This is a genomic window from Streptomyces sp. NPDC005925 (genome assembly GCF_040638805.1).
GTDB lineage: Bacteria > Actinomycetota > Actinomycetes > Streptomycetales > Streptomycetaceae > Streptomyces.
Map to the genome: position 1 here is coordinate 1 of NZ_JBEXVL010000034.1, position 57,671 is coordinate 57,671.

Consider the following 57,671-nt stretch of genomic DNA (forward strand, 5'->3'; position numbering starts at 1 on the left):
CGTTCCTCGGCGTGCGCCCGCACCCGCGCCGTCAGGTCGTCCACCTCGCCGGCGCCCTCTTCGGCCACGACGTACCCGACGAGCCGCCGGTGGTGCCGGGCCCCGGGGGCGGCGGCCACCGCCGCCCGCACCCCTTCGCAACCCGCCAGTACGGCCTCGATCTCACCGAGTTCGATACGGAACCCGCCGACCTTGACCTGGAAGTCCTCCCGGCCCATGAACTCGATGTCACCCGACGGCAGCCACCGGCCCACGTCACCCGTCCGGTACAGCCGCTCCCCCGTCACCGGATGCGTCACGAACGAGGCAGCCGTCCGCTCCGGGTCACGCCAGTAGCACTCGGCCAGACCCGTACCGGCGATGAACAACTCCCCCGGCACCCACACCGGGCACTCCCGCCACTGCGGGTCCAGGACATGGAACCGCTGATTGCGCAGGGGACGCCCGTACGGGATCGACTCCCAGTCGGCCCGCACTTCACCGACGGGGTAGGCGATCGACCAGATACCCGCCTCGGTGGCGCCGCCGAGGCTCACCACCTGGGCGCCCGGCGCCACGGCGCGTATCCGGTCCGGCAGCTCGACCGGGATCCAGTCGCCGGACAGCAGCACCAGCTTCAGCGGGAGCCCGGTCGCGTCGACCGCGTGCTCCACGAACATGCCCATCAGCGCGGGCACCGAGTTCCACACGGTCACGCCGTGTTCGGTGACCAGGTCCTGCCAGTGCCCGGGATCACGGCTCGAACCCGGCCGGGGCAGCACCAGCGTGCCGCCCGCGCCCAGCACACCGAACACGTCGAACACCGACAGGTCGAAGCTCAGCGACGACAACCCCAGCACCACGTCCGAGGACGTCACCCCGAACCGCTCACAGACGTCCACACACGTGTTCAGCGCCGCCCGGTGCGACACCGCCACACCCTTCGGCAACCCCGTCGAACCCGACGTGTAGATCACGTACGCCAGGTCTCCGGCGTCGGCCGTGACATCCGGCACGGGGCCCTCGTCGAGCGGTGCGGTGAGGTCGACGTGCTGCTCGGTGGTGCCGTCCGGCCAGTCGAGGGCGGTGTCGTGTGCCGAGGTGACGACGACGCGGCTGCCCGCCCGTTCCATCAGGGAGTGCCGTCGCTCGACGGGCAGTTCCGGGTCGACGGGCAGATACGCGCCGCCCGCCATCAGCACGCCCAGCGCCGCCACGATCTGCTCACGGCCCTTGCCGATCGACACCGCCACCAGCTCGCCGGGAGCCACGCCCCGCGCGAGCAGCCCCCGCGCCACGGCGGCGGACCGCGACCGCAGCTCGCCGTACGTCAACGACCCGTCGGCCGCCACCACCGCGACCTTCCCCGGAGACTCCACCGCACGCTGAAGCAGCCCCGCGTGCAGCAGGCCCTCCGGAACCGGACCGGCGGTCTCGTTCACCTCCGCGACCAGGGCGCAGTGGCCGGGCGGTGCCAGCTCGCCCGGGCCGGACGTCCACACCGTCTCGTCGGCCGCCAGCTCGGCGAGCAGCCCGCAGTACGAGGCGAACATCTCGTCCACCAGGCCGGCCGGGAAGAGTTCCTCGACGGCGGGCCAGCTGAGGTAGAGGCCCTTGCTGGTCTCCAGGACGGCGGCGTCGATCCACACCTGGGGGGTCTGGACGGACTCGTGCACCAGGTCGCCGAGCCAGTCGAACAGCGTCTCGCCCTGGTCGCCGGTCTCCTGCACCAGCGTGGAGGTGAACACGATCGGCATCACGGAGCCGCTGGTGCCGCCGCGCTGGCGGGCCAGTTCACGCAGCACGTCGACGCCGTTGACGTAGCGGTGTTCCAGGTCCTCCCAGGCGTGCTCCTGGAGGGCGCGGGCGATGTCGGCGATGCCCGTGTCGCGTTCGAGGTCGACGGGCAGCAGGTCGAAGGAGGCGAACTCGCCCACCAGCCGGTCGGCGTCGGGGTGGACCGGGATGCGGTTGATGACCGTGACGTTCAGCGTGAACTGCGGGCTCCGGGACCAGCGGCCCAGGACGGTCGCGTACGCGGCGAGCAGCACCGCGGACGGTGTCACGCCGTGGGCGGCGGCCTGCTCCTTCACGCGCTGCCAGGCCGTCCGTTCGAGGACGTGGCTGCGCGGGGTGAAGCGGGGCTCGGTCACTTCCGACGGGGCGACGGCCAGGGGCAGTTCCGGTGCGGGCGGGAGCTCGGCGACGCGGCGCCGCCAGTGGTCGAGGGACTTCTCGTAGAGCGTCGTGCCGCGTACCTGTGCGGCGGCGAGGACGTAGTCCCGGTAGGACAGGCCGATGTCGGGCAGCTCGGCCGTCGGGTCGGCGTACAGGGTGCGCCATTCCTCCAGCAGGATGCGGATGCTGCCGATGTCGGCGATGAGGAGGTCGAAGCTGAGGTACAGCCGCGTCAGGTCGCCGGGCAGGTGCACGGCGGTGATGCCGAACAGGGGCCAGGTGTCGGTGGGGCGCATCTCGTGGGAGATGCGGGTGCGCAGCTCGTCGAGGTGGCGGGCGCGTTCGGTCTCTTCCACGTCGCGCAGGTCGACACGGTCGAAGGCGTAGCGGCCGGGGTCGGGCAGGATGCGCTGGCGGCCGTCGTCGGTGAGGACGGCGTTGAGCATGGGGTGGCGGCGCATCAGCCGGTCCCAGGCGTTCTCCAGGGCGTCCAGGTCGATGCCGGTGTTCTCGACCTCCCAGTAGATGTGGGCGGCGACGTTGCCGAGGGTGAAGTTGCCCAGCCGGCCGATCCACTGGGCCTGCTGGATCTCCGTGAGGGGGAAGGGTTCGTACAGCTTGTCCGGGTCCGCGACGGCTACCGGGAGGGCCTCGACGGGCTGTTCCTCGCCGCTTCCGCCGTGCTGGGCGACGAGTTCGGCGACGGCGGCGACGGTGGAGGCGCGGACCAGGTCGCGCATGGGGACGGTGACGCCGAGGTCGCCGCGGATGCGGGCCACGACCTGGGTGGCGAGCAGGGAGTGGCCGCCGAGTTCGATGAAGCTGTCGTGCACGCCGACCGGGGCGATGCCGAGGAGGTCCTCCCAGATGCCGGCGACGGCCGCCTCACGCGGGTCGCGCGGCTCCAGGTAGACGGTGGACAGGGCGGGCCGGGAGTCGTGGACGACGGGCTCCGCGTCGGCCTCGTCCTCGACGAGGGCGTCGAGGGAGGCGGCTTGGACGCCCGGGGAGGCGGGGGCCTCGATCCAGTAGCGGCGCCGCTGGAAGGCGTATCCCGGCAGGGCGACCCGGCGGCGGCCGGTGCCGTCGAGGGCCTCCCAGTCCAGGTCGGCGCCTGCCGTCCACAGCCGGCCCACGGCGGTGAGCAGGAACTCCTGCGCGTCCGCGTCGCTGCCGGGCTCGGGCAGCATCGGCACGATGGTGCGGTGCAGCGCGCCGTCCGCGCCGCGCGCCAGGGTGGACAGGGTCCGGCCGGGGCCGACCTCGACGAGCAGCAGGTCCTCGCGCTCCAGCAGGCGCTTCACGCCGTCGCCGAAGCGGACGGTGCCGCGGGCGTGGGCGGCCCAGTAGCCGGGGTCGGCGAGATCGGCGGCGCTGATCCAGTCGCCGGTCCGGTTGGACAGGTACGGCACCTCGGGCTCGCGCGGGGTGAGCCTCGCGCACTCCTCGGTGAGGGCGGGCAGCACCGGGTCGACCATGGGCGAGTGGAAGGCGTGCGAGGTGTGCAGGCGCCGGTGCCCGATCTCCTGCCGTTCCAGTTCGCGGGCGAAGGCCTCCACGGCGTCGTCGGGGCCCGCGACGACGCACAGCCGGGGCGCGTTCACGGCGGCGACGGCCAGCGGTTCGGGCAGCATCGCGCGCAGGGCGTCCTCGTCCAGGGCGACGGACAGCATGCTGCCCGGCTCCAGCTCCTGCATGAGCGCGCCGCGCCGGGCGACGAGACGTGCCGCGTCGGCGGGCGGCAGCGCGCCGGACAGGCAGGCCGCGGTGATCTCACCGACGCTGTGCCCGAGCATGGCCTGCGGGCGCAGCCCCCAGTCGGCGAGCAGCCCGGCCAGGGCGTACTCCACGGTGAACAGGGCGGGCTGGGCGAACTCCGTGCGCTGCAGCGCCTCGGCCGCGCGCCGCAGTCCGTCCGGGGTGGTGTCGCGCGGGTGGAGCAGGTCGCGCAGGTCGCGGTCGAGGTAGGGGCGCAGCAGGTCGGCGCAGGCGTCGACGCGCTCCCGGAACCCCGGCTCGGCGTCGTACAGTTCGCGCCCCATGCCGGGGTACTGGCTGCCCTGGCCCGGGAGCAGCAGGGCGATGTGGGCGCCGTTGACGGCGCGTCCGCCGGCCGTGTACGCGGCGTCCTGCGTGGCGAGGCGTTCGGCGGCATCGGCGTGGTCGCGGCCGACGACGACGCGGCGGTGCTCGAAGGCCTTGCGGCCGCGGTGCAGGGTGTGGGCGACGTCGGCGAGTTCGGCGGCGTCCGGGTCGCGCAGGGCCCCGGTGAGGGCGTCGCCCGCCGCGTCGAGGGCGTCGGGGGTGCGCGCGGAGAGGGTCAGGAGCTGCACGGCGCGGGGGGCGGGTGCCGGCCGGGTGGGCTCGGGCGCCTCTTCCAGCACGACGTGGGCGTTGGTGCCGCCGAAGCCGAAGGAACTGACGCCGATCCGCAGCGGAATGCCGCCCTCGGCCTTCCAGTCCCGCAGCCGGTCGTTGACGAAGAACGGCGAGCCGTCGAAGTCGATGCGCGGGTTCGGCTCACGGAAGTTGACGACGGGGGCGAGCTTGCGGTGCTTGAGCTGGAGCACGGCCTTGATCAGCCCGGACACGCCGGCGGCGCTGTCCAGGTGCCCGATGTTGGCCTTGACGGAGCCGAGGGCGCAGTAGCCGCTGCGGTCGGTGCTCGCACGGAAGGCCTCGGTGAGTGCGGCGATCTCCACGGGGTCGCCCAGCGGGGTGCCCGTGCCGTGGGCCTCGATGGCGGTGACGGTGTCGGCGTCGATGTCCGCGACGGCCAGTGCGGCGGCGACGGCGGCGGCCTGGCCGTGCACGCTGGGCGCGGTGTAGCCGACCTTGTCGGAGCCGTCGTTGGTGAGGGCCGAGCCCTTGATGACGGCGTCGATGCGGTCGCCGTCGGCGAGGGCGTCGGCGAGCCGCTTGAGGACGACCATGCCGGCGCCGCTGCCGCCGATGGTGCCGTTGGCCTCGGCGTCGAAGGGGCGGCAGTGGCCGTCCGGGGAGAGGATCATGCCCTCTTCGAAGCGGTAGCCGACGCGGTGCGGGACGCGGACGGTGGCGCCGCCGGCGAGGGCCAGGTCGCACTCGTAGGAGAGCAGGGCCTGCATGGCAAGGTGCACGGCGACCAGGGAGGAGGAGCAGGCGGTCTGCACGGAGACGGCCGGGCCCTGCAGGCCGAGCTTGTAGCCGATGCGGCTGGCCAGGTAGTCCTTGTCGTTGGCGATGAGCAGTTCGAACCCGGCGGCGGAGGCGTCGACGCGGCGGCCGGGCAGCAGGTTGTTCAGCAGGTAGCCGGAGAGGCTGCACCCGGCGTACACGCCGACGCCCTGCCCTCCTTCGGGGTGCCCGGCGTCCTCCAGCGCGTGCCAGGCGCACTCGAGCAGGAGCCGGTGCTGCGGGTCGAGGAGCGCGGCCTCGCGGGCGCTGTATCCGAAGAAGCGCGCGTCGAAGCGGTCGATGTCGTCGAGTACGGCGCCCGCGCGGACGTAGTCCGGGTCCTTGAGGAGGTCGGGGCCCACCCGGTCGGCGAGTTCGTCGTCGGAGAAGACGGTGACCGACTCGACCCCGTCGCGGAGGTTGTGCCAGAACTCGGTCAGGTCGTGGGCACCGGGCAGCCGCCCTGCCATGCCGATCACAGCTATGTCAGGGGTTGCCTGGGCTTCAGCCATGGCCGTGGTTCCTTTCTCACGTGGGGACGGTCCGGCGGCGGTCACCTGGCGCGGCGGGCGAGGGCCGCACGGCGCAGCGAGGCCCGGTCGCGGGCCGCGCGCGTCGTGCCGGATGCCGTCGTCGTTCCGGTCAGGTGGCCCGCGAGGCGACGGACGTTGGGCTCGCCGAACAGCGCGGTGATCGGGAAGGTGAGGCCCAGTTCCTCCCGCAGCCGGCGGTGGATGCGGGTGAGGACGAGGGAGTCGAGGCCGAGGTCGAAGAAGTTGTCGAGCACTCCGACGCGGCCGGCGGGTGTGTGCGCCGCCACGACGCGGAGGATCTTCTCCTCCAGGTCGGTGGCCGCGGGGGTGGCGTCCTGCGGGGCGGTCGTGGGGTCGGGGAGGGCGGCGCGGTCGACCTTGCCGTTGGAGGACAGCGGGATCTCGTCGATGACCATCACCACCGGCGGCACCATGTATCCGGGCAGCCGTTCCTCGGCGTGCGCCCGCACCCGCGCCGTCAGGTCGTCCACCTCGCCGGCGCCCTCTTCGGCCACGACGTACCCGACGAGCCGCCGGTGGTGGCGGGCCCCGGGGGCGGCGGCCACCGCCGCCCGCACCCCTTCGCAACCCGCCAGTACGGCCTCGATCTCACCGAGTTCGATACGGAACCCGCCGACCTTGACCTGGAAGTCCTCCCGGCCCATGAACTCGATGTCACCCGACGGCAGCCACCGGCCCACGTCACCCGTCCGGTACAACCGCTCCCCCGTCACCGGATGCGTGACAAAGGAGGCAGCCGTCCGCTCCGGGTCACGCCAGTAGCACTCGGCCAGACCCGTACCGGCGATGAACAACTCCCCCGGCACCCACACCGGGCACTCCCGCCACTGCGGGTCCAGGACGTGGAACCGCTGGTTGCGCAGGGGACGCCCGTACGGGATCGACTCCCAGTCGGCCCGCACTTCACCGACGGGGTAGGCGATCGACCAGATACCCGCCTCGGTCGCCCCGCCCAGGCCGACGACCTGGGCGCCCGGCGCCACGGCGCGCAGCCGGTCGGGCAGCTCCACCGGGATCCAGTCGCCGGACAGCAGCACCAGCTTCAGCGGGAGTGCGGCGGCGTGCTCGACGAGCATGCCGAGCAGGGCCGGGACCGAGTTCCACACGGTCACGCCGTGTTCGGTGACCAGGTCCTGCCAGTGCCCGGGATCACGGCTCGAACCCGGCCGGGGCAGCACCAGCGTGCCGCCCGCGCCCAGCACACCGAACACGTCGAACACCGACAGGTCGAAGCTCAGCGACGACAATCCCAGCACCACGTCCGAGGACGTCACCCCGAACCGCTCACAGACGTCCACGCACGTGTTCAGCGCCGCCCGGTGCGACACCGCCACACCCTTCGGCAACCCCGTCGAACCCGACGTGTAGATCACGTACGCCAGGCCGCCCGCGTCGCCCTTGACGTCCGGTACGGGGCCGTCGGCGGCCGGTCCGCCGATGTCCACCAGTTCCTCGGTGGTGTCCGTCGGCCACACGAGGGGGGCTTCACGGCCGGAGGTGAGGACGATGCGGGCGCCGGAGCGTTCCAGGAGGGAGTGCCGTCGCCCGGCGGGCAGTTCCGGGTCGACGGGCAGATACGCGCCGCCCGCCATCAGCACGCCCAGCGCCGCCACGATCTGCTCACGGCTCTTCCCGATCGACACCGCCACCAGCTCGCCGGGAGCCACGCCCCGCGCGAGCAGGCCCCGCGCCACGGCGGCGGCCCGCGACCGCAGCTCGCCGTACGTCAACGACCCGTCGGCCGCCACCACCGCGACCTTCCCCGGAGACTCCACCGCACGCTGAAGCAGCCCCGCGTGCAGCAGGCCCTCCGGAACCGGACCGGCGGTCTCGTTCACCTCCGCGACCAGCCTCTGCTGCCGTACCGGCCGCAGGTCGGCGGGGCTCGACTCCCACGCCCTCTCGTCGCGGGCGAGCCCTTCGAGGAGCCGGCAGTACGCCGCGAACATGTCGTCCATCAGGCCGGCCGGGAACAGGTCCTCGACGTGGTCCCAGTTGAACGACAGGCCGTCGGCGTCCTCCCAGACCTGGTGGTCGAGCAGTACCTGAGGGGTCTGGGTGATGCCGTGGGCGCGCTCGCCGAGCCAGTGCACGGGCAGGTCGGGGTCGCCGTCCGAGGCGTGGCCGCGGGCGCCCGCGAAGACGACCGGTGAGAACAGGCCACCCGCGGTGGGCCGGCGCCGGGCGAGGTCGCGCAGGACGCTCACCCCGCTGTAGGCGCGGTGTTCGAGGTCGGACCACAGGCGCTGCTGGATGCCGGCGGCCAGCCGTGCGACGCCCTGGTCCTGGTCCCGGTCGCCGAGGTCGATCTCCAGGAGGGTGACGGAGGTGAAGTCCCCGACGATGGTGTCGACCTCCGGCCGGATCCGGTGGCGGTTGAAGGTGGGGAGGTTGAGGGTGAAGTGCCGGTTGCGGGACCAGCGGCCCAGCACGGTCGCGTAGCCGGCGAGGAGCACGGCGGCGGGGGTCAGGCCGTGGGTCGCGGCGCGGCGCCGCAGCTCGGTCCAGGTGTCCTGGTCGAGCCGGTGCTCCAGGCGGCGGAAGCGGTGGCCCGCGCGCGGTTCGAGAGCCGCGGTCAGGGGGAGTTCCGGGCCCGGGGGCAGGGAGTCGAGACGGTCGTGCCAGTAGGCGCGCGCGGCCTCCAGGGCCGCGCCGTCGTCCTGCCGGGTGGCGAGGACGTAGTCGCGGAAGGTCAGGCCCAGGGGCGGCAGGTCCGCGTCCCGGCCCTCGTACAGGCACTGCCATTCGCCGAAGAACAGCCGGAGGCTCCACACGTCGAAGACGAGCAGGTCCAGTCCCACGTGCACGCGGCAGCGGCCGGCGTCCAGGACGCTGACCCGGACGTCGATCAGCGGGGCCCGGTCGGTGGGCAGGACGTCGTGGGACATCTCCTGCCGCACGGCGTCCAGACGGCGGTGGACCTCGTCGTCGGCCTCGTGCCGCAGGTCGTATGCGGTGAGGTGCCCGCCGGCCACCATCTCGGGCGGTAGGACGCGCTGGGTGCCGTCGGCGGCGAACACGGCCCGCAGCATGTCGTGCCGGGCCACCAGCCGGTCCAGGGCGTCGCCCAGGCGGGAGACGTCGAGTCCGTCGGCGTCGAACTCGGCGTAGAAGTGGGTGGCGACGCCGCCGAGCGGGAACTCCGGGTTGCGGCCCGCCAGATAGGCCTGCTGGAGGTCGGTCAGCGGGAAGGGCTGGTAGCGGTCGCCGGGGGCGGAGGCGACCTGCGGGGCGGGCGGGGCGGGGGTGGGGCTGGCGGCGCGGTCCGGGAGGCGCTCCAGGAGGGCGTCCGCGAGGGCTTTCGGGGTGCTGCCGCCCAGCAGGGACAGGGGCAGGAGCACGCCCAGTTCGCGGTGCAGCAGGGCGCGCAGCTCCATGGTGCGCAGGGAGTCCATGCCGAGGTAGAGCAGGGTGCGGCCGGCGTCCGTGTCGTCCAGGGGGCGGCCGAGGGTGTCGGCGAGGAGCAGGACCAACTGCTCGGCGAGGACGTCGTGGCGGGCCCCGGCGGGGGCCGCGTCCAGGGCGTCGGCGAGGGGCGGGCGGGCGGTCCCGCCGAGGGCCGGGCCGCTACCGGTGCCGGGAGCGGGGGTGGCGCCGGCCCGGGCCAGGACGGAGAGTTCCCCGCTCCGGTGTGCCGTGCGGCAGGCGGCGCGGCGGACCTTGCCGCTGGCCGTCTTCGGTATGCGGTGGGCGGGCACCAGGACGACGTCGTGGACCTCCACGTCGTGCGCGGCGGTGACGGCGCGGGCCAGCTCACGCGCCAGAACCGCGAGATCGCCGACGGCCTCGGCCGTGGCGTCGTCGATGCCCTGCACCACCACGAGGCGTTCCTGCTCCTGCTCCTCCACGGAGAACGCCGCCGAGGGCAGTCCGGCCAGCCGGGGTTCGGCCTGCCGGCAGGACTGTTCGATGTCCTGCGGGTGGAGGTTGCGGCCCCGCACGATGACGAGTTCCTTCAGCCGCCCGCACACGACGAGCTCGCCCTCGTGGAGGAAGCCCAGGTCGCCGGTGCGCAGATAGCGGCGTCCGCCGCCGGTGAGCATGCCGTGGAAGGTGGCGGCGGTCTCCTCCGTACGGCGCCAGTAGCCGTCCATGACGACCGGCCCCGTGATCCACAGCTCGCCCACCGTCGCCGGGGGGCAGGGGCGGCGGGTCTCCGGGTCCACGATGAGCAATTCGGCGCCGGGGCCGGGGGAACCGCAGCCCACCAGCGTCTGCGTGCGGGCGGTGTCCTCGCGGGCCGGTGCGACGCTGCCGCGCTCCAGGGCGGCGGCGTCGGCCTCCAGGACGACGGGGGGCGCGCTGCTCTTGTGACCGGTGACGATCAGCATCGTCTCGGTCAGGCCGTAGGCGGGGAACCAGGCCTCGGGGCGGAATCCGTACGGCGCGAACGTGTCGGCGAAGTCGGTGAGGGTGCGCGGCCGGATGCGTTCGGCGCCGACCAGCGCGGTCTGCCAGTGGGACAGGTCGAGGCCCGCGCAGCCGGCCTCGTCGGCCGCGGCGACACACCGGTCGTAGCCGAAGGGGGCGCCGCCGCTGAGGACGGGGGCGTCGGCGGCGGAGATCGCGCGCAGCCAGCGCATCGGGTCGTCCACGAAGTCGCCGGGCTGGATCAGCGTGGCGCATCCGCCGACGCAGGCCGCGAGGAGGGCGCTGCCGAAGCCGAGCGCGTGGTGGGCGGGCAGCCAGTTCACCACGTGCCCGCCGTCGGGCAGTCCGGTGCGTTCGCGCTGCAGTTCCAGGGTGGCCCGCAGCCGCTCGTGCGGGACGACGACGCCCTTGGGACTGGACGTGGAGCCGGACGTGTACAGCAGCAGCGCCGGCTCCGAGGGGCGCAGCAGGGCCGGCGGGGGCGGCGGCGCCGAGTCCGGGAGCTCGTCGACGCACCGCCAGGCGAGCGGGGCCACGGCGCGGCGCTGCCACAGGGACCGGCACCTGTCCATCACCGGCCGGGTGGTGACGACGGCGCAGACTTCGGCGTCGAGGGCGATCTCCGCGATCCTGAGCGCGCGCTCGGGGTCGGTGCCGGCGGGCGGCGGGACGGGGACGGCGGCGGCGCCCAGATGCCAGGCGGCCAGACAGGCGGCGAACAGGTCGGGGCCGCCGTCGAGCAGCACGAGCACCCGGTCCCCGGGTTCGACGCGGTCGGCGAGCGCGGCGGCCACGGCGTAGGACCGGGACATGAGGGCCCCGCGGGTCACGCCGAGCGTCAGGTCGGCGGCGCCCGGTTCCTCGGCGGGCCGCACCACGCGCAGTACCTCGCGGTCGCCGTCCTGTTCGCACAGGGAGCGCAGCACGTCGGCCGGCAGCGGTGCGTTCCTGGCCGAGCGGCCTCGCACGGTCTGGGTCATGGCGGCTCCCCTCGCAGCGGTGCGCACCGAGTCGCGTCGGCGCGCCGTACCGGGGGTTCACCGTTGCACCGGCGACGGGCCCGCCACAGGCTCGTCCGATCGGCCCGACCGGGGCGGTGGGGGCCATGCCCGACGGGGGTGCCGGACGAGGTACCCGATCGGGCGGGACCCTCGCTCCGAGTGGCGTGTACACAGCAACTGGGCTGCAGATATGGCCAGTTGAGGCCCTTGGGGTACGCGAGACGTGAGGTACCGTCAAGTCTGTGAGGGGGTGACCGGGTGCATCTGGGGCAACAGGGGGTAAGAGCGCGGCTGCGCAGGGACATGAGCAGCTTCAGCCGCTGCGAGCGGCGCATCGCGCGACTGCTGCTGGACGACCCGGCGAGTGCCACCCAGACGGTGTCGTCGCTCGCGCGGCGCGCGGGGGTGAGCGCGCCAACGGTGGTCCGCTTCGCCCAGCGGTGCGGTTTTCCGGGCTACGCCGCCTTGCGCGACGCGCTCGGGGCGGAGGTGTCGGCGCCGGCGGGACAGGGCGCGGCGGCGCCGGGGTCCGTCGTCCCGGCGCTCCCGGAGCAGGGCGCGGCCACCCGGCCGGGACCCGTCGCGACGCCCGCCGGGCGGGGCGCGGCCACGCGGCGGGGGTCAGTGCCGTCGCGTGCGGTGCGCGCCCCGTCGGCGTCCCGTGCCGGTCTGGACCGGGCGGCGACGCTGCTCACGGAGAGCACCCGGGAGACTCTGGCATCGTTGCCATCGGCGGAGTTGGACGCGGCGGTACGGCTGCTGGGCCCGCCCGGGCACCGGGTGTTCCTGGACGGCGGGCGGTTCACCGGGATCACCGCGCGCTACCTTGCGCTGCGCCTCATGCGGCTGCGCGAGGGTGTGGTCATGATGCCCGAGCACCCGGTCCCCCGGACCTCGCTCACCCGGGACCTCAGACGCACGGACGTCCTGGTCCTGTTCGACCACCACCCCTACGAGGAGCGCACGGCGCGCACCGCCGAGCGGGCCAAGGCCTCGGGCGCCCGGATCGTCCTGTTCACCGATCCGTCGTACTCGCCGGTCACGGAGGTCGCCGACGTCGTGCTCACGGCGGCGGTGCGGTCGCCGGTGCCGCGCACGAGTCTGGTGCCGACCCTGGCACTCATCGAGACGCTTGTGACAGTTCTGGCCGATTCCGGCGACTTCCACCCCTCGGGTTGAAAGCAACCAAGTAGTACAAGACGCTTCCCCGCGACTCACTTTGTAACGCGCTCAACTTTCCATGTTTACCCGTTCCCCCGGGATTTCCTGGGATGACGCGACCGATGTGGTGTTTCATCTTCCGGGAAATCCTGCTGCGATGTAACGTCCGCTCGTGGTTACGCAGAACGCCGAGACCATCCGCAGTGACGATCCTCCACCGGTCACTGGTGCTGATGGGCCCGGCACGGTCCCCCTGCGCGACCCTCTCCCCACATCATCAAACAACCAAGGAGGATGGTCGGTGAGCGAACAGGCAACCCACCATCGCAACGTCGTCAGCCTGAGGGACCACCACGGCACCGCTCCCCGCATTCTGAACGTGGCGGTGTTCCACGAGGACGCGATCATCCGCTGCGGCCTGCAGACCCTGCTGCACTGCCTACCGGCCGTGGGCTCGGTCCAGGTGCTCGACGACCCCCGTACCGTCCGTGACGTCCTGACACGATGTCGGCCCGACATCGTGGTGCTGCCGGCCACGTTCGAGGCCGGCCCCTTGCAGGAGGTCCTGGACACCGTCCGGCTCGTCGGCGCCAAGGTGCTGCTGATGCTGCCGAACGCCGTACGCGAGATCGTGCAGCGCGCCAGCCGCCTGAACGTCGACGGCTTCCTGCTGGAGAGCGGCCTCACCGAGGAGTCGCTCACGCACGCCGTGCAGGCCGTGGCGTGCGGCGAGATGCCCATCCCGCCCAGCCTCGTGCGCGAACTGATGTCCGAGGTCAAGTCCGGTGGCCGCCGGGACCGCGGACCGCAGCTCACCCCCCGCGAGGAGGCCGTTCTGACCCTGCTGGTGCACGGCATGAGCAACAAGCAGATAGCGCACCGGCTCGGCATCTCGGAGAACGGCACCAAACGCCACGTGTCCAACGTCCTGGCGAAGCTGAACTGCCCCAACCGGACCGTGGCCGCGGTGATCGCCGTCAAGGAGGGACTGATACCCGCCCCCGCGCCGTCGGCCGTCCTGTGAGTCGGGCGGTGTCCCCGGGCCCCGACCGGCCACCCCGGACGGGCCCCCCGGTCGCACGCCCGGCCGGGGATAGTGCCCCCAACCCTCCCTCCCTAGCGTGAACGACGGCCACCGGCCTCCCCCGTCGTCGAGTGAAGGATGGGCCGTTTGATGTCGTGGAGCACCCGACCGGGAGCCGCCGAGGCGGCGGGCCCCGGCTCCCGCCCGCAGGAAGTCGACGCGGCCACGTTCCGGGAACTCATGAGTGGCTTCCCCAGTGGCGTCGCCGTGATCACGACGGTCGACGAGGACGGCGTGCCCCGCGGCATGACCTGTACCTCGCTGTGCAGCGTGGGCCTGCAGCCTCCCAGTCTGCTGGTCTGCCTGGACAACCGGAGCGGCACGCTGCGGGCGGCCGTGTCACGGGGCGCCTTCGCGGTGAACCTGCTGCACACGGCGGGACGCCGGGCCGCGGCGTCGTTCAGCGCCCCGGGGCCGGGCGAGTTCGGGAAGTTCGACTGGGAGCCCGTCGAACCGCGCGGCATGCCCCGGCTGGTGTCGGACGCCCACTCCACGGCCGTGTGCCGGGTCCTGCGGACGGTGCCGGGAGGTGATCACACCGTCGTCCTGGGCGCCGTCGAACACGTCGTCACCGAGGATGGTCCGGGCCCGCTCCTCTACGGCCGCCGCCGCTACGCCACCTGGCCGTCGGCGTAGCGAGCGGTTTCCAGCGGCGCGGAGCGCCCGGCGCCGCCGGGCGCCACGGGAAAACCGTCGGGGCCGGTCCTTGAAGGAGATCTTCGAGGACCGGCCCCGACGGCGTGGGGACGTCAGCGGGTCAGCCGTGCAGATGCGCCAGGTACTCGTACTGGCTGGGCAGCTCCGCGGTCAGCTCTTCGGCCTGCCGGCGCACCTTCGCGAACATCTCCTGGGCCGCCGCCGGATCCAGCAGGTCGAGCGCCGGATGGGAACGGTCAGGACCGCTGCCCAGACCGTTGAGCATCACGTTGTACGAGTACGACTCGAAGCCGTGGTAGTAGGGGTACACACTGCTCCCGGAGGGCATCCGGCCCTTCCACACCTCGAGCCGCTCGGCGAGCCCGTCGGGCAGTTCCCGCTCGTCGGTGGCCTTCCAGTAGGGCGTGTCGCTGCGCGTGGACGCCTTGTAGTGCAGTACGAGGAACTCCCGTACGCCGTCCAGGCAGCGGGCGACGCTCTCGTTGTAGCCCCGCGCGAGCACCGGGTCGTTCCCCTTGTCGGGCCAGTGCCGCACCAGCTGCTCGATGCCGTGCTGGATGAAGAAGATGCCCGTCGACTCCAGCGGCTCGACGAACCCGCTGGACAGCCCGATCGCCACACAGTTGTTCACCCAGGAACGCCGGTTGCGGCCGATGCGCATCCGGATGTGGTTGGCCTCGGCGTCCGCCGCCTCCGGGCCGACGAAGGACCGCAGCTCGGCCTCCGCCTCCTCGGGCGTGCAGAACTGCGACGAGTAGACGTACCCCGTGCCGATGCGGCCGAACAGGGGGATCGTCCAGATCCACCCCGAGTCGCGGGCGCTGGCGGTGGTGTAGGGGGCGAGGCCGTCCCTCTCGATGTCGACGGGCACCCGCAGCGCCACCGCCCGGTCGTTGGGCAGCACGTTCTCGTACGACTCGAAGGGCTCTTCCAGCGTCTTGTTGATCAGCATCCCGCGGAAGCCGGTGCAGTCCACGAACAGGTCGCCGGTGAGCTCGCCGTGTTCCTTGGTGACGATCTCCTTGATGTTGCCCTGCTCGTCGCGGCGCACGTCCACGACGTGGTCCAGGATCCGCCGCACACCCTGGCGGGCACCGTGCCCGGCGAGGAACTCGGCGAGCAGCGACGCGTCGAAGTGGTAGGCGTACGGGAACTGGGTGTCCTGCTGGAACATGGTGGTGCGGCGCTGCCGGTCACCGCCGTCGTGCAGCTCGTCGTGGAACAACGAGCCGTCCAGCCGCTTCGGGGCGCGCTTGGCGTCGCACAGCGTCGGCAGCACGTAGCAGGCCTGGTCGAGGCGCTGGTCGTGCGGGCCGAGCTTGAGCCACCAGTCGGCGAGGGTGAAGCCGTCGACCGTGCGCAGGCGTTCGAAGGGGTGGTAGAAGTGCTCGCCCTGGCCCCGCCAGTTCTCGAAGCGGATGGCCAGCTTGTACGCGGCGTTGCAGGACGGCATCCACTCCTCCTCGGCCAGGCCGAGGTAGTCGAAGAAGTGCCGCACGGTGCTGAAGGTCGCCTCACCGACGCCGATCGTGCCCACGTTCGCCGATTCGACCAGGGTGACGCCCAGCCGGTCCCCGAACGTCTCCTTGAGGTAGGTGGCGGTCATCCAGCCCGCCGTACCGCCGCCGACGATGACCACATTCCTGATCACGTGTTGTGTCCTCCTTCGTAGAACGCCGGGCATCCGCCGGCGGGGGTGCGCGACGGGTGACCCGCCGGGTGGGCGCTCTCCATCGCACCGGGCAGGTGGTCGCGCGCCTCCCACAGGTAGGGGAAGAAGCGGTGGGCGAGCGTGTGCTCGAGGTACGAGATGCTGGTGCCGCCGGTGCCCGGGGTGTCGCCGCCGATCATGCGGCGCACCAGGGCGACGTGTTCGGTGCGCCAGCGCAGCCACAGCTCGTCGTAGTCCAGGAGCAGTTCGCTCAGCAGGTACAGGGCGCTGCCGGTGTGCGGCGGCAGGTACAGCTCCGCCCAGTCGGTCAGGCCCTCTCTGCGGCCCGCATCCCGGTGCGCCTCGGCGACGCTGCGCCGGCGCAGCGCGTCGGTGACCGAGGGCGGCAGGGTGCCGCCGTGCGCGGCGCGGACGGCCCTCAGATAGGGCTCGTCGCGCAGCCCGGAGAGCACCTCCAGCTCGCGGAACTGCACGGACTGCAGTCCGCTCGCCCCGTCCAGCAGGGCGCGGAAGGAGTGGAAGCCGGCGGGCGGGAGGTCCCGCAGGGTGCGCAGCTGGGCGAGCAGGACGACCATCGTGTCGTTGACGCGCCGCAGCCGCGCACAGCACTCGGTGACACGTCCCTCGTCCAGCAGCGGCACCAGCCCCCGCAGGTCGTCGACGAGGAGCCGGAACCACAGTTCCATCGCCTGGTGGACGATGATGAAGTGCAGTTCGTCCGGTGCGGTGCTGAGCGGCTGCTGCAGCCGCAGCAGTTCGGGGACGCGCAGGTAGCTCTCGTAGGTCAGCGGGTGGTCCGCGCGGGCGTGGGCGTCGCCGGCGGGGCGGTCGGCAGCCGTGGACTTCATCCGTGTCCGCCCGTTCGGGCACGCGTCGGTCCCCGCCGCGCGGCGCCCGCCACCTGCGGCCGTCCACCGGACCGCGGGGTGCCGGGACGGTCCGCGCTGCCGGGCCTGGGGTCTGTTGCGGGAGTCCCGCCCGCCGGGCGGACGACGGGACTTCCGCAGCAGACCCCAGCCATGTCCAGATGTGGTCCGAGCGGCGTGGCCGGCTGCGGGTACAGACGGGTGATCAACTCTGAGCCGTCGGGCACGTGGCCCCCTTCGGGTGTCGGTCGGTCCTGGGGACGGGAGTCGGTCCCGAGCCTTCCGGCATCGCGCCCGCAGCGGCAGCTCCGACCGAGGTACCCGATCGGGCGCACCGACGGCGCGCATCGAGCCGTACGGATGGTGCGGGGGACGGGGTCCGACGGGGAGGGCACCGGACGGCCGGGCCGGGCGGGACGGCCGGTCCGGGCCGCAAAGGCAGGCGGGCGACGCGAAAAAGGCCGGTCGACGCACTCCGAGGAGCGCGCCGACCGGCTGCACGGCAGCTCCTCCGCGGTCCCCGGCGGAGCAGCTGCCACCACCGCGTAAACGGTGCACCAATACGATTGCATCGTTGTAATGACCTCGTAAAGGGGGTGGCGCACTTACTGAGGGAGGCTTTACCGGTCCCCCGCGCAAACCCGAGGGGTTCGCGGCGGCCCCGGGCGTGTGGCACTCTTGCTGGCCGCTCGGCCCCACACCCGAGCGTACGGCCTGCCGAACAAGCGGCAGAAATCCGAACGCGAACGTAACGCGCGATACATCTAGGCACATCGCCACGTCAGATGTAACGTCGGGAACTGCCAAGCGGCGGACGCCCCCGCCGTCGCCCGCTCGTCGAGAAGGACTCGCTCGTGCTCCCATCCCCTTCGCTCCGACCCACCGCGGCGGCCCTGACCTGCGCGACCGCACTGCTCACCCTCTCCGGCTGTTCCGGCGACGCCACGGGCTCCGACACCACCGTGCGCGACAGAGCCACCGTCGCCGGCACGGTTGTACGGCGTGACGCGAAGCTCCACGGCCTCCTGCCCGGCGCCGTCAAGAAGTCGGGCACCGTCCGGGTGGCGACCGACATCCCCTACCCGCCGTTCGAGATGTTCGCCGCCCCGGGCAGCGACGAGATGACAGGTCTGGACTACGACCTCGGACAGGCTCTGGGCGCGAAGCTCGGCGTGCGCTTCGCGTTCTCCGCGCAGAAGTTCGACGGCATCGTGCCGGCCCTGCAGGCGGGCAAGTTCGACGTCGCCATGTCGGCCATCACGGACAACAAGGACCGGCAGCGGGTCGTGGACTTCGTCGACTACACGCAGTCCGGGTCCGCCGTCATGGTCGCCCAGGGCAACCCCCGCAAGATCCGCACCCTGGACGACCTGTGCGGCCGGAAGGTGGGCGTGCAGGCCGCGACCAACCAGCTGAAGCTCCTCACCGCCCACCAGGCGGCCTGCGCGAAGGCGGGCCGCCCGAAGACGGACATCCAGACCTTCCCCAAGGACTCCGACGCCCAGCTGGCACTGCGGTCCGGCAAGGTCGTCGCCGACGTGCTGACCAAGCCGGCCGCGGGCTGGACCGCCAGGACCGCCGACCGCGGCCGGGCCTTCGACCTGGTCGAGGACCCGAAGGCACCCGGCGGCTACGGGGCCTCCCCGAACGGCATCGCCGTCAGCAAGAAGCTCCCGGCACTCACCACCGCGATCCAGAAGGCCCTCCAGGCCCTGATGGACGACGGCACGCTCACGAAGATATGCGAGAAGTACGGGATCGGATCGATCGCCCTGACGAAGGCGACCCGGAACGCGGCGGTGGACTGATGCAGACCAAGACCCAGCCCCCGCACGGCACCGTCCCGGCGGGCGCATCCGCGCACGACCTCGAGGTCGTCCCCGTACGGCACTACGGCCGCTGGGCCGCTGCCGCCGCCTCGGCCGCCGCCCTGGTGGGCCTGGCCGGCTCCCTGGCGCGCAACGACAACGTCCACTGGGACGTGGTCCGCGAGTACCTGTTCGCCGACCTCGTCTTCGACGGCATGGCCACCACCCTGTGGCTGACGGTCGCCGCCATGACGCTCGGCCTCGCCCTGGGCACCGTGGTCGCCGTCATGCGGCTGTCCGCCAACCCGGTGCTGTACGGGATGTCGTCGCTGTTCGTGTGGTTCTTCCGCGGCACCCCGCTGCTGGTGCAGATCATCTTCTGGGGATACGCCGCCGCGCTCTACAAATACGTGGAAATCGGCATTCCCTTCACCGACGTCACGTTCTTCCGCGCCGAGACCAACGCGCTGCTCACCCCGTCGGTCGCGGCACTGCTCGCCCTGGGCCTGAACGAGGCGGCCTACTCCAGCGAGATCGTGCGGGCCGGCATCCAGTCCGTCGACACCGGACAGACCGAGGCCGCCCATTCCCTGGGCATGCGTCCGCTGCTCACCATGCGGCGGATCGTCCTGCCGCAGGCCATGCGGGTCATCGTCCCGCCGATGGGCAACGAGACCATCAACATGCTCAAGATGACCGCGCTCGTCTCGGTGATCGCCGCGCACGACCTGATGTCGAACATCCAGGACGTGTACGCCCAGAACTACCAAGTCATCCCCCTGCTCGTGGTGGCCGCCATCTGGTACCTGGTCCTCGTCAGCGTGCTGGGCGTCCCGCAGGCCTGGCTGGAGCGCCGCTACGGCCGGGGCTCCGCCACGGGCAGCCGTACCTCACCGCTGCGGCGCGTGTTCCTCGGCGCGACCGCGGCCCTTCACCGAAAGGAGGCGGTCCGATGAGCGCCGCCATGGTCCACGCCGAGGGCGTACGCAAGCGGTTCGGCAGACTCGAGGTGCTCAAGGGCATCGACCTGACCGTGGAAAAGGGCCAGGTCTGCTGTCTGCTCGGCCCGTCCGGCTCGGGCAAGTCGACCTTCCTGCGCTGCATCAACCACCTGGAGAAGGTGGACGGCGGACGGCTGTCGGTCGACGGGCAGCTGGTCGGTTACCGCCAGGAGGGCGGCCGGCTCCACGAGTTGCGCGAGCGTGAGGTCGCCGCACGCCGCCGGGACATCGGCATGGTGTTCCAGCGCTTCAACCTCTTCCCCCACATGACCGCCCTGGATAACGTTGTCGAAGCGCCGGTCCGGGTGATGGGCATCGGCCGGGCGACGGCACGCGGTGAAGCCCTCGGGCTGCTCGACCGGGTAGGACTCGGCGACCGCGCCGACCACTACCCGGCACAGTTGTCCGGCGGACAGCAGCAGCGTGTGGCGATCGCGCGGGCGCTGGCGATGCGGCCGAAGCTGATGCTGTTCGACGAGCCCACCTCCGCGCTCGACCCGGAACTGGTCGGCGACGTGCTGGCGGTGATGCGGCAACTCGCCGAGGACGGGATGACCATGGTGGTGGTGACGCACGAGATCGGCTTCGCCCGGGAAGTCGCGGACACCGCCGTCTTCATGGACGACGGGACGGTCGTGGAAGCCGGAAAGCCCTCGAAGGTGCTGGTCGACCCCGAGCAGGAGCGCACCCGCGCCTTCCTGTCCAAGGTCCTGTGACGGCGGCGGCATGCCGGCGGCCCCGCGCCTCCACGCTGCTGGCACTGGCCCGTGACCTGGTCCCGCGATTCTGCGGCACCCTCGCCGAACTGGTCGGCATCGACTCCGGCTCGTACAGCCCGGACGGGGTGAACCGGGTCGCCGACCGGGTCCAGGACCGGCTGGACGGACTGGGGTTCACGGTCGAGCGGATCGCGCTGCCGCCGGGCGCCGGCGGACAGCGCTCGGGGGACGCGCTCGTGGCCCGCAGACCGGGCCGCCTGAGCGCCGCGCAGGGCGGGCGCCGCGTCCTGCTGGCCGCGCACATGGACACGGTGTTCGACGACGGCACGGCGCGGCAGCGACCCTTCACCGTCCGCGACGGCCTCGCGCACGGCCCCGGGGTCTGCGACGACAAGGGCGGGCTGGTGGCCGGCCTGACCGCACTCGGGGTCCTCGCCGAGGCGGGCCTGGACGACTACCGGGAACTGGTCTTCCTGGCCACACCGGACGAGGAGATCGGCTCCCCGGCCAGCCGCGCCGTGACGGAACGCGTGGCAGGGCAGTGCGACGTGGCCCTGGCCCTGGAGTGCGCGCGGGAGAACGGCGACCTGGTCGTGGCCCGCAAGGGCGTGACCGACATCCGTGTCACCGTCACGGGCACGGCCGCGCACGCCGGCGTCGAACCCGAGCGCGGCGCCAACGCCGCCCTGGCCGCGGCCCATCTGGTCGTGGCGCTGCAAGCACTCAACGGCCGCTGGGACGGGGTCACCGTCAACGTGGGCGTGATCCGCGCCGGCACCCGGACCAACATCGTGTGCCCGGAGGCGGAACTGCACGTCGAGGTCCGCTCGTCGACGGCCGCGGGGATCGACGCCGCGCTCACCGCGATCGAGGCGGCGGCGGCCTCTCCGGCCGTGCCGGGGACGAGCGCGCGCGTCGAACAGCTGGACTTCTGCGCCCCCATGGAACAGACCCCGGCGGTCCGCGAGCTGCTGGCGACCGCCCGCACGCTCGGCGCCGAACTCGGCATCGACGTACGGGCCACCGCCACGGGCGGTGTCGGCGACGCCAACCTCATCGCCGGCGTCGGCACACCCGTCCTGGACGGGCTCGGACCGGTCGGCGGCGCGGACCACACGCCCGGCGAGTGGCTCGACCTCGGCAGTGTGCCCACGCGGGTCGCGCTGCTCGCGGCGCTGATCGCGACAGTCGGCGACGGCCGTGCCTGACCGGAGCGGTCCGGCCGCCGGTGTGTCGGCGTCACCGCACGTCGCACCGTGCCGCACCGTTAGGCTCGGCAGCGTCGGACGCGCTTCAACTACTTTGCGGGAGCGCACGGGAAGGAAACGGGCAGCATGGCCACAGGCGTACTGGCGGACGAAATCCGACTCAAGCTGGGCGAACTCAGCCCCGCCGAGCGCAAGGTCGGGCGCGTGCTGCTGGCCGCCTACCCGTCCGCCGGGTTCGAGACGGTGGCCGCCATAGCCGACCGGGCCGGGGTCAGCGCCCCGACCGTGCTGAGGTTCGTGTCACGATTCGGTTTCCGCGGCTTTCCCGACTTCCAGTCGGCGCTGCGCGCGGAACTGGAGGAACGCAACGCCTCCCCGCTCTCGCTCTACGAGACCCCGGCGTACGGGCGTCCCCTCGACGAGGGCGCGGAGGGGGCGAGTCTGCTCGACCGGGTGCGCACGGTGTTCCCCGCCGAAGTGGCCATGATGCTGGCCGAACTGCCGCCCCACGACCTGGATCACGCCGTCCGTCTCCTCGCCGACCCCAAGGTGCGTGTCACCCTGGCCGGCGGCCGTTTCACCCATTTGCTCGCGCAGTACCTGGGGCTGCACCTGATGCAGCTCCGCGAAGACGTCCGTTTCCTCCCGGACCGGGACGTGGAGCGCACGGCGACGCTGAACTCCCTGCGCAGGCGAGACGTACTCGTCCTCTTCGACTACCGGCGCTATGAGGAGGACAAGGTGGCGATGGCCGGTCTGGTCCGGAAACGGGGCGGCAAGGTGCTGCTGTTCACCGACACCTGGCTGTCGCCCGTGACCAGCAGGGCCGACGTCGTCCTGCCCTGCCGGGTGACGGCCCCCTCCCCGTACGACAGCCTCGTGCCGACGCTCGCCGTGATCGAAACGGTCGTCGCGGGAGTCATCGAGACCCTGGGGGAAGCCGCCCACGACCACCTCCGCCAGGGAGAGGACGTGGCGCAGCACATCGGGCTGGTGTGAGCCCGGCGCCCCTGCGCCCGGCGTGCCCGAGGGCCGTTCGCGGTCTTCCCCGCGAACGGCCCGCTCCCCTGCCGCGTTGCTGTCAGGCCCGCAGCCAGACGGCGGTGTCCCGGGGCAGCCGCCCCTCACCGTCCAGCGGGCCGCTGGCGAGGAGGCGGGTGGTGTGCGGGGGGAGGTCCGCGGGGGCCGTGCGGAGGTTCACGACGCACATCACGCCGTCCGTCCGGGCCAGGGCGAGGACGCCGTCCGGGGCGGGGAGCCAGGTCAGCGGACCGTCGCCGAAGCCGGGCGTGGAGCGGCGCAGGCGCAGGGCGGTGCGGTAGAGGGTCAGCATCGAGTCCGGGTCGCCGGTCTGCCGGTCGACGGCGTACGACGGCCAGTCCCCGGGCAACGGCAGCCAGGGCTCCGTGCGGGAGCCGAAGCCGCAGTACGGCTCGTCGGCGGCCCACGGCAGGGGGACCCGGCAGCCGTCGCGGCCCGGGTCCGTGCCGCCCGAGCGGAAGTGCATCGGGTCCTGGATGCGGTCCAGGGGGATGTCGGCCTCGGGGAGGCCGAGTTCCTCGCCCTGGTAGAGGTAGACCGAGCCGGGGAGAGCCAGGGCCAGCAGGGCGGCGGCGCGGGCGCGGCGGGTGCCCAGGGCCAGGTCGGTGGGGGTGCCGAAGGCCTTCGTGGCGAAGTCGAAGCGGGTGTCCTCGCGGCCGTACCGGGTGACGGTGCGGGTCACGTCGTGGTTGCAGAGCACCCAGGTGGCGGGGGCGCCGACGGGGGCGTGTTCGGCGAGGGTGGCGTCGACGGCTCGGCGCAGCCGGTCCGCGTCCCACGGGCAGGTGAGAAAATTGAAGTTGAACGCGGTGTGCAGTTCGTCGGGCCGCAGATAGCGGGCGAAGCGCTCGGCGTCGGGCAGCCACACCTCGCCGACGAACACTCCCCCGTACTCGTCGGCGACGGCCCGCCAGGAGCGGTAGATGTCGTGGAGTTCGTCCTGGTCGATGTAGGGGTGGGGGCCGGTGCCCTCGGTGAAGTCGGGCAGCCCGGGGGCCTTGGCGAGGAGGGCGGCGGAGTCGATGCGTACGCCGGCGACGCCGCGTCCGAACCAGAAGCGCAGGACGTCCTCGTGTTCCCGGCGGACGTCGGGGTGGGCCCAGTTGAGGTCGGGCTGCTCGGGGGTGAACAGGTGCAGGTACCACTCGCCGTCGGGGACCCGGGTCCAGGTGGGGCCGGAGAACTGGGACGGCCAGTCGTTGGGCGGGAGTTCGCCGTGCGGGCCGCGGCCGGGACGGAAGTGGAACCGCTGGCGTTCGGGGCTGCCGGGTCCGGCGGCGAGGGCGGCCCGGAACCAGGCGTGCTGGTCGGAGACGTGGTTCGGCACGATGTCCACGATGGTGCGGATGCCGAGCTCGCGGGCTTCGGAGATGAGTCTCTCGGCCTCGGCGAGGGTGCCGAAGGCGGGGTCGATGGCGCGGTAGTCGGCCACGTCGTAGCCGCCGTCGACGAGCGGTGAGAGGTACCAGGGGGTGAACCAGACGGCGTCGACGCCGAGTCCGGCGAGGTAGGGCAGTCTCGCCCGGACGCCCGCGAGGTCCCCGGTGCCGTCGCCGTCACCGTCGGCGAAACTGCGCGGGTACACCTGGTAGATGACGGCGTCGCGCCACCAGTCGTCGGTGCGGGGCGGGTTCTGGGCTGCCACGGGGCGTCCTTTCGGGCAGGGCGGATCCTCGCCGCCGGCCCGCGGCGGGGCGTCGGACGGCCGGCGGCGAAGACGGGAGGGTGGAGCGGGGCGGGGAGGGCTCAGCCCTTGAGGCCGCCGGCGGTCAGGCCGCTCATGATGTTGCGCTGGAAGACGAGGAAGATCAGCAGGGTGGGCAGGGAGGCGATCGTCAGCGCGGCGATCAGCACGTTCACGGGAACCCCGTTGGACAGCGAGTAGATGCCCACGTTGAGGGTCTGCATCGCCGGGTCGGGCAGGGTGAGCATCGGCCAGAGGAAGTCCTTCCAGACGCCGACGATCGCGAAGATGGACACCACGCCGAGGATGGGCCGGGAGACCGGCAGCACGATGGACCACAGGGTGCGCAGGGGGCTCGCGCCGTCCATGGCGGCGGCGTCCAGGAGTTCCTTGGGGATCGAGTCGAAGAACCGCTTCAGCAGGAAGATGCTGAAGGCGTTGGTCACCGACGGCAGCCAGATCACCCAGGGTGTGTTGAGCAGGTTGCGTTCGAAGACGGGCACGTCGAGCACGGTCAGGTACTGGGGTACGACGAGTACGGTCGCCGGAATCATCAGGGTGGCCAGCATCATCCCGAGGATGGCCCTGCCGAGGACCGGGCGGAGCCGGGAGAGCGAGTAGGCCGCGGCCACGTCGAGGACGAGCTGGAAGGCCAGGGCGCCGAACGCGTAGTACAGGGTGTTGAACAGCAGCGTCGAGAGGTCCATGACGTCCCAGGCGCGGCTGTAGTTGTCGGGCTCGAACGATCCGGGCGCCAGCGTCGGCGGCGTACGCACGACTTCCTGGGCGTCCTTGAAACCGCTGGAGATCATCCAGTACAGCGGGCCGAGGAAGACGAGGGTGAAGCCGACGACGACGACCGCGAAGGTCACCCAGTAGAGGATCCGGCCGCGGGGCCGGGCGAGCCGGGCCGGTGAGATCAGGGTGCGTGTGGACATGCTGGGGCCTCCCGGTCCTACTCGCTCTCGGCGCGGCTGAGCCTGACGTACGCCGCCGAGAATCCGGCGAGGAGTACGAGCAGGAGCAGGCCGAGGGCCGCCGCGGCACCGTAGTCGTTGAAGTTGAAGGCGTACTGGTAGATGAGGTACACGACGGTCGTGGTGGAGCCCTCGGGGCCCGCGCCGCCGGTCAGCAGGAAGGGTTCGACGAAGACCTGCATGGTCGCGATGATCTGCATGAGCAGCATCAGCGACAGGACGAGGCGGGTCTGCGGGATCGTCACGTGCCAGATCTTGCGCAGCAGCCCCGCTCCGTCCAGTTCGGCCGCCTCGTACAGCTCGCCGGGGATGCCCTGGAGCGCCGCGAGGTAGATGAGGGCTGCGCCGCCCATGTTCATCCAGGTCGAGGCGATGACGACGGAGAGCATGGAGGTACCGGGGTCCTGGAGCCACTGCTGCGCCGGGAGGCCGAGGAAGCCGAACAGTTCGTTGAGGAGTCCGTAGCCGGGGTCGTAGAGGTATTTGAACAGCAGGACGGAGGCGACGGGCGGCAGCATCACCGGCAGGTAGACGAGCAGGCGCAGGTACCCCTTGCCGTGCCGGAACTCGTTGATGACGACGGCGACCACGAAGGGCACGGCGAAGCCGAGGACGAGAGCGAGCGCGGTGAACAGCAGGGTGTTGCGCCAGGCCTGCCAGAACGCCGGGTCGTTGACGACGGTGGTGAGGTTGTCCAGGCCGACCCAGGTGACCTCGCCGCCCTCGGTCTTCTGGAAGGCCAGGAGGAACTCGCGGATCATCGGGTACCAGGAGAAGAACGCGAAGCACAGGACCGCGCCGATGAGGAAGGCATGGGCGGTGAGGTTGCGCCGCAGGCTCTTGGCGAGGCCGCCGCCGGGCGGCACGTGGCCCGCCGGGGGCGACGGAGTGCGGCTACTGACCGCCTTGCGCGGGGTCGGGGCGGGGGCCGTGGCCGGCATCGATGCTCCTTGGACACAGCGGGGACGGACGTGCCGCCCGCCCCCGTCCGGCAGGGTCACTGTGCGGCGAGGACCTGGTTGACCTGGCTCGCGGCCGTGGAGAGCAGTTGGTCGATGTCGGCGTCCTTGTTGGTGAGCAGGCCGGACATCACGTTGTCGAGGACCTTGTAGATCTGCTGCGCCTTCGGCGGCTCGGTCTTCCCGGCGACCGGGTTGTCCATGAAGGCCTTGAAGTTCTCGACGGGCATGGTGGCGTGCTCGGTCCGCGCGGCGTCGTCCTTTTTCTTGGACTCGTTGAGCCAGAAGTTGGGCTGCGGGATGCCGACCGGCAGGCCGTCGGCCTTGGTGCGTGCCCACGCGAACTGGCCCTTGCCGACGGTGAGGTTCTTGAAGTTGAGCCAGGCGATCGCGGCCTTGATCCGGTCGCCCGGGATGCCCTTCTTGATCATGTAGTTGTTGCCGCCGGCGAGGGTGTTCCTGCCGCCCGGGATGGGCCCCATGCCGAAGTTCTCGTACCGGGCGCCCAGTTGCTGGACCATGTACGCGATGTCGTCGGGCGCGGCCAGGAACATCCCGAGTTTGTCGGTCGCGATCTGCTTCTGCAGGTCGCCCCACTTCAGCAGTTGCGTCTTGCCCATGCTGTCGTCCTGCCAGCGCATGGCGTGCAGGTTCTCGGCGACCTGTCTGCCGAGGTCGTTGTCGAAGGCGGCCTTCTTGCCGCTCGCGTCGACGACGTCACCGCCGAGGCTGTACATCTGCGCGGTGAAGTGCCAGCCGCCGGTGTTGCCCGCGCTGTACTCGCCGAAGCCGGCGACGCCCCCGCCGAGGCCCGCGATCCTCTTGGCCGCGGCCCGGACCTCGTCCCAGGTCTTCGGCGGGCTGTCGGGGTCGAGGCCGGCCTGTTTGAACAGCTTGCGGTTGATCAGCAGGCCCATGGTGTAGTTGCTGGTGGGCAGGCCGTAGAGCTTGCCGTCGTGCTTGAGCGAGCCGAGGACGTTCGGGTCGATGTCCTTCAGCAGCGGCACGCTCTTGTCGTTGACGTAGGCGGTGATGTCCTCGGCGCCGTCGTTGTCGAGCACCTGGGGCAGGTCGGTGAAGTAGGTGTAGAACACGTCGGGCTGGGACTTGGCCTTCAGCATGGCCGTGAAGCGCGGCGGCTCCAGGCACTGTCCGGGGGTGGAGCGGCCCTCGATGGTGACGTGGGGGTACGTCTTGTGGAACTCCTCGACGTCTTCCTTCCACTCCTTCAGCTCGGCCGCCTTCGCCGTCGGCGGCATGCAGTCGATGGTGATCGTGACCTTGGTCTTCGGGTCCAGTGGAGCGGCCGGGTCACCGGACGCGCCGCCGGAGGATCCGTCGCCGTCATCGCTGCTGCTGGTTCCGCAGGCCGTCAGGGCGGTGAGTGCGAGCGCGGAGACGAGGGCCAGGGCGCCGGCACTGCGGACGCGGTTCAGCCGAGCACTTCTCATGGGTGGACCCCTTCGGGCATGAACGTGGAGGGCGCCCCACCGCCGATGCGTTGTGGGGCGCCCTCACTCAACCACCGAGAACAAGTGGACGCAATATCTCGCGCTGATTTCGTAAATGATTGACAGCTCTTCGCGGATCGCGGACATCCGACGTCAGCGCGGTGACACCTGCGCGGTGGAGGCGCGCACGACGAGCTCCGGTTCGAAGAGCAGCTCGCTGTGCGGGACGTCGGCGCCCTGGATCTGCGCCGTGAGCAGCTCCACCGCCGCGCGGCCCATGGCCTCGATCGGCTGACGCACCGTGGTCAGCGGGGGCTCGGTGCAGGTCATGAAGGCGGAGTCGTCGTATCCCACGACGGACACGTCCTGCGGCACGCGCAGGCCCCTGCGCCGGGCGGCCCGGACCGCGCCGAGGGCCAGCGGGTCGCTGGCGCACACGATGCCGGTGATGCCGCGGTCGAGCAGGCGCGAGGCCGCCGCCTGCCCGCCCTCCAGGGAGAAGATCGAGCGCTCCACGAACTCGCCGGACAGCGTGCCGCCCGCGGCCTGCCCGGCGGCGCGCAGCCTGCGCCGCGAGGGGACGTGGTCGGCGGGGCCGAGCACGAGTCCGATCCGCTCGTGCCCCAGCGACACCAGATGCCGCCACGACTGCTCCACGGCCACCGCGTCGTCGCAGGCCACGCAGGGGAAGTCGAGTTCCTCGATCGCCGCGTTCACCAGCACCACGGGAATCCTGCGCTCCGCGAGCAGCCGGTAGTGCTCGTGCGGGGCGTCGGCCTGGGCGAACAGCCCGCCCGCGAACACCACCCCGGACACCTGCTGCTGGAGCAGCAGCTCGACGTAGTCCGCCTCCGAGACGCCGCCCTTGGTCTGGGTGCACAGCACGGGGGTCAGACCCTGCTGCGCCAGCGCGCCGCCGATCACTTCGGCGAACGCCGGGAAGATCGGGTTCTGCAGCTCGGGCAGGACCAGTCCCACCAGCCGCGCCCGCTCGCCCCGCAGCTGCGTCGGCCGCTCGTAGCCGAGGACGTCCAGCGCCGTGAGCACCGACTGCCGGGTCGCCTCCGACACCCCCGGCTTGTTGTTGAGCACCCGGCTGACCGTGGCCTCGCTGACCCCAACCTTCTTCGCCACTTGAGCAAGTCGTCGCGTCATGAACGCAAGCGTAGCGCAAACAACCGCAAGTGTTTGCGCTACGTCTTCGGCCGCCGGCGGACGGCCGTGGCCGACGGGGCAGGGCGCGAGTCCGGCCCCGTCGTCTCCCACCGCAACACCCCCGCAGACGACCCCGCCACCCCCTCAACCGCACCACCGCGGGCAGTCCCGTCATTTTTCTCGGCCCCCACATCTGCGGGCGGCCCCGTCAGATCGGACTCACGGTAGAGAATCTGCCGGTTCCCCCGGCCCCCACACCATCCGCGGGCGGCCCCGTCACCTCAGCCGCACCACCGCTCTGTGCACCTCGCCCGCCGTGCCCGGTGTGACCCGCAAGGCGACCCGGTCCTCCGTGGACAGCACCTGGACGGTGGGGTCGTGGGACGTCACGGACCTCACCGGGCGGTGCCATGTCACGTCGATCGCCACGCCGTCCCGCAGCGGCCCGGACACGCACACGGTGGCCGTGCCGCCCGCCTCGCGGATCAGCACGCTCGCGGGAGTCGTCGCCGTGAGGTCTCCGAGGGTGCCGGCGCGCCAGAAGTTGACGCCCGTGAAGCCGAGAGCGGCGTCCCGGACGCCCTGCCGGCCGTCGGTGTTGGCGAGGACGGTGAGACGCCGGCCGGCGCCGTGCGCGCGTGCCGCGGTCTCGGCGGCGGTGGCGCCGGGCAGCACGAGGTAGGCGTAGGTGTCCCCGGCATGGAAGCCCGTGACGATCACGGAGTCGCGTACATCGTTGTCCAGGCCGCGGAAACCGAGGTCCGCGGGAGCGCCGAGACCGGCGGCGCGTAGGTGGGCCAGGACGTGGTCGTGGCGGGCGGCGGTGTCGTGGGTGCGGCCGGGCCTGGCGGCGGATATCCAGACCAGGCGGACTCTCTCGTCAGTCAGGGCGAGGAAGTGCAGCCCGTGGGTGCGGTGTTTACCGGAGAAATCACGGCGGTCTGCCTTTCCGGTGCGGCGCTGAGTGGGGATCAGGGTGCCATCGGTCAGGACGACCTCTCCGCCCTGCCTGCGGCCTTCTTCAGGGCACGGCCCGGGCGCGGAGCTTGCGCGGCGAGCAGTCCAATCAGTTCGTCCCGCCATCGACGGACGGTGGACTCGGACGCATAGTAGCCGTCGGCCATGTCGGCCAGGCGCTGGTCGTGCCGCAGCACGGCCAGGACGATCACGGCGATCTGCCCGGACGGCAGGATCCGCCACCGGGACCGTATCGCCTTCGAATGGCGTCTCAGCAGATCGGCGAGGTGGTTGACGGTGCGCGTGGACAGCGACAGACGGCACCGGTAGACAAGTGAGCAGGCGCCCCCGGCGCGTTGGCTTCCGTCACACGATCCCGACGACTGCCGAGGGCATTCCGGTTACGGCTCTGGTGCACCACTTCGGGTGGTGACACGTTCGGTCACAGACGGGCGGAGAAGCGACCGTCAGGCAGTTTCCGCAGCCAGCCGCGATCAACAAGCCTGACGAGCCTTCCGCGCAGCGGTGCTGAATATCTCTCCGACCTGCCGAGTCATGACCGGGCCCGCAAGACGTCGTACAGCGGCGAGAATGCTCTGATCAGTCCGGCGAGAGCAACAGCTGTTCCTCCAGTCCGTCCAGTTCTGCACGCCGTGTTGTGATCCGCTCCAGCAGCTCGGGATCCACGCACCGGGATCGTAGAAGGCCACCCGGCGCCAGCGGGCTGAAACCAGCGAACCGTCCGGTTCCGTCAGACGATCTACTCCGCAGACGTCCGCCAACAACCAGCATGAGCAGCCCGAGAACCGGACACACCAGCCTTTTGACCTGCGCCTTCAAGATGGCGGAGGCGCAGCGCAGCGCAGTGCAGTGACGGTCAGGCAGTGACAGGTCAGGCGGTGACGGGGGTGAAGCGCACCGGCAGGGACTTCGGCCCTCGCGTGAACACGCCCTGTTCGACCGGGTCGAAGCCGTCGGCGAGCCGTACGTCGGGCATGGCGTCGAGGAGTTGCGCGACGCCGATTTCGACCTCGGCCTTGGCCAGCAGGGCGCCCACGCAGAAGTGCCGGCCGAGGGCGAACGCGAGGTGGTCGGCGGCGGCGGAGAACGCGGTGGTCGTGGTGAGGTCGTCGCGGAAGATGTCGAAGGTGTCCGGGTCGCGGTAGCGGTTCTCGTCCCGGTTGGCGGAGCCGATCAGGCAGGTGACGGTGACACCCGCGGGGATGGTGCCGCCGCCGAGCTCCACCCGCGTCGCCGACTGGCGCATGATCATGTGGACGGGCGGCGTGTAGCGCAACGTCTCGGCGAAGGCCCGCGGAATCAGGCTGTGGTCCTCGCGGACGGCTGCGAGCTGTTCGGGATGCATCAGCAGGTTGGCGAAGATGCTGGCTATCGCCTTGTCGGTGGTCTCCCCGCCGGCGGCGAGCAGCAGGCTGCAGAACGCCTTGATGTCCTCGTCGCTCATCCTCACGCCGTCGACCTCGGCGGCGCACAGCGTGGACAGCAGGTCGTCGCCGAGGTTGTCCCGTCGCTCGCGGATGATCGGCAGCATGTACTCGGCGAACTCCACCCGGGTCCGCTCCCCCGCCTCGGTCACCTCCGGGTCGCCCGACAGGTTGCCGAGGAACGCGATGACCGACGTGTACCAGCGGTGGAAGCGGTCGTGGTCGGCCTTGTCCAGGCCCAGCATGTCCGCGATCACATTGACCGGGAAGCGTGTCGCGTAGTCGGTGACGAGGTCGGCGGAGCCGGTGTGCCGGAAGGCGTCGACGAGCGTGCGGGAGTTGCGCTCGATCACCGGCAGGAACGTCTCCTGCAGGTCCCTGCCGCGGAAGGCGGGCGCGACGAGCGCGCGGCGCACGGCGTGCTCCCGGCCGCTGAGCTGGAGGATGGTCTTGCCGTGCACGGGCTCGATCTGCCAGTCGTAGTTGTCGGTGGTGAACTCGCCCGCCTTGTCCTTGAAGACGCGCTCCACGTCCTCGTAGCGCGAGATGATGTAGCTCTGTGTGGCCTCGTGCCAGATCAGGGGAGCGCTTTCACGCATGGCGCGGTAGGCGGGGTAGGGGTTCGCAGCGAACTCGGGCGAGAGGATGTCGGGGACCTGCTGCGGGGTGGACATGGTGCTCCCTGAATTGAGTAACGGGCTTGCCAAATACCGTAGATGATCAACTGTCAGGGCGGGACAGGAGCTTCGGCCGGACAGGCGGTGGTCGCACCGTCCTTGGCCGAAAGCACGCGGTCACCGGGTGGATTTCGGGGAGCCGGACGGCATGCGACGGCCCGTTGCCCGCGCGGTCGTCGTGCCGGCCGGCCGTAACGCGGTGGACCGCCGGACGGCACGCGCAAAGGCCGGTTCAGGACCTTGCGTGGCTGCCCCCTCGGGCTGACGGCCTGCGGGCTCGCGTCGGTGCGGATCACATCGGCCCGGAGCGCACCGGTCGACGGGGGCCGAACGCGGCGACCCGGGTCCGTCCGGTGCACGGCAGCGACACGCCAGCGGTACGGACGGGGACGCTCCCACGTCTCTGACCCGGGTCGCGTCCTCGTCGGCGTCGACCGTTACGCGACGCAGGGTGCGCGGGAGAGTGCCGCCCGGTTTCAGGCGTCCGAAAACCGTCCTGCCCCGCTTCTGCGGGCGTACGGACCCTTCTTGGGCGGCGCGGGAGCCACGACCATGGGGGCCACCAGGGCACCACCGACCCACGCCCACGGAGGATCCCATGCTCAGACGCCTGCCACTCTTCGTCGCCGCCTTCGCTGTTCTCGCGGCCCTCTTCAGCTCCCCGGCCAGTGCGGCCGAAGCGGCGGTGACCGTGCGGGGCGGAGACACCTTGTACAGCGGTGCCAGCCGCTGCCGTGTGGGCTTCAACGCCCACCAGGGCACGACGAACTACGGCCTGATGGCGGGCCACTGCCTCTCCGCGGGCACCACGTGGTACCGCGACTCGGCGCACACGCAGCCGGTGGGCACCGCCGCGGGCAGCAGCTTCCCCGGCAACGACTACGGTGTGCTGCGCTACTTCGACACCGTCTCCGCACCGAGCGTGGTCGCTTCCGGCAGTTCCACGTTCCCCATCACCACGGCCCGCAACCCGGTCGTCGGCGAGCAGGTCTGCATGCCGAGTCTCACCGGCGGTCTGCAGTGCGGCCGGGTCACCGCGGTCAACGTCACCGTGAGCTACCCGGAGGGCAGCATCAGCGGCCTCTTCTCGGCCAACCTCTGCGTCGAGCCCGGCGACATGGGCGGACCCGGCTTCAGCGGCACCGCCGCCCTCGGTATCGCGGTCGGCGGGCAGGGCACCTGTTCCTCGGGCGGAACGACGTTCTTCCAGCCGGTGGTGGAGATTCTTTCGGCGTACGGACTGACGGTCGGCTGAGACGCGGCGGCGGTCGCGGCGCCCGGGACGCCGGCCAGAACGTGTCGTAGGACGGAAGAGGGGCGGCACCGCCCGCCGCCGGCCGGGCGACACCGCCGTCCCGGACCCGATCACGGGCCGCCGCCGCGGGGTGCCCGCCGGGTGACCGACGGCAGCGGCCGGGGCGACTGTGGATCAGTCGCCCCGGCTCCCGTCGCACCGGCTTCGGCTTCCCGCCCCGCTGTCTCGGATCACTCCGTGCACAGCGCCACCGCGGCGCAGTGTCCCCCGGGGACGGCGACGTCCGTGAGGAGCCATCCAGGTACGTGGGCGGGGTCGTGGCCGGAGCCGACGTAGTCGGACGCCGGGTCGGCGGAGAGGCCCACCCCGAGTCCCTTCAGGTAGGCCTCCTTGCGGGTCCACACCCGGGTGAAGGCGGCGGGCCGTTCTGCCGCGGGGAGCCCTGCCAGTTCCGCGGCCTCTCTGGGGTGCAGGACGTCGGACGCCTCCAGGACGGTCGTCGGGGTCACCAGTTCCTCCACGTCCACGCCGACCGGCGCGGTCGCGAAGGCCAGCAGGCTCAGGCCGGTGCAGTGCGAGAGCGAGAAGTGCAGCGCGCCGTCCGGCAGGACCGGTCTGCCGTGGGGTTCGTCGCAGTGCAGGCACGGTGCCCGTTCGACGGTGACGTCACCCGGGGCGATGTCCAGGTAGGCGCCGAGCAGCCGTCGCAGAGCGACATGCGCGCACACGTAGGAGTCCCGGTCGGCCGCCTGGACGAACTCCGCCGCTCGCGCCAGTTCCTGGGCGTCCAGGGTGGCCGGCGCCTGCCGGTGGGCGTGCGACCGGAATTCGGTGGTGTCCACCAGCCACACCTCCGGGCCGGGGCCGGGAGTGTGCCGCCGGCCGGGATCGTAGGCCCGGTCGTGGCCGCCGGGGTCCGGTCCGGGGCCCGGTCCCGGGCCGGTCAGCCGCCTCGGGAGCAGCAGTCGGGGAACGGTCAGGATGGTCATGGCCCTCCTTCAGGCTGCGGGCACGGGCGGCTTGGAGACGGACACCGGCGATCCGGCGACGGGCTCCCGCACCTCCGCAGACGACACGGACGGCGCGGACGGCGGTGCGGTGGTCGGCGTGGCGAGTGCGGCGGCCGGCACGCGCGGTTCCGGGGCGGCCCCGGCCGGGTCGATCGGTTCGGACACCGGCCCGGTCGGCTCGGCGGGCGTCGCCTCCGGTTCCTCCGCCTGGGCCGGGTGGCGCAGGGCGAGGACGGCGGCCAGCGGGGATACGAAGGCGATCGTGCCGCACAGCAGCCACGTGGTCTGCACGCCGAGGACGAGGGACAGGGAGCTGAACACGGCGATGGAGATCGGGGCGGTGCCGATGCCGGCCAGTGACAGCGTGGACATGGCGGCGCCCATCCGCTCCTCCGGCGCGGCCTGCTGGTAGAGGGTGACGATGGCGGGCCCGTTGAGCCCGGACAGCAGACCCACGGCGGCGGCGACCAGGGTGAGCGAGAGCGTCGTCGGCATCAGGGCCATGACCAGGATCCCGGCGGCCAGTCCCGCGCCGGTCACGACGAGGCGGACGTACATCGGGATGCGGTGCGCCAGGATCGCGCCGAGCGCGCTGGAGCCGAGGGCGCCGGCGCTGAAGGCGGCCAGGACGACGCCCACCGTGCCCACGCCCCAGCCGCGTTCGGAGACCAGCAGCGGCAGGGCGACCTCGGCGGGCCAGCTGAAGGCCATGTCCAGGGACAGGGCGGCGATGAACATCCAGCGCAGGCGCGGGTGCCCGGCCAGCAGGCGGAAGCCGTCGCCGGAGCGCCGGAGGAGGGAGACGCCGGGCTCCGGCTTCGGGCGGGCGAAGCCGTGGGTGACGTGCATCAGGCAGCCGAGCCAGATCAGTCCGGTCACCGCGCCGGCGGCCATCGCGACCCACAGTTCTCCCTCCGCGATCAGGAACGCCCCGGCGGGCGCCCCGAGGATCGGGGCCACCCGGAGCACCATCGCGTACAGGGAGTTGGCGCGGGTCAGCTGATCGCCACGGGCCAGCATCGGCAGCAGGACACCGGAGGCCGGTCCGGCGAGGCCCAGCAGCACCCCCTCGATCAGGGCGATCGTGACCAGCGGCCAGAGCGACTCCGCGGTGGCGGTGATCACGGCGCCCACGGCCAGTAGTGCCACGCGGGCAGTGGTGGTGCGCAGCAGGACGAAGCGCGGGCCCAGGGTGTCGGCGACCGCGCCGCCGAAGATGAGCATCAGCGCGCGCGGCACGGTGGCGGCGAGCGTCAGCAGGGTGACCGAGCGGGTTCCGCCGAGCTCGACAGCGGTCCAGTTCATGGCGATGAGCAGGGCGAAGCTGCCGAGTTGGACGGCGGCTTGGCCACCGACCAGGGAGGAGATCCGCCCCCAGGGGACCGGAGGCTGCGCGGTGGTGTCCATGGACGTACCCGTTCTGTGGGAGTGGTGAGAAGGAGGGACGGGAGGGACGGAAGGGACGGGAGACAGGGGGTGGATTCGGGGACAGGGGGGTGGGGCCGGAGGCAGGGGGGGCCGGCTTCAGCTGCGGTGGGCCATCACGGCGCGGCGCACCGCCCGGCGTACCGCGCGGGCCGTGTCGGCGGCGGGTGGCTGCCCGTAGGTGCGCAGTCGGAGATGACCGCCGAGGTGGCCGAGCCCGGCTTCGGCGAGAGCACGGGTGGCCACCGCACCGGGGTGGCCGGGACCCGCGCCCCGGCCGGGTCCGGGGCCGGAGCGGGCGTCGACGACGACACCCGGCAGCCCGTCCGGACCGGCCAGCCGGAACCGGGCTGTCACCAGGCTCCGTCCGGCGCCCGGCCGGCTCGCGGGGAGCCGGCCACTCGCCCGGACGCTGGCCGGGCCCCACCCGGCACCCGGCCGGCGGGCGGGCCACCACCTGCGAACCGAGATCCGTAACCGGTTCCAGCCGTCGGCCACCGGACCGGACCCGGACACCGCCCGCATCCCGCCACCGGCCACCGGCTCGAACCCGCTCACCGCAGGTCCCAGGCAGGCGTGTCCGACGGCTCGGTGACGTGGGTGGTGCCGTAGACCGCGGCCGGGTCCCACAGGTCGGCCGGGTCCAGGTCCGCGGCGCGGTACTTGCCCACGGCGCTGATCAGCAGCCGCAGTTCCAGGGCGAGGGCGCCGGTGAGCCGGACGAGACCCTCTTCGGGGTCCTCGTCCACGGCGAGGAGGGCGGCGCGGCCCAGGCCGACCGCCCGTGCGCCGAGGGCGAGGGCGCGCATGGCACGGGCGCCCTCCCAGATCCGGCCGGTGGCGAGCAGGTCGCCGGCGGGTCGGCCGATGCGGCGCAGGCACTCGCCGAGGGGCAGTCCGACGTGGTCGAGGAAGACGCGCGGTGCCCAGCCGGTGCCGCCCTCCGCGCCGTCCACGGTGACCGCGTCGGCCCCGGCCTGCCACGCGACGGAGGCGGCCCGGGCGATGTCCCGGCCGGGGTGGAACTTCACCCAGGTGCGGGCGAGGGGGAAGTTGTTGCGCATGAAGCGGAGTTGCTGGCGGACGATCTCCTCGGTGAACGTGCCCGGGGTGGCGCAGCGCAGCCGCCGTTCCGGGTCGCCCAGCACGTCGTGCACGCCGAACTGCCCGGAGAGGCGGCGTGCTTCGTCGGCGCCGACGACGGTCATGCCGCCGAGGCCGGGCTTGGCGCCCTGGCCGACCTTGAGTTCGAAGCCGAGACGGCCGGAGTCGCGCAGGGCGCGGGTGCCGGGGTCGCTGTAGAGGAGGTTCCACACCTCGGAGTCGGCGTCCTCGGTGGACTGCTGGACGACGACGCCGCCGACGCCCTCGGGGACGGCTTCGGTGTAGGCGGCGATGCGTTCCAGGAGGGCGGAGCGGGTCGCGCCGGCTTCGGCGCCGCGCCGGTAGCCGTGCACCGGCACCATGTTCTCGCCGATCACCATGGGGATGCCGAGGCGGGCCGCCTGCCGGGCCGAGGCCGGGCCCAGGTCGCCGCTGCCCGCCCGGGTGGAGCCGAACGCCGAGAGGTACAGGGGCAGGTGTGCGGTGAATCCGCCGACGCTGCCTGTCAGGTCCACGTCGTCGTGGGTCGGCTCGCGGCCTTCGTCGATCAGTTTCTCCAGGCGGCGCGGCATGAACACCGGCGGGACGATCCGTGTCCGGTCCAGATCGTCGGTCACCTCCGGGACGTCCCGGGGGGCGGGGCGCGCGGCTCCGAAGAGCTCGCCGCCGTACGCTTGCGCCGGGGGGAAGACGGTGGCGGTGCCGGTGCGGGCCCGGGCCCGTACGTCCGCCTCGGGGAATCCGGTCGCGTGCAGGCCGTTCACGGCGCGATCACCCCCGGCAGCTTCGGGTAGGCGCTGACCTGCCACAGGGCGTCGAGGCCGGTGAGGAAGCGGACGAGGCGCTGCAGGCCCATGCCGAAGCCGGCGCTGGGGCTGATGCCCTCACGGGCCAGTTGCAGGTACCAGGCGTACTTGGCGGGGTTCTCGCCGCTCTCCCGCATGCGGGTCACGAGGGTCGCGTAGTGGGACTCGCGTTCGCTGCCGCTGACGAGTTCGCCGTAGCCGCCGTGGGCGATCAGGTCGAAGTTGCGCAGCACGCCCGGGTTGTCGGGGTCCTCGCGGTCGTAGAAGCCGCGGGAGCCCTTGGGGTAGTCGTTGATGAAGAAGGGGCGCTCGGACTCGAGGGACAGCAGGCGTTCGCCGGCCCAGTCGATCTCGGCGTCGGGGCTCTGCGGGTGGCCGGCCGCCAGCAGCCGGGTCACGGCCTCCTCGTGGGTGCGCACGTCGAACTTGCCGGACCGCAGTTCCGCGAAGTCGAGTTCGTCGCGGCCCAGTTCGCGCAGGACGTCGGGCACGGCCGTCCAGACGTGCTCCGCGACGTGGGTCAGCAGGCCGGCGGCGAGCTCCTGGACGTCCTCGCGGGTGGCGGACGCCATCTCGACGTCGATCTGGTGGAACTCCACCAGGTGGCGGCCGGTGCCGGCGGTCTCCGGGGGTTCCACGCGCACGTTCGGCGCGATGTAGAACAGCCTCGGGAAGCCCTTGAGGGAGGCCTGCTTGTACAGGATGGCGCTGGTCATCAGCTTGTAGGGCTGCCCGTAGTAGTCGACGTCGAGGGCCTTGGCGCCCCGGCCGCCCGGGTCGGTGACCGGGCCGACGAGCGGCGGCAGCAGCTCCACGAAGCCCTCGCCGCGCAGGAATTCGCGCGCCGCGTACAGGGCTTCCTGCTGGACGAGCATCGCGGAGCGCAGGGTCGGCGAGGCCAGATGTTCACCCAGCGCGGGAGGGGTGGTGAGGTCCATGTCGTCTCCTTGTCCTGTGGATCCCGTGGGGGAGAGTGCGGTCCGGTGGTGCGGGGGAAGACCGGGTGGGGCGGCCTGGACGTCGTAGCGGTCCGCGACCGTGTCCAGGGCGCGCAGCAGGCCGGTGGAGGTCATGGGCGTGCGGGCGCCGGGTGCCGCGTGCGGCGCCACGGGCATCCGTCCCACGGCCGACCAGTGCAGTCGTCCGTCGGGGCCGACGACGCTGCGGCTGCGTCCGGCGTTGTCCGGGTGCAGGCAGTACGGGACGTCCAGCACGCCGCGCGCGAAGGCGGTGCGCAGGGCGCGGCCGGGGTCGTCGGACAGGTCGAGTACGGCCTCCAGGAAGGTCCGCGCGTCGCGGTAGACCTCGCTGTCGATGCCGTCGGGCCCGTGGAGGCGACCCGGTGCGTACTCGGTGCGGGCGGCCGCGGCTGCCGCGGTCTCCAGGGCGCGCACGTTCTCTTCGACGGTCGGGATGCGGTGTGCCTCGGCGGCCGTCTTCACGATGAGGCGCTGCGCTCCGGCGTGGACGGCGAGTCGGGCGGAGTCCTCGAGCAGGCGGGTGGCGCCGGACCGGGTGCGGGGGAAGACGCCCATGTAGGTGTAGAGCACCACGTGCCGGTCCACGTCGGCGGGCAGGAACTCCTCCGCCAGCCGGCGCAGTGCCCGGATGGCCTCCGCGTCCTGCGCGGTGTCGGTCTGCTGGGCGTAGCTGAGGGAGATGCTGCGGATGCCGCGCCGGACGAAGAACAGTCCTTCGAGCAGGCTGAGCGCGACCAGCAGGCCGGGTGGGCAGAGCTGGCCGAGCATGCACCCGCCGAAGCTCTCCAGGTGGGGGACGTGGGGTGCGGGTGTCAGGGCGGCCAGCAGGTCGCAGCCGCGGGCCCAGTTGTCGACGGACTCGGCGAGCGGTGTGCGGCCGTAGGGCAGGCAGTAGGAGACGGGCCCGCCCTCGGTGGCGTGCAGCCCCGCGGCGGTGAGGGCGCGGATGATCGGTTCGGGCCGGGAGGAGCCGTGCCGGACCTGGACGGGAAAGCCGAGGACGGGGGCGGTGTGGAGCAGGTCGCGGGTGACGTCCGCGGGGTGGGTGGCGATGGGGTAGCCGTTGAGCGGGAGGCCCTCGGCGAGTGCGGCCCGCGCCCCGGCGAGGTCGCCGACGCGGGTGTAGCTGTCGATGGTGAGGGTGCCGGCGGTGGTGCCGACGGCGGAGCGGGTCCGTTCCAGGCCGGCGCGCATGGCGCGGGGGTCGCCGAATCCCATGCGGGGCTGGACCACGAGCCTGCCTGCGGCGGACGCTGCGGCGACGAACTGTCCGAAGGACGGGGCGTCGACGGGCGGGGCGGGGCTCGTGTCGGCGGGCCCGGGCGGTGGCGCCGCTTCCCGGGCGGCGGCGGTGTTCACGCCGCTGCCCGTCGGCCGGCGTGCTCGTCCAGCCAGGTCCCCAGTGCCGCGGTGTCGCCGTCGTCGAAGACGGCCGCGCAGCCGGCCTCCAGCAGTCGGTGACGGCGCTCGGGGTCGACCTGTCCGGCCACGCCCAGTTTGCCGCCGATGACGACGGGCTGGTGCAGGCCGGCTGTGCGCAGGGCGCGTACGGCGTTCAGCCCGTCGCGGTATCCGTGCCCGTTCACGCTGCTGAGGACCACCAGGCCGGGCCGCTCGGCCGCGCAGGCGGCGGTCAGCAGCTCGTCGGTGACGCAGGGACCCAGGTTGCGCACCTGGTGTCCCCGTTCCTCCAGGAACAGCTGGAGGTAGACGAGGTTCCAGGTATGGGAATCCGAGGCCGTACCTGCCAGCAGGGTCTGCACATTCCGTCGTCGCATGGCAGAAATATAGGTTCGGATGCACCGGCCGAGGGGAAGTTGTGGCGGCAGTACGACGGCAGATGGAAAAGAAGGCCGCCGGACACGGAAAAGGCCGCGACCCGTGATGTCACGGGTCGCGGCCGGCGCTTTGCCTTCGTTTGCCTTTTGGCGGGGTACTGATGTCCCGGCGGGTTCAGGAATACTGCGCGACGAGGCTCCGCGGGCGGATGTCGGTCCAGTTCGCGGCGACGTACTCCAGGGCGTCGGCACGCGCACCCGGGCCCCAGACAGCGTCCCAGCCTGCGGGAATGTCCGCGAAGACGGGCCACAGGGCGTGCTGGCCCTCCGTGTTGACCACGACGTGGAAGGTGCCATCGGCGTCGTCGAAGGGGTTGGTCATGACAGGCTCCTCAGTTTCTCGGAAAGGATACGGCCGATCAGGGCGAGCGGTTCGGGTTCTCCCATTCTGGTGTGGGAAACCCCGATCAGGTGATTCTCGACAGTGCCGTCGATATAGGGCAACCAGTTCTTGAAGAGATGGTTCTCCGTTTCCCCTTCCTCCAGGGCCCCCAGGAATACCAGGTCGGTTTTCACGGGGCGCGGGGAATACAGGTTCATGATTTCGGCGTGGTTGATGGAGGCGCCGATCACGGAGCGGATCTCGTCGTCGGAGAACGCGCCGAGCACGGGGTCGGTGAGCCGGACGAGTTCGATGAGGGCCTCGACGTCGAAGGGGGCGTCCTCGGGTACGTCCGCCGCGTCACCGACGAGCATGTCGCGCTTCTGCGCCGGCGTCATGCGGCGCCGCTCCGGCTCGGTCGGCAGCAGATGGACGTCCATCATGGCCAGCAGGTCGGTGCGTTCGCCGAGCTCGGCCAGGCGGGCGGCGAGGGCGTGGGCGACGGTGCCGCCGAAGGACCAGCCGAGGAAGCGGTAGGGGCCGTGCGGCTGGACCTCGCGGATCAGCGGCAGGTAGTCGTCGACCATCGCCTCCACCGACGGTGAGTCGTGGCCGAGTTCGCCCAGGGCCCGCGCCTGGATGGCGTAGAGCGGCTGGTCGGGGCCGAGGTGCCGGGTGAGGCCGGCGTACGACCAGCCGACGCCGGTGCCGGGGTGGAGGCAGAACAGCGGTGGCCTGCTGCCCCCGGTCTGGAAGGGCAGGACGACGCCCATCGGGTCGAAGCCGGTCGGCTCGTCGGCCAGCAGCCCGGCGACCGTCGGGGTGCGGAAGAGGTCCCGTACGCCGCATTCCAGTCCGAGGACCGCGCGCATCCTGCTGATCAGGCGGACGCCGAGCAGGGAGTGGCCGCCGAGGGTGAAGAAGTTGTCGTCGATGCCGACGTTCCGCACGCCGAGCACCTCGCCGAAGAGGCCGCACAGCAGTTCCTCGCGCGGGGTGCGCGGGACCCGGCCGGTGGTGCGTTCGGCGGGCGCGGGCGCGGGGAGGGCCCTGCGGTCGGGTTTGCCGTTGACGGTCAGCGGGATCGCGTCGAGCAGGACCGCCGCCGAGGGCACCATGTGTTCGGGGAGTTCGTCCGCCGCCCAGCGCAGCAGGCCGGGGCCGGTCAGGTCGTGTCCGGCGCGCGGCACGGCGTAGGCGACGAGGCGCTTGCCGCCGGGGCCGTCGTCGCGCACGACCACGGCCGCCTGGCCGACGGCCGGGTGCCGGGCGAGGAGGGCCTCGATCTCGCCGGGTTCGATGCGGAAGCCACGGAGCTTGACCTGGCCGTCGGCCCGGCCGAGGAAGCGGAGTTCGCCGTCGGCCGTCCACTGCACGAGGTCCCCGGTGCGGTACATGCGCCCGCCGTCCGCGCCGAACGGGTCGGGCACGAACCGCTCGGCCGTCAGCCCCGGGCGGCCTACGTAGCCGCGCGCCACCTGGCTGCCGGCGAGGTACATCTCGCCGGCCACGCCGCGCGGCACGGGCCGCAGCCGCTCGTCCAGGACGTGGACGCGGGTGTTGTCCAGGGGCACCCCCAGGTACACGCCGCGGACGGTGCGCTCGTGGACGGTGAAGCGCTGGTAGTGCGAGGCGAAGGTGGTCTCGGTGGGGCCGTAGCTGTGCACGAGGACGGTGTCCGGGCAGTGCGTCAGTACCCGCTGCAGGGCCTCCGGGGAGGCGACGTCGCCGCCGGCCCACACCTCGTCGAGCAGTTTCAGGGTGTCCAGGCCCTCGTCGGCGAGGATGTGGAACAGGCCCATGGTGAAGTAGGCGGCGGTCACGCCGTACGTACGGACGGTCTGGTCGATCTCCGCGAGGTCGGTGCCGTCACCGGGGCAGAACACGAGCTGTCCGCCGCCCAGCAGCGGCACCCACAGTTCGTAGGTGGAGGCGTCGAAGCCGATCGCCGAGTGCACGAGCATGCGGCGGTGGTGTGCGCGGTTGAAGCAGCGGTCGGTGACCAGCTCCACGACGTTGCGGTGGGTCACGCCGACGCCCTTGGGCCGGCCCGTGGAGCCGGACGTGAACATGATGTACGCCACGGCGTCCTCGCCGACCGTCACGTCCGGGGCGTCCGTGCGCGTCCCGTCCACCGTGCCGGGGGCGTCCACCGCCAGCACCCGCACCCCCGCCGCGGCCCGAGCGGTCACCGACGGCGCGGCGAGGTGCGCCCGCCGGGTGAGCAGCACCGTGGCTCCGGTGTCCTTGGTCATCATCCGTACCCGCGCCTGCGGGAGCTTCGGGTCCATCGGCACGTACGCCGCCCCGCACTTGAGCACCGCGAGCACGGCCACCAGCAGCAGCGGGGTGCGGTCCATCAGCACCGCGACCGCGCCGTCCCGGGCGACGCCGGCGGCGAGCAGGGTGTGCGCGAGGGCGTTGGCGCGCTCGTCCAGCTCGGCGAAGGTGACCTCGTCGTCGCCGTGCCGCAGGGCGACCCGGTCGGGGGTGCGGCGGGCCCGGGCGGCGAACCGCTCGTGCAGCAGGCCGCAGGCGGCGCGCGGCACGGCCGTGTCGTTGTACTCGGTCAGCAGCCGGAACTCCTCGTCCGGCGTGAGCAGGCCGATGTCGGAGATGCGCCGGGACGGGTCCTCGGCGACCGCCCGCAGGGTCCGCTCCAGGTGCGCGGTGAGCATGCGCGCGGTGGCGTCGTCGTAGAGGTCCGTGGCGTACTCCAGCACGCCGACGAGTCCGGCGGCAGCGCCGTCCGCGCTCCGGGTCTCTCTCAGGGACACCGTCAGGTCGAACTTGGTGAACCCGGAGTCGGTGCCCAGCGGCGTGCCCGACAGCGCGCCGCCCGCAGTGGCCCCGGGCCCGGCCGGTTCCACCTGGACGATGGTCTGCACGAGCGGGTGCCGGTCGGTGGAGCGGCGCGGGTTGAGGCGTTCCACGACCAGGTCGAAGGGGAGTTCCTGGTGGGCGAAGGCGGCCAGGTCGGTGGTGCGCACCCGGTCCAGCAGTTCGGCGAACCGCGGGTCGCCCGAGGTGTCGCAGCGCAGCACGAGGGTGTTGACGAAGAAGCCGACCAGGTCGTCGAGGACTTCGTCGTCGCGGCCCGCGACAACCGTGCCGAGCGGCAGGTCGGTGCCCGCGCCGTGCCGGGTGAGCAGCGAGGCGAGCGCCGCCTGCACCACCATGAACAGGGTGGCCCCGTGGTCCAGGGCGAGCCGCTCCAGCCGGGCGTGCACGCCGGCGTCCAGGGTCAGCGGCACGTACGCGCCGCGCTGCGACGCCTCGGCCGGGCGGGTCCTGGCCGGGGTGGGTGCCAGCGACTCGGGGGCGCCCGCGAGGGTGTCGCGCCAGAACGCCACGTCCGCGTCGGCGGCCGTGCCCTCCAGGGCGGCGCGTTCCCAGAGCGTGTAGTCGGTGTACTGCACCGGCAGCGGCTTCCAGTGGGGGGCCCGCCCGGCCTCGCGTGCCTCGTAGGCGGCGGCGAGGTCCGCGAGGAGCGGGCCGGTGGACCAGCCGTCGGCGGCGATGTGGTGCACCTGGAGCACGAGGATCTGCCCCGCGCCGTCCTCGCCGGCGAGGCCCTCCCCGCCGGTGCTCTCCTCGGTGATGAGGGCGGCCCGCAGCGGCAGGTCGGCGGCCAGGTCGAAGACGTGGCCCGCGGCGGCGTCCACGGCGTCCGCCGTCTCCCCCGCCGGGCAGGTGACGAGGTCCAGTACGGGGCGGGCGGCGCCCCCGGTCAGCACGTGCTGGTACGGCTCCCCGTCCACCGCCGGGTAGACGGTGCGCAGCACCTCGTGCCGGCCGGCGACGTCGGCCAGCGCCTCGGCGAGCACGCCGGCGTCCAGCGGCCGGTCCAGGCGCAGGGCGAAGGGGATGGTGTAGGAGCGGCTCGGGCCCTCCATCTGGTCCACGAACCACAGCCGGCGCTGCGCGTACGACAGCGGGACCCGCGCGGGCCGCAGGGCCTCCGGTACCGGCACCGGTCCGGAGCGTCCGGCGGGCAGGCCCTGTTCGGTCAGGCGTGCCGCGAGCTCGCGGGGGGTGGGGGCGAGGAACAGGTCCCGGATGCGGGCCTGCACGCCCCAGGTGGCGCGGATGCGGTTGACGAGGCGGACACCGTTCATCGAGTGCCCGCCGACCGTGAAGAAGTTGGCGTCGGGGCCGACCTCGCCGCGGCCGATCACCTCGGCGAACAGCTCGCACAGCACCTTCACCGCGTCGGGCCGTCCGGTGACGGCGGGACGGGTCCGGGCGGTTGCCTGCTGCTCGCGCCGGGCGTGTTCGAGTCCTGCGCGCAGGGCGGTGATGCGGGCCTGTTCGGTGGGGGTGGGCAGCCGGTCGCCGGCCGCGGGGGCGTGCGGGTCGGCGGCGGCCCGCTCCAGGGCCCGGACGAACAGGTCGAGCAGCAGCCGGGCCGTGCCGGGTTCGAACAGGTCGGCGGCGTACTGCCACCACACCTTCAGACCGCCGTCGGGCAGAGCCACGCAGGAGGCGCTGAGGTCGAACTTGGCGGCCTCCAGGCCCGGTTCGGCGAACCGCCCGGCGAGCGGGCCCTCGATGCCGGCGCCGGACCCGTCGTCGGTCTCGGCGGTGAGCATGACCTGGAAGAACGGGTTCACGGCGAGGCCGCGTTCGGGCGCCAGGTGCTCCACGAGTAGGTCGAAGGGCAGGTCCTGGTGGGCGTAGGCGGCGAGGTCCGCGTCCCGGGCGCGGTCCACGAGCTCGGCGTAGGAGACCGGCCCGGACACGTCGGTGCGCAGCACCAGGGTGTTGACGAAGAAGCCGACGAGCCCGTCGAGGGCCTCGTCGCCCCGGCCGGCGACCGGTGTGCCGATCGCGATGTCCTGCCCCGCGCCGGCCGCGGCCATGGCGAGCGCCAGCGCCGGCTGGAGCAGCATCAGCAGGCTCGCGCCCCGCTCCTCGCCCAGGGCGGTCAGGCGCCGCAGGACGTCGGGGCCGAGGGTGGCGGTGAGGGTGGCGGCGGTGCCGGTGGGTTCCGTCGGGCGGGGCCGGTCGGCGGGCAGGTCCAGCACGCCGGGCATGCCGTCGAGGGCGGCCCGCCAGTACGTCAGGTGTGCGTCCGGGTCGGCGAGCAGGTCGCGCTGCCACAGGGTGTAGTCGGCGTACTGCACGGGCAGCGGCTCCCCGTAGGGGGCCGTGCCCGCGCGACGGGCCGCGTAGGCGGCGGAGAGGTCGTTCAGCAGGGGGCCGACGGACCAGCCGTCGGTGGCGATGTGGTGGGTGAGCAGGACGAGCGTCGCCGTCCGCGGCTCGTCGTCCGTTTCTCCGTCCGTCTGCGTCCCGGTCAGGATCAGGGCGGCGCGCAGCGGCAGTTGGCGTGCCAGGTCGAAGGTGCCGGAGGTGAAGCGGGCCGCCTCGGTGTCGGAGTCGGCGGCGGTGGCGCAGGTCCGCACGTCCAGCGGGACGGGCGGCGTGTCCAGGACGTGCTGGTACGGCTCCCCGTCGACGGCCGGGTACACGGTCCGCAGCACCTCGTGCCGCTCCACCAGGTCGGCGAGGGCGGCGGCCAGCGCCTCCGTGTCGGGCGCCTCGTCCAGCCGCAGCACGATCGGCAGGTGGTAGGTGGTGGAGGGTCCCTCCAGCGCGGCGAGGAACCACAGCCGTTTCTGCGCGTACGACAGCGGCACGCGGTCCTCGGCGGCGGGCGGGTCGCAGGCAGCGGCGTCGTGCACGTCGTACGCCGGGTCCGGCGCGGCGGCCGGGGCGGGCGCGCCGCCGACCGGCCGCGCGGCGCGGGCCCTGAGCACCTTGCGGTCGATCTTTCCGGAGGAAGTGCGGGGCAGGGCGTCCACCAGGGTGAACGTGCCGGGCACGGCGGCGGCGGGCAGCGCGCGCCGGGTGTGCTCGCGCAGCCCGTCCGGGTCCGTGCCGGGCTCGGCGACCACGAAGGCGGTCAGCTGCTTGCCGTCGCCGGGCCCGTCCACGGCGACGACGGCCGCCTCGCGCACGGCCGGGTGGCCGGAGAGCACCGACTCGACGGACGCCGGGTCGACCCGGTGGCCGTTGATCTTCACCTCGTCGTCGGCGCGGCCCACGAAGCCGAGCTGCCCGTCTTCCCGTACGCGCACGAGGTCGCCGGTGCGGTAGGCGCGCTCCTCGCCGAGCCGGGTGAAGCGGCGGTCGGTCAGGTCCGGCCGGCCCAGGTAGCCGAGGGCCAGTCCACCGCCCAGCAGCCACAGTTCACCGTCCACGACGGCGGCGCGTACGCCGGGCAGCGGGGTGCCGATCGGCACCGGGCCGTCCGAGTGGCGGGACAGGTCGGCGACGGTGGCGACGACGGTCGCCTCGGTGGGCCCGTACGTGTTCAGCAGCCGCACCCGGCCGGGGTCCACGGCCGCGCACCACTGGGCCACGCGCTCCGGCAGCGCGGCCTCGCCGCCGATGATCACGGTCCGCAGGGTGGGCGGCAGTTCGGCGAGCCCGGCGGCCAGCGCGTGCGCCAGCTCGTGCCAGTAGGCGGTGGGCAGGTCGAGGACGGTGACGCCGTGGGCGGCGCAGCCGGCCAGCAGCCCCGGCACGTCGAGCATCTCCTCGTCGCGCAGGACGAGCGTGGCGCCCGCGCCCAGGGTCAGGAACACCTCCTCCACGCTCGCGTCGAAGTGCAGCGGGGCGAACTGGAGCACCACGTCGTCGGCGGTGACGCCGTACACGGCGGTGGCCGCGGCGGTGAACCGGGCGAGCGCGTCCTGTCCGACGACCACGCCGTTCGGGGTGCCGGTGGAGCCCGACGTGTAGATGACGTACGCCGCCTCCGGGTCGACGCCGGGGCCGGGCAGCACGTGCTCGCCGTCGACGGCCGCGAGGTCGGTTCCCGTGCAGTCGGCGAGGACGGCGGCGGTGCGGGTGGCGGGGGCGGCGGGGTCCAGCGGGAGGTAGGCGGCGCCTGTCCGCAGGGCGGCGAGCAGGCCGACGACGGCGTCGATGCCGCGCGGTCTGCTGACGGCCACGAGGCGTCCCGGCCCGGCGCCCCGGGCGGTCAGCTCGTCGGCGCGGAAGGCGACGGCGAGGGCCAGCTGCCCGTAGGTCAGGCGGCGTTCGCCGTCCACGAGGGCGATCCGCTCGGCGTCCTGCCCGGCGATCCGGTCCAGGACGCGGGGCGCCGGCTGGGGCACCGGGCCGCCGTCCAGGACGGCGGACGCGGCAGGGGCGGTCGAGGGCATCGCGGAGCCTCCAGGCGAGGTGGTCGGAGGAGCGGGTGACTGGTCTGCCCCCACGCTAGGGACACCGGGCGCGCCCGAGCGGCAGTCCCCGGGGCAGCTCCGCGGCGCCCGGACGGTGCGGTGCTGCCCCTCGGCGCGCGCTACTGCCGCTGTATCTGCCGCAGGGGCCCGCGGCGCAGGGGCTCCGTGAGCGCGCGAAAGCCCGGAGCACGTGACGCGGGGTCACGTGCTCCGGGCCGGTCGACGGGACGAGCGCGGGCGGGCGGGCGGGCGGCGGGCGGTTACGGCCGGCTGACCGGGGTCCCCCCGCGTGTCCGGCGCCGCAGTGGCGGTGGCGTGGGCGGTACCGGGCCGGGCGCGGACCGGCCGGCCTCCGCCGCGAGGTGGGCGGCGAGCTTCGCCGGGGTGGGGTGGCGGAACACCTCCCGGAGGGTCAGCTCGCGGCCCAGGTCGGCCCGGATGCGGTTGACCAGGCGGACCGCGAGCAGGGAGTGGCCGCCGGCCTTGAAGAAGTTGTCGCCCGGGCCCATGTCGCGTCCGTCCAGCACTTCCGCGAACAGCCGCAGCACGTTGGTGAGCAGGGTCTCCTGCGGCCCGGCCGGTTCCTCGGTGTGCTCCCGGGGTGGGTGCGGGGTGTCCGCCAGGGTGATCACGGCCGGGACCGTGTACTCCGGCAGGCGTTCGGCCGCCCACGCCTGGAGCTCGGCCTCCGTGACGCCCGGGGCCGTCACCCGCGCGGTGACCCGGTCGTCCTCGACGCGGACGCCGGCCTCACTCACCGCCGGGTGGTCGCCCAGCACCGCCGCCACGTGCCGTACGTCGATCCGGTAGCCGTTCGCCACGGGCCGCTCGCCGCGCCGGTCGGCCGGGGCGGGCAGGTCCGTGACCCGGGCGCCGGGGTCGGCGGCGAACAGTTCCAGGGCCGTCGTGAGCAGCGTGGTCAGACGCGCCGCCCCGGCGGGTCCGTACAGGTCGGTGGCGTATTCGAGGACGCCCGCGAGGGTGCCGTCCGGCTGTTCGGTGAGCGCGAACGTCAGGTCCGACTTGGCGGACCCCGACCGGTGGGCCAGCTCGGTGCCGGCCAGCGGACCGGCCGGCGCGGGCCCCGTGCCGCCGAGGGTGTCGAGGCGGAGCATGACCTGCACAAGCGGGTGGTGGGCGGAGGAGCGGTGCGGGTTGAGGTGCTCCACCAGCAGGTCGAAGGGCAGGTCCTGGTGGTCGTAGGCGGCCAGGCCGGCGTCGCGGACCCGTTCGAGCAGCGTCCCGAAGTCGGGGTCGGCCGACGTGTCGGTGCGCAGCACCAGGGTGTTGACGAAGAAGCCGACCAGTCCGGACAGCGCGTCGTCGGAGCGTCCCGCGACGGCGGTGCCGATCGCGAGGTCGGTGCCCGCGCCGAGCCGGGTCAGGGACGCGGCCAGGGCGGCCTGCACGGCCATGAAGAGGGTGGCTCCCCGGGACCGTGCCGTGCGGGCCAGGGCCCGGTGGGTGGCGGCGGGCACCGTGAAACCGGTGAGCGCGCCGCGTCCCGAGGGCAGCGCGGGGCGGGGCCGGTCGGTCGGCAGGTCGGTCAGCGGCGGCAGGTCCGCGAGGGTCCGCTCCCAGAAGCGCAGGTCGCGGTCGGCTCCCCCGTCGGCGAGCAGCCCGTGCTGCCACAGGGTGTAGTCGGCGTACTGGAGCGGCAGCGCGGGTCCGTCCGGTGCCCGCCCCGCGGCGCGTGCCTCGTAGGCGGCGGAGAGGTCGGCCAGCAGCGGTCCGGTGGACCAGCCGTCGGCGGCGATGTGGTGCAGGAGCAGCACCAGGGTCTGCCGGCCCTGGCCCTGCGGGTAGAACAGCCAGGCGCGCAGCGGGATGTCCCGGGCCAGGTCGAAGACGTGCCCGGCGGCGGTGTCCACGGCGGCCGCGACGTCGGCCGGCCGGCCGAGTTCCAGGTGGGGCCGCGCCTGCTCCAGCACCCGCTGGTGGGGCTCGCCGCCCTCGGTGCCGTACACGGTGCGCAGCACCTCGTGCCGCTCGGCCACGTCCGCGAGCGCGTCGGCCAGGGTCATCGGGTCCAGCGGCCGGTCCAACTGCCGTACCAGGGCGATGTTGTACGTGGCGGACGGTCCCTGGAGCTGGTCGACGAACCACAGCCTGCGTTGCGCGTACGACAGGGGCAGCCGCTCGGGGCGCTCTTCCGGGGGTGTCGCGGTGGGTGCGGGCCGGGCCGGGGCGCCGGTGCCGTTCGCCGCGAGCCGCTGGTGCAGGGCGGCCGGGGTGGGGGCGAGGAACAGGTCGCGGATGCCGGCCTCGACGCCGAGGACCGACCGGACCCGGTTGGCGAGTTTCCCGGCGAGCAGGGAATGCCCGCCGGACTTGAAGAAGTTGCTGTGGGCGGTGAAGTCCTCGCCCCGGCCGAGGGCTTCGGCGAACAGCGCGGTGAGGATCTCCACGCGGGGGCCGGCGGCGGGGGCCGTGGGTGCGCTGTCCGCCGGTCCGGGGGCGGCGGCCGCCGTGAGCGCCGCGCGGCGGGCGGCGAAGGCGCGTTCCTCCTCGGCGGTGACCAGCGACAGCTGCGACAGTCGTGCCTCGGTGCCCCGGGTGAGGGCGCGCAGGGCCCGGGTGAAGATCTCCAGCAGCGTCTCGGCGGTGCGCGCGTCGAACAGGTCGCGCGCGTACTGGAGGTGCAGGTCGAGACCGGCGGGCCCGCCGTCCGGCGCGCGGCGTACGGCGCAGTGGAAGGCGAGGTCGAACTTGGCGGCGCCCAGGTCGGTGCTGGTGGCCTCGGCGGTGAGCCGGCCGAGCGCGGCCCGTTCCGCGGCGGCCTCCTGCACGGTGAGCATCACCTGGAAGAGGGGGTGCTCGCCCAGGGCCCGGTCCGGCTCGGCGAGCCTCTCCACGAGCAGGTCGAAGGGGAGGTCCTGGTGGTCGAAGGCGGCCAGGTCGGCGTCCCGGATCCGGTCGACCAGCTGCCCGACGGCGGGGTCGCCGGACAGGTCGGCGCGCAGCACCAGGGAGTTGACGAAGCAGCCGACCAGGTCGTGCAGGTCCTGGTGGGAGCGGCCCGCGGCGGGGGTGCCCACGGCGAGGTCCGTGCCGGCGCCGGCGGCCGACAGCGCGGCGGCCAGCGCGGCGCGGGCCACCATGAACAGGCTGGCGCGGCGTTCGCGCGCCAGCGCCGCCAGCGCGCGGTGGGTGTCCGCGTCCAGCGTCGCGGTGACCGCCGCCCCGCGTCCCGTGGGTTCGGCCGGGCGGGGCCGGTCGTACGGGAGGTCCGTGCGCGGGGGCAGGCCGTCGAGGGCCTGCTGCCAGAAGGCCGTCAGCCGCTCGTGGGCCGGCCCGGACAGCAGTTCGCGCTGCCACAGGGCGAAGTCGGCGTACTGCACGGGCAGCGCCCGCCACTGCGGTGCCCGGCCGGCGAGCCGTGCCTCGTACGCCTCGCCGAGGTCGCGCAGCAGCGGCGCGAGCGACCAGCCGTCGGTGGCGATGTGGTGCACGAGGAGCACCAGTACGGCCGTGCCGTCGCCCGGCAGGAACACCCGGACCCGCAACGGCCCCTCGGTGGTGAGGTCGAGCTGTTCGCGGCCGAAGGCCGCCACGCGTGCGTCGGTCTCGGCGGCCGGGCACTCCTCCCACGCGGGCAGTCCGCCCGGGCACAGGGCGGCGGGCAGCACCTGCTGGTGGGGCTCGCCGCCTTCCGCGCCGTACACCGTGCGCAGCACCTCGTGCCGTTCGCGGAGGTCCGCGAGGGCCGCGGTCAGCGCGCGCCGGTCGGGCACGCCGTCGAGGCGGAGCACGAGCGGCGCGTTGTAGCGGGCGGAGGTGCCCTCGATGCGGCCGAGCAGCCACAGGGCGCGCTGCGCCGCCGACAGCGGGAGCGGGGTGGGGCGTTCGGCGGCGGGTACGGCGGTCAGGGCGGGCCGGCCGGCCGTGCCCGCGCTCTGGGCCGTCTCGGTGAGGCGGCGGTGCAGTGCGGCGGGGGTGGGCGCGAGGAACAGGTCGCGGATGCCGGCCTGGACGCCGAGGGCGCCTCGGACGCGGTTGACGAGCTTCCCGGCGAGCAGCGAGTGTCCGCCGCTGCGGAAGAAGTTGGCGTCCGCGGTGACGGTGTCGCGGCCCAGGACCTCGGCGAACAGTCCGCAGAGGATCTCCTCGCGCGGCGTGAGGACGTCCGCCCGTACGGGCGCGGGCCGGTCCTCGCCGGCGGTCACGGCCTGCGCGGCGCGTTCGCTGCGGGCGGCCAGGGCGCGCCGCTCCCCGGCGGTCAGGGTCCGCAGCTCGGACAGGCGGCGCAGCGGCTCGTCGGCGAAGGCGGCGAGGGTTCGCAGGTGCGCGTCGAGCAGGAGGCGGGCGGTGTCCTCGTCGAAGAGGTCCTCGGCGTAGGTGAGGGAGACGGTGATGCCGTCCGGGCGCCCGTCCGCGGTGTGCTGTTCGGCGCAGTACCAGGTCAGGTCGAACTTCGCGGCGTCCAGACCGGTGTCCGCGGCGCGGCCGGTGATGCCGTCGGCGAAGCGGACCGTACCGGCGTCCGTGTCGTCCGCCGCGACGGTCAGCATCACCTGGAAGAAGGGGTGGTGCCCCAGGGCCCGTTCGGGTGCGAGTTTCTCCACCAGCACGTCGAAGGGCAGGTCCTGGTGGTCGTAGGCGGCCAGGTCGGTGTCGCGGACCCGGGCCACCAGGTCGGTGACGGCCGGGTCGCCGGACAGGTCGGTGCGCAGGGCCAGGGAGTTGACGAAGAATCCGACGAGGTCGCTCAGGTCCTCCTCGGGGCGGCCCGCGACGGGCGTCCCGATCACCACGTCCTCGCCCGCCCCGGCCGCGGTCAGTGTCGCCGCGAGCGCGGCCCGGGTCACCATGGTGAGGGTGGCCCGGTGGCCGCGGGCCAGTGCCAGCAGCCCGCCGTGGGCCGCCGCGTCCAGCCGGGCGGTGACGGTGGCGCCGCGCCCGGACGGTTCCGTGGGACGGGGCCGGTCGGCCGGCAGGGCGATCACGGGCGGCGCGCCGGCCAGGGCGTCCCGCCAGAAGGCGAGTTGTTCGGCGGCCAGGCTCTCCGGGTCGTCCGGGTCGCCGAGCATGTCGTGCTGCCACAGCGTGTAGTCCGTGTACTGCACGGGCAGCGGCTCCCGGTCGGGGGCCAGGCCCGCGCGCCGCGCGTCGTAGGCGGCGGCCAGGTCGCGCAGCAGGGGGCGTACGGACCACCCGTCGGTGGCGACGTGGTGGATCAGCAGGACGAGGGTGGAGGTGTCCCGGCCGTCCGGGGTGGCGGCGCCGGACCGGAACAGGCGGGCGAGCAGCGGTGGCTGTGCGGTGATGTCGATGGCCTGCCGGACGAACGCGGCGACGGCTGCGTCGCGTTCGCCGGGCGGGTGGTCCTCGACGGTGAGGGGGCCGACGGCGCCGGCCTCCCGGACGTGCTGGTGGGGCTCCCCGTCGGCGTCTGCCGCGAGGACCGTCCGCAGCACCTCGTGCCGCTCGACCACGTCGGCCAGGGCGGCGCGCAGGGCTCCGGTGTCCGGGACGCCGTCCAGGTGGAGCACGACGGGGGCGTTGTAGGCGGCGGAGGCTCCGTGCAGGCGGCCCAGGAACCACAGCCGGCGTTGGGCGAACGACAGCGGGATCACGGTCATCGTCCTTTACGTGTCCTGGCCCGGCGCGGCGGCGACGAGCGTGTCGATGTGGATGGCCAGGTCGCGCAGCCGGGGGTTGGCGTAGACGGCCTTGACGGGGAGGGTGACGCCGAGTTCGGCGCGGACCCGCGACGCCAGCTTGATGGCGAGGAGGGAGTGGCCGCCCAGCTTGAAGAAGTTGTCGTCGGGGCCGATTCCGGTCTTGCCGAGCACGGTGGACCAGACTCCGGCGATCAGCGCCTGGGAGGGCGTCAGGGCCGGCTCGGCGGTCCCGGCGGGGGCCTCGGTCGCGGTCGGCGCGGGCAGCGCGGCCTTGTCGAGCTTGCCCTGGGTGGTGGTGGCGAACCGGTCCACGGCCACGAACGCGGCGGGCACCATGTAGGCGGGCAGCTCGGCCGCGAGGCGGTCGCGCAGCTCGGCCGCGCCGGCCGGGGCGGCCGACGGGTCCTGCGGGCGGTGGTAGGCGACCAGCCCGGGGGCGCCGTTGACCTCGTCGCGCAGGACGACGACGGCTTCGGCGATCTCCGGCTGCGCCGCGAGGGCGGCTTCGATCTCGGCGAGTTCGATGCGGTGGCCGCGCAGCTTGATCTGGCCGTCGGCGCGTCCCAGGTAGGCGAGGCGGCCCTCGGGCAGCAGCCGGACGCGGTCGCCGGTGCGGTACATGCGGCCGCCGTCGGCCCGCGGGTCGGGCACGTACCGTTCGGCCGTCAGGCCGGGGCGGCGACGGTAGCCGCGGCCCACTCGCGAGCCGGCCAGGTACAGTTCGCCGCTTCCGCCGGCCGGGACCGGGTTCAGCTTCTCGTCCAGGACCCGCGCGCTCAGGCCCGGGAGGACCGACCCGATGTGCGGTTCGTCGGCGGCGTCGATCCAGCCTGCGGTGGAGTCCACGGTGCACTCGGTGGGCCCGTACAGGTTGACCGCGCGCAGCACCCCGGCGGTGACCTGCTCGCCGATGCGGCGCCACAGGGCCGGGCTGATGGCCTCGCCGCCGATGAGCAGCGTCAGGGGCCGGTGGCCGCCGTCGGCCGCGAGCAGGTCGAGCAGCGGCTCGGCGTGCGACGGGGTGATGTCCAGGTCGGTCAGGCACTGCTCGTCGACGAATCCGGCCAGCAGTACGGGGTCGTGGCGGGTGTCGTCGTCGATCATGACGAGCGTGTCGCCGCGGCAGATCCGGACCCACTGCTGCACGGAGGCGTCGAAGGACGGGGAGGCGTTCCAGCCGACCCGGCCGAGGCCCGGGGAGGCGATGCCCTCGGACTCCAGTTCGGCCAGCAGCGCGGAGGCGGCGGACCGGTTGATCTCCACGCCCTTGGGGCGGCCGGTGGAACCGGAGGTGTAGATGACGTACGCGAGGCTGCCGCCGGAGACGGGCACCGGCCGGTAGGCCTGGCCGTGGCTGTCGCCGAGGGCTCCGTCGTGGGCGAGGAGGTCGGCGACGGCGATGTGCGGGGTGCCGGGCACCTCAGCGGTGCCGTCGGCGGTGACGACCAGGTCGGCGCCGGAGTCCTCGACCAGGTAGCGGCGCCGGTCGGCGGGGAGCTTCGGGTCGACGGGCAGGTAGGCGGCGCCCGCGGTGAGGGTGCCGATCAGCGCGGCCACCAGGTCGGCACCGCGCGGCAGGGCGAGCGCGACGACGCTCTCGGGGCCGATGCCGCGGGCGGTGAGGCGGCCGGCGATGCGCATGGCCTCGGCCCGGAGGGCGGCGAAGGACAGCTCGCGGTCGGCGGCGACCACGGCGGGGCGGTCCGCGGGCGCGAGGGCCAGGCGGTCCAGCAGGTCGGTGACGGACGGGTTCGGGTCGGTGTCGGGCGCGGTGCGGGTGCGCTCGGGGAGGACGGCGGTCATGGCGGTGGTCACGCTCCGGTGTGAACGGTGGTGGACGGCTGGGAGGTGGGGGCGCAGTCGGCGAGCGCGACCGGCTCACCCATGGCGACGAGGATCTTGCGGTCCCCCTTGAACGCCTCACGGCCGTGGGCGCACAGCAGGTTGTCGACGAGCATCAGGTCGCCCTGCTGCCAGGTCTCCCGCACGGTCACCTGGTCGTAGACGGCGTTGATGGCGTCGACCTCGTCGTCGGTGAGGCGGCTGCCGTCGCCGAGGTAGGTGTTGAACGGCAGGCCGTCCTCGCCGTACGTCTCCTCCAGCACCTCGCGGACGTCCGGGTCGAGGGTGCGGCTGTTCCAGAAGGCGAAGTGGTTGAACCAGCAGCGCTCGCCCGTCACCGGGTGGGTGATGATCGCCGAGCGGCGCTGACGGGTGACCATGGAGTCGTCGTCCAGCCACTCGTAGCCGACGGTGTTCTCCGTGCAGTACGCCTCGGCGACGGCCTTGTCCTCGGTGGCGAAGGTCCGGTACCAGGGCAGGCCGGCCAGCTCGGAGTAGTTGCGGACCAGCAGCCAGCCCGTCTTCTCGAAACGGGCGACCAGCTCCGGCGGCAGCAGCCGCAGCGCCTCGCGCATGTCGCCGACGGTGGTCGCGCCGCCCTCCTCGGGCGCGGTGACGCAGCCGAACAGCAGCACGCCGGGGAAGTCCAGGGTGTAGCTGTTCTCGTTGTGCAGCCGGATCGGCTGGACGGCGGGCAGGTCGGTGGAGGAGAACACGCCCTCGCCGAAGTCGGTGCGCGGAGTGGCCTTCTCCTTGTAGCCGGCGCGCCGGCTGATCAGCGCGTCGCGGGCGGCGGCGAAGCTCGCGGCGTCAGTCACGGGCAGGCCGCGCAGCAGGACGGCGCCCGAGCGGTGCAGTTCGGCCTGGACGGACTCGCGGTGGGCGGTCAGCCAGGCCACCGCCTCGTCGATGCCGCCGGTGGCGGGCACGTGCACGACGACGGGCTTGCCCGCCTCGCGGACCGGCACGACCGGGTCCGTGTCGAGGGCGGCCGGGGCGGGGGCGTCTGCGTGAAGGGTCATGAGAGTTCCTCGGGTGAGTGCGTCTTTTGCGTGCGTCCGCGCGGAGGACGGCGGGGCTCGCGCGAGTCGGGAGCGTGCGTGAGTCGGGAGAGCGCGTGCGTCGGGAGAGCGCGTGCGTCGAACGGTGCGTGCTCCGGGAGAGACGGAAACGCGGGGACGGTCGGGAGGCCGTGGCGGGCGGCGGAGGCGGTGCCTGCGGTCGCGGGGCCGTCAGGCGACGGTGGCCGTGACCTTGCCGTCGAGCACCGTGGACAGCACGGTGAAGAACTCCGGCAGCCGGCCCTGGTAGTAGAAGTGGCCGCCCGGCAGGACGTGGTGGGCGAAGCCGTGGTCGGTGACGTCGGCCCAGTGGTGCAGCGACTCGGCGGGCGCCACCGGGTCCGCGTCGCCGCCGATGACGGTCACCGGGCAGTCCACGCGCGCCTTGTCCGCCGGGCACTGGTACACGTCGTCGATGGCGAAGTCGGCGCGGATGGACGGGATGACGATCTCGCGCAGCTCCGGGTCGTCGAGGATCCCGTCGTCGGTGCCGCCGCGGACCTTGATGGCGGCCACGAGTTCGTCGTCGTCCAGCCGCTCGGGGTGGACCACGGCCGGGTTGGCGAGGAACGGCGCCCGGCACGCGGAGGCGACCAGGGCCCGCGGGGTGCGGCCGGCCGCCTGGAGCAGCCGGACCACCTCGAAGGCGACGAGGGAGCCCATGCTGTGGCCCAGCACCACGAGGTCGTCGGTGACCCCGTCGGGCAGGCACGCCGCCACCGGTCCGGCGAGGTCCGCGATGTCGCGGGGCAGTTCCTCTGCGTAGCGGGCTCCGCGCCCCGGGTACTGGCCGACCAGCAGCCGTACGTCGGCGGGGAGGTACTCGCGCCACTCGGCGTAGCCGTGGGCGTTCCCCCCGGCGTGCGGCAGGACCAGGAGCGCGGTGCGCTGCGGGCCCTCGCCCGGCAGGTCCCACACCACGTCGTCGGGCGCGGGCCCGTCGGGGGCGTACGTGCCCAGGTCGATCGGGCCGGCCGGTGCGGTCGGGTCGGTCATGAGGAACTCCGTTCCTGGTCGGTGGTGCGGCGGCGCAGGGCGGGGCGGGCCCGCCGGGGCCGGTTGGCGCCGGACGCCTGCCGTGACGCGATGCACTGGGCGAGGGCGGCCGGGGTGGGGTTCTGGAACACGTCGCGGAGGGTGAGGGTGACACCGAGCGCGGTTCCGAGCCGGTGGGTGAGGCGGGCGGCGAGCAGGGAGTGCCCGCCGTGCGCGAAGAAGTCGTCGTCGATCGTCAGAGGGCCGGCCGCGCCCAGCGCTTCGGCGAACGCGTCGCGGACGGTGCCTTCGAGAGGGGTGCGCGGGGCCCGGCCGTCGGTGGACACCACGGCCTGCGGGGCGGGCAGCGCCCGTTTGTCGATCTTCCCGTTGGGCGTGAGCGGCAGCCGCTCCATCGGCACCACGAACGCGGGCACCATGTGATCGGGCATCCGTTCCCGCAACCAGCGCC

Annotated in this window: 33 protein-coding genes (1 of these 33 running past the window's edge); 9 read left to right on the plus strand and 24 right to left on the minus strand. The window is 73.1% G+C overall.

Going from position 1 to position 57,671, the window contains the following annotated elements:
* Together ABZ354_RS26010 and ABZ354_RS26015 are read right to left on the minus strand one after the other, a co-directional pair.
* The coding region (locus tag ABZ354_RS26010; RefSeq protein ID WP_358660664.1) for an amino acid adenylation domain-containing protein at window positions 1-5,825 on the minus strand (5,825 nt) is incomplete at its 3' end.
* A gap of 41 nt (window positions 5,826-5,866) precedes the next feature.
* Window positions 5,867-11,218 carry an amino acid adenylation domain-containing protein gene (locus ABZ354_RS26015; RefSeq protein ID WP_358660665.1) on the minus strand — a complete coding sequence of 1,784 codons (5,352 nt, stop codon included), beginning with the start codon at window positions 11,216-11,218 and terminating at the stop codon, window positions 5,867-5,869.
* 279 nt (window positions 11,219-11,497) lie between these two features.
* Between ABZ354_RS26015 and ABZ354_RS26020 the strand changes: the two genes are divergently transcribed.
* The 3 genes from ABZ354_RS26020 to ABZ354_RS26030 all read left to right on the plus strand — a co-directional run bounded on the left by ABZ354_RS26020 (window position 11,498) and on the right by ABZ354_RS26030 (window position 14,120).
* On the plus strand, window positions 11,498-12,418 hold the full coding sequence (locus ABZ354_RS26020; protein WP_358660667.1) for a MurR/RpiR family transcriptional regulator: 921 nt from the start codon (window positions 11,498-11,500) through the stop codon (window positions 12,416-12,418).
* A gap of 283 nt (window positions 12,419-12,701) precedes the next feature.
* The gene (locus ABZ354_RS26025) at window positions 12,702-13,424 is read left to right on the plus strand and encodes a response regulator transcription factor (RefSeq protein WP_358660669.1); all 723 of its coding nucleotides are present in this window, start codon (window positions 12,702-12,704) and stop codon (window positions 13,422-13,424) included.
* A 150-nt stretch (window positions 13,425-13,574) separates the two neighbouring features.
* The gene (locus ABZ354_RS26030) at window positions 13,575-14,120 is read left to right on the plus strand and encodes a flavin reductase family protein (RefSeq protein ID WP_358660671.1); all 546 of its coding nucleotides are present in this window, start codon (window positions 13,575-13,577) and stop codon (window positions 14,118-14,120) included.
* A 121-nt stretch (window positions 14,121-14,241) separates the two neighbouring features.
* Here the strand turns inward: ABZ354_RS26030 and ABZ354_RS26035 are convergent, their stop codons facing one another.
* Together ABZ354_RS26035 and ABZ354_RS26040 are read right to left on the minus strand one after the other, a co-directional pair.
* Window positions 14,242-15,792 carry a tryptophan halogenase family protein gene (locus ABZ354_RS26035; RefSeq protein WP_358660673.1) on the minus strand — a complete coding sequence of 517 codons (1,551 nt, stop codon included), beginning with the start codon at window positions 15,790-15,792 and terminating at the stop codon, window positions 14,242-14,244.
* Window positions 15,789-16,661, minus strand: a complete 873-nt coding sequence (locus ABZ354_RS26040; protein ID WP_358660675.1) for a tryptophan 2,3-dioxygenase family protein — start codon at window positions 16,659-16,661, stop codon at window positions 15,789-15,791. The genes ABZ354_RS26035 and ABZ354_RS26040 overlap by 4 nt, the downstream gene beginning before the upstream one ends.
* Before the next feature lie 872 nt (window positions 16,662-17,533).
* Between ABZ354_RS26040 and ABZ354_RS26045 the strand changes: the two genes are divergently transcribed.
* The 5 genes from ABZ354_RS26045 to ABZ354_RS26065 all read left to right on the plus strand — a co-directional run bounded on the left by ABZ354_RS26045 (window position 17,534) and on the right by ABZ354_RS26065 (window position 22,414).
* Window positions 17,534-18,487 (plus strand): ABC transporter substrate-binding protein, encoded by a 954-nt coding sequence (locus ABZ354_RS26045; RefSeq protein ID WP_358660677.1) that lies wholly within the window; start codon window positions 17,534-17,536, stop codon window positions 18,485-18,487.
* Window positions 18,487-19,443 (plus strand): amino acid ABC transporter permease, encoded by a 957-nt coding sequence (locus ABZ354_RS26050; RefSeq protein ID WP_358660679.1) that lies wholly within the window; start codon window positions 18,487-18,489, stop codon window positions 19,441-19,443. Before ABZ354_RS26045 ends, ABZ354_RS26050 begins: the two co-directional genes overlap by 1 nt.
* Window positions 19,440-20,204 carry an amino acid ABC transporter ATP-binding protein gene (locus ABZ354_RS26055; protein ID WP_358660681.1) on the plus strand — a complete coding sequence of 255 codons (765 nt, stop codon included), beginning with the start codon at window positions 19,440-19,442 and terminating at the stop codon, window positions 20,202-20,204. Before ABZ354_RS26050 ends, ABZ354_RS26055 begins: the two co-directional genes overlap by 4 nt.
* Window positions 20,201-21,415, plus strand: a complete 1,215-nt coding sequence (locus ABZ354_RS26060) for a M20 family metallopeptidase (RefSeq protein ID WP_358660683.1) — start codon at window positions 20,201-20,203, stop codon at window positions 21,413-21,415. The genes ABZ354_RS26055 and ABZ354_RS26060 overlap by 4 nt, the downstream gene beginning before the upstream one ends.
* Before the next feature lie 126 nt (window positions 21,416-21,541).
* Window positions 21,542-22,414 (plus strand): MurR/RpiR family transcriptional regulator, encoded by an 873-nt coding sequence (locus tag ABZ354_RS26065; protein ID WP_358660685.1) that lies wholly within the window; start codon window positions 21,542-21,544, stop codon window positions 22,412-22,414.
* 82 nt (window positions 22,415-22,496) lie between these two features.
* Here ABZ354_RS26065 and ABZ354_RS26070 read toward each other — a convergent pair whose 3' ends face one another.
* The 7 genes from ABZ354_RS26070 to ABZ354_RS26100 form a co-directional block, all read right to left on the minus strand.
* On the minus strand, window positions 22,497-24,101 hold the full coding sequence (locus ABZ354_RS26070) for a glycoside hydrolase family 13 protein (RefSeq protein WP_358660687.1): 1,605 nt from the start codon (window positions 24,099-24,101) through the stop codon (window positions 22,497-22,499).
* A gap of 101 nt (window positions 24,102-24,202) precedes the next feature.
* Complete coding sequence (locus ABZ354_RS26075; protein ID WP_358660689.1) at window positions 24,203-25,078, minus strand: carbohydrate ABC transporter permease; 876 nt, start codon at window positions 25,076-25,078, stop codon at window positions 24,203-24,205.
* A 17-nt stretch (window positions 25,079-25,095) separates the two neighbouring features.
* On the minus strand, window positions 25,096-26,058 hold the full coding sequence (locus ABZ354_RS26080) for a sugar ABC transporter permease (RefSeq protein WP_358660691.1): 963 nt from the start codon (window positions 26,056-26,058) through the stop codon (window positions 25,096-25,098).
* A 56-nt stretch (window positions 26,059-26,114) separates the two neighbouring features.
* Window positions 26,115-27,527 carry an extracellular solute-binding protein gene (locus ABZ354_RS26085; protein WP_358660693.1) on the minus strand — a complete coding sequence of 471 codons (1,413 nt, stop codon included), beginning with the start codon at window positions 27,525-27,527 and terminating at the stop codon, window positions 26,115-26,117.
* 153 nt (window positions 27,528-27,680) lie between these two features.
* The gene (locus tag ABZ354_RS26090; RefSeq protein ID WP_358660694.1) at window positions 27,681-28,682 is read right to left on the minus strand and encodes a LacI family DNA-binding transcriptional regulator; all 1,002 of its coding nucleotides are present in this window, start codon (window positions 28,680-28,682) and stop codon (window positions 27,681-27,683) included.
* Between the two features lie 276 nt (window positions 28,683-28,958).
* A complete protein-coding gene (locus ABZ354_RS26095) occupies window positions 28,959-29,765 on the minus strand; it encodes a polysaccharide lyase beta-sandwich domain-containing protein (RefSeq protein WP_358660696.1) in 807 nt (268 codons plus the stop codon).
* A gap of 766 nt (window positions 29,766-30,531) precedes the next feature.
* A complete protein-coding gene (locus ABZ354_RS26100) occupies window positions 30,532-31,758 on the minus strand; it encodes a cytochrome P450 (protein ID WP_358660698.1) in 1,227 nt (408 codons plus the stop codon).
* A 601-nt stretch (window positions 31,759-32,359) separates the two neighbouring features.
* Between ABZ354_RS26100 and ABZ354_RS26105 the strand changes: the two genes are divergently transcribed.
* Window positions 32,360-33,016 carry a S1 family peptidase gene (locus tag ABZ354_RS26105; RefSeq protein WP_358660700.1) on the plus strand — a complete coding sequence of 219 codons (657 nt, stop codon included), beginning with the start codon at window positions 32,360-32,362 and terminating at the stop codon, window positions 33,014-33,016.
* A 230-nt stretch (window positions 33,017-33,246) separates the two neighbouring features.
* Here the strand turns inward: ABZ354_RS26105 and ABZ354_RS26110 are convergent, their stop codons facing one another.
* The 13 genes from ABZ354_RS26110 to ABZ354_RS26170 form a co-directional block, all read right to left on the minus strand.
* Entirely contained in the window at window positions 33,247-34,005 is a 759-nt protein-coding gene (locus tag ABZ354_RS26110; protein WP_358660702.1) for a 4'-phosphopantetheinyl transferase superfamily protein, read from the minus strand.
* A gap of 9 nt (window positions 34,006-34,014) precedes the next feature.
* Window positions 34,015-35,433, minus strand: coding sequence for an MFS transporter (locus ABZ354_RS26115; protein WP_358660704.1), 1,419 nt, complete (start codon window positions 35,431-35,433; stop codon window positions 34,015-34,017).
* 117 nt (window positions 35,434-35,550) lie between these two features.
* Entirely contained in the window at window positions 35,551-35,808 is a 258-nt protein-coding gene (locus ABZ354_RS26120) for a hypothetical protein (protein WP_358660706.1), read from the minus strand.
* Window positions 35,809-36,005: 197 nt separating this feature from the next.
* Window positions 36,006-37,319, minus strand: a complete 1,314-nt coding sequence (locus tag ABZ354_RS26125; RefSeq protein ID WP_358660708.1) for a glutamate synthase-related protein — start codon at window positions 37,317-37,319, stop codon at window positions 36,006-36,008.
* Window positions 37,316-39,700 (minus strand): amino acid--tRNA ligase-related protein, encoded by a 2,385-nt coding sequence (locus ABZ354_RS26130; protein ID WP_358660709.1) that lies wholly within the window; start codon window positions 39,698-39,700, stop codon window positions 37,316-37,318. The genes ABZ354_RS26125 and ABZ354_RS26130 overlap by 4 nt, the downstream gene beginning before the upstream one ends.
* Window positions 39,697-40,119, minus strand: coding sequence for a cobalamin B12-binding domain-containing protein (locus ABZ354_RS26135; protein ID WP_358660711.1), 423 nt, complete (start codon window positions 40,117-40,119; stop codon window positions 39,697-39,699). Before ABZ354_RS26135 ends, ABZ354_RS26130 begins: the two co-directional genes overlap by 4 nt.
* 175 nt (window positions 40,120-40,294) lie before the next feature.
* The gene (locus tag ABZ354_RS26140; protein ID WP_358660713.1) at window positions 40,295-40,501 is read right to left on the minus strand and encodes an MbtH family protein; all 207 of its coding nucleotides are present in this window, start codon (window positions 40,499-40,501) and stop codon (window positions 40,295-40,297) included.
* Entirely contained in the window at window positions 40,498-47,676 is a 7,179-nt protein-coding gene (locus ABZ354_RS26145; RefSeq protein ID WP_358660715.1) for an amino acid adenylation domain-containing protein, read from the minus strand. Before ABZ354_RS26145 ends, ABZ354_RS26140 begins: the two co-directional genes overlap by 4 nt.
* Before the next feature lie 281 nt (window positions 47,677-47,957).
* Window positions 47,958-53,279, minus strand: coding sequence for a condensation domain-containing protein (locus ABZ354_RS26150; RefSeq protein ID WP_358660717.1), 5,322 nt, complete (start codon window positions 53,277-53,279; stop codon window positions 47,958-47,960).
* A gap of 6 nt (window positions 53,280-53,285) precedes the next feature.
* Window positions 53,286-55,136, minus strand: coding sequence for a non-ribosomal peptide synthetase (locus tag ABZ354_RS26155; protein WP_358660719.1), 1,851 nt, complete (start codon window positions 55,134-55,136; stop codon window positions 53,286-53,288).
* Entirely contained in the window at window positions 55,133-56,185 is a 1,053-nt protein-coding gene (locus ABZ354_RS26160; protein WP_358660721.1) for a TauD/TfdA family dioxygenase, read from the minus strand. Before ABZ354_RS26160 ends, ABZ354_RS26155 begins: the two co-directional genes overlap by 4 nt.
* Window positions 56,186-56,395: 210 nt before the next feature.
* On the minus strand, window positions 56,396-57,220 hold the full coding sequence (locus tag ABZ354_RS26165; protein WP_358660723.1) for an alpha/beta fold hydrolase: 825 nt from the start codon (window positions 57,218-57,220) through the stop codon (window positions 56,396-56,398).
* Window positions 57,217-57,671, minus strand: part of the annotated coding region (locus ABZ354_RS26170; RefSeq protein WP_358660725.1) for a non-ribosomal peptide synthetase (this coding region is incomplete at its 5' end). Its footprint extends 649 nt past the window's final position; 455 of its 1,104 annotated nt are in view. The genes ABZ354_RS26170 and ABZ354_RS26165, both read right to left, overlap by 4 nt.

What these genes read in the sequence shown, in the direction of transcription:
- ABZ354_RS26090 (WP_358660694.1), bottom strand. Translation starts at nt 28,682, where the DNA reads ATGACGCGACGACTTGCTCAAGTGGCGAAGAAGGTTGGGGTCAGCGAG.
- ABZ354_RS26085 (WP_358660693.1), bottom strand. Translation starts at nt 27,527, where the DNA reads ATGAGAAGTGCTCGGCTGAACCGCGTCCGCAGTGCCGGCGCCCTGGCC.
- ABZ354_RS26100 (WP_358660698.1), bottom strand. Translation starts at nt 31,758, where the DNA reads ATGTCCACCCCGCAGCAGGTCCCCGACATCCTCTCGCCCGAGTTCGCT.
- ABZ354_RS26075 (WP_358660689.1), bottom strand. Translation starts at nt 25,078, where the DNA reads ATGTCCACACGCACCCTGATCTCACCGGCCCGGCTCGCCCGGCCCCGC.
- ABZ354_RS26135 (WP_358660711.1), bottom strand. Translation starts at nt 40,119, where the DNA reads ATGCGACGACGGAATGTGCAGACCCTGCTGGCAGGTACGGCCTCGGAT.
- ABZ354_RS26065 (WP_358660685.1), top strand. Translation starts at nt 21,542, where the DNA reads ATGGCCACAGGCGTACTGGCGGACGAAATCCGACTCAAGCTGGGCGAA.
- ABZ354_RS26110 (WP_358660702.1), bottom strand. Translation starts at nt 34,005, where the DNA reads ATGACCATCCTGACCGTTCCCCGACTGCTGCTCCCGAGGCGGCTGACC.
- ABZ354_RS26095 (WP_358660696.1), bottom strand. Translation starts at nt 29,765, where the DNA reads ATGGCGGGACGAACTGATTGGACTGCTCGCCGCGCAAGCTCCGCGCCC.
- ABZ354_RS26040 (WP_358660675.1), bottom strand. Translation starts at nt 16,661, where the DNA reads ATGAAGTCCACGGCTGCCGACCGCCCCGCCGGCGACGCCCACGCCCGC.
- ABZ354_RS26165 (WP_358660723.1), bottom strand. Translation starts at nt 57,220, where the DNA reads ATGACCGACCCGACCGCACCGGCCGGCCCGATCGACCTGGGCACGTAC.
- ABZ354_RS26115 (WP_358660704.1), bottom strand. Translation starts at nt 35,433, where the DNA reads ATGGACACCACCGCGCAGCCTCCGGTCCCCTGGGGGCGGATCTCCTCC.
- ABZ354_RS26055 (WP_358660681.1), top strand. Translation starts at nt 19,440, where the DNA reads ATGAGCGCCGCCATGGTCCACGCCGAGGGCGTACGCAAGCGGTTCGGC.
- ABZ354_RS26150 (WP_358660717.1), bottom strand. Translation starts at nt 53,279, where the DNA reads ATGACCGTGATCCCGCTGTCGTTCGCCCAACGCCGGCTGTGGTTCCTG.
- ABZ354_RS26015 (WP_358660665.1), bottom strand. Translation starts at nt 11,218, where the DNA reads ATGACCCAGACCGTGCGAGGCCGCTCGGCCAGGAACGCACCGCTGCCG.
- ABZ354_RS26050 (WP_358660679.1), top strand. Translation starts at nt 18,487, where the DNA reads ATGCAGACCAAGACCCAGCCCCCGCACGGCACCGTCCCGGCGGGCGCA.
- ABZ354_RS26080 (WP_358660691.1), bottom strand. Translation starts at nt 26,058, where the DNA reads ATGCCGGCCACGGCCCCCGCCCCGACCCCGCGCAAGGCGGTCAGTAGC.
- ABZ354_RS26030 (WP_358660671.1), top strand. Translation starts at nt 13,575, where the DNA reads ATGTCGTGGAGCACCCGACCGGGAGCCGCCGAGGCGGCGGGCCCCGGC.
- ABZ354_RS26160 (WP_358660721.1), bottom strand. Translation starts at nt 56,185, where the DNA reads ATGACCCTTCACGCAGACGCCCCCGCCCCGGCCGCCCTCGACACGGAC.
- ABZ354_RS26145 (WP_358660715.1), bottom strand. Translation starts at nt 47,676, where the DNA reads ATGCCCTCGACCGCCCCTGCCGCGTCCGCCGTCCTGGACGGCGGCCCG.
- ABZ354_RS26105 (WP_358660700.1), top strand. Translation starts at nt 32,360, where the DNA reads ATGCTCAGACGCCTGCCACTCTTCGTCGCCGCCTTCGCTGTTCTCGCG.
- ABZ354_RS26140 (WP_358660713.1), bottom strand. Translation starts at nt 40,501, where the DNA reads ATGACCAACCCCTTCGACGACGCCGATGGCACCTTCCACGTCGTGGTC.